Here is a 42,663-nt window from a genome sequence, read left to right as displayed (position 1 = left end):
ACGAGCTCGCTCGGCTGCGCCCAGCGCCCCAGCGCGCTCTTCCTGGCGTAGGCGTCGTACCAGGCGGGCTGGTCCTTGATCTGCTTGGTCAGCGGCGTCTCGACGACGCCCGGCGCGACGGCGTTGGCGCGCACGCCGTGGGGGCCCCACTCGGCGGCGGCGGCCCTGATCATCTGCAGAGTGCCGGCCTTCGTGGCGGCGTAGACGCCCTGACCAGGCTCGACGACCTGCGACCTGATGCTCGAGAAGAAGATCATGCTGCCCTTGCCCTGCTGGGCCATGCGCGCGCCGGCCTCGCGCAGGGCGAAGAAGCTGCCCCTGAGGTTGATGCCGACGACGCGGTCGAACTCCTCGGCGCTGACCTGGGCGAGCGGCTTGCGCACGTTGATCGACGGCGTGCAGACGAGCACGTCGAGGCGCTCCAGCGAGCCGATCAGCGCCCGCACGTCCGCCTCGCTCGAGATGTCGGCCCTCACGCCGCGGGCGCTGGCGCCGCGCTGCGCGGCCTCGGCCGCGGACGACTCGGCCGCCGCCTGGTCGAGGTCGGCGCAGGTGAGTGAGGCCCCGAAGTCGGCGAGCCCGTGGACCGTGGCCCTGCCGATGCCGGACCCGGCGCCGATGACGAGGGCGTGCTTGCCGGTGAGGTCGAAGAGGTCGCGGTAGTTCGTCGTCATGCTGGTCCTTCGCTCCCTGCCGTGATCGCGCGGAAGGCGTCGACGCGGTCCGCCACGACGCCCAAGCTCTCGCGCCAGAACCCTGGGTCCTCGATGTCGATGCCGAAGCCCCGCGCCAGGTCGCTGGCGGAGGCGATGCCGGTCGCGGACAGCAGCTCATCGTAACGCCGCCTGAACGCCTCGCCCTCGGCGCGGTAGCGGGCGTAGAGGCCGAGGGAGAACAGCCACCCGAACGTGTACGGGTAGTTGTAGAAGGAGCGCGCGCTCGAGTAGTAGTGCGGCTTGTGCGCCCACATCAGCGGGTGGCGCTCGCCCTCGGCCAGCGCGTCGCCGAAGACGCGCGCCTGGGCCCTCTCCATCGCGTCGCTCATCTCCTCCGGCGACAGCTCGCGCTCGCGGCGCCGCTCGAACACCTCGGCCTCGAAGAGGAACCGCGTGTGGATGTCGAGCAGGAGCTGCGTGGCGTGCTGCAGGTTCTGCTCCAGCACCGCCAGGCGCTCGGCCGCGCCCGCGGACTCCATGAGGCCGTCGAAGAGCAGCGTCTCGCAGAAGATGCTGGCCGTCTCGGCCAGCGTCATGGGCGTAGGCGACTGCAGGACCGTGCGGCCGAAGCGGAACTTGCAGTCGTTGTGGTAGGCGTGCCCGAGCTCGTGGGCCAGCGTGAAGACGTCGGAGAGGTTCCCGCCGAAGTTCAGCATCACGCGCGACTCGTGGCGCACCGGCACGCCAGAGCAGAACGCGCCGCTGCGCTTGCCGCGGCGCGGCGGCACGTCGACCCAGCCCGACTCGAACGCGCGTCGCGCGAAGGACGCCAGCTCGGCGGAGTAGCTCGCGAAGCGGTCGAGGACGAGGTCCTTGGCCTGCTCCCAGGTGAAGGCGGGGGACGCTGCCTGGGGCAGCGGCGCCAGCAGGTCGTACCAGGCGAGCCGCTCCTTGCCCAGGAGGCTGGCCTTCGCCCGCAGGTAGCCGCGGAGCGTCTCGAAGCGCTCCTCGCACGCCTCGTGCATCGCGCCCAGGCTCTCCCTCGTGATGCCGTGCTGGAAGAGGCTGTACTCGAGGGGCCCGCGCCAGCCGCGCTGCCTGGCGAGGGTCCCCACCTGGCCCTTGATGCCGTTCATGGCCGCGGCGAAGGCCAGCTGGTTGCGGCCGAGCAGCTCGAGCTCGGCGCGGTAGGCGCGCCGGCGCACGTCCTCGCGCGGGTGGGACTGCAGGTGGCGCAGCTCGGGCACGCCGTACTCGCGCTCCGGCGTCTCGCCCGCCACCTCCTCAGGCAGCACGGCGGCGCGCACCCGCTCGCGCGAGGTCAGGTCGTCGTAGAGCCGCGCCCACGCCGACCCGCCGCTGCCGTCGAGAGCCGCCGCCAGCGCCTCGGCCTCGTGGCCTAGCATGCGCTCGGCCTCCTGGCGGTAGCGTTCGAGGGGGTAGCGGTGCGCCGCCACGACCTCGAAGCGTGCGGCCGCGGCGTCGAGGTCGACGCCCTTCAGCCAGCCCTTGAAGCGCGCCCAGGCCGCGCCGGTGCGGGCCCCCAGCGCGCGCAGCGCCGAGAGCTCGGCCTGCGCCGCGTCGTCGTACGAGTCGGTCGACACGCGCAGCGACAGGTAGACGGCTAGCACGGCCTGGAGCTCGCTGAGGCGCATGACCAGTTCGAGGGCCCTGGCCAGGGTCTCCGCCTCGTCGGCCCGCGGACCCGCCGCGCCCGCCCGCCCGCCGTCGGGCGGGCCGGAGGTCCCGATGCCGTGCGCGTCGAGGTAGGCCTCGAGCTCGGCGAGCGCGTCCAGGAACGCGCTCTTGTCGGCCAGGTACTCGGGGCTGCCCAGGCCGGGGTAGATGGAGTCGAGCTGCCAGTGAGGCAGGGTGAGCGTGACCGCGTCGTCCACTGTGGGCGCCTTCCCCCGCTCGCGTAAGCGGAACGCGGGGATTGTAACCGCGGGCGGGTCGCGGTCTCAGCCCTCGTCGCCGTGACCCCCGGGCGGCTCCATGCCGGGCGGCGGCACCTCGGGGAGCAGGGGAGGCGGCGGCTCGAGCTCCGCCGGCCACTTGCCCCCTAGCCTCAGCCACGCCTCGACGATGTCCTCGCGCACCGGCGCGATGAACGTGACCGGCGCGTTGTCGCGCGGGTGCGGCAGCGTGAGGCTGCGCGCGTGCAGCGCCTGCCGGCCGATGAGGCCGCTGCGCCGGCCGTAGACCTCGTCGCCGAGGATCGGCGCGCCGAGGTGCCAGAGGTGCACGCGTATCTGGTGGGTCCGTCCGGTGTGCGGCTTGGCGCGCACGAGCGTGTGGCCGGGCGCCCGCGCCAGGGCCCAGAAGTGCGTGGAGGCGCTGCGTGGCGCCTCGCCGCCGACCGTCATGCGCTGGCGCTCGACGGGGTGACGGCCGATGGGCGCGTCGACGATCGCGCCGTCCTCGACGTCGCCGACGGCGATCGCCACGTACTCCTTCTCGGTGAAGCGGCGCTTGAACGAGTTCGCCAGGTGCCGGTGCGCCTCGTCGGTCTTGGCGACGACCATCACCCCTGACGTGTCCTTGTCGAGGCGGTGCACGATGCCGGGCCGGTACAGCACGTCGCCGGGGTCCTGGTAGCGCTCCTTCGAGAGGGGTATGCGCCCGAGGAGCGCGTTGACGACCGTCCCGCTCCGCACCGTCGCCGTGGGGTGGGCGACGATGCCGGGCGGCTTGTCGATCGCGGCGAGGTACTCGTCCTCGAACAGGATCGGTATGCCTAGGTCCTCCGGCTCGACGTCCATCGGCTCGGGCGGCGGCAGCAGGACGGAGACGACCTCGCTGCCGGTCAGCTTCGTCGCCGGCTTGCCCACGGGCCTGCCGTCGAGGGTGACGAAGCCCTCGCTGACCAGCTCCTTGGCGAAGGTCCGCGACACCGCGAGCGCCTGGGCGATGGCGACGTCCAGCCTCTCCCCGCTGGGCGCGTCGAAGGTCCTGACCTCCATGCCGGGAAGTCTAGCCCCGCCCCGTGAGCCGCTTCGGCAGGCGCGGCTATACTGCGCGCCTGATGCCAGCCGGCACGCCCCGCATCGCCCTCGACGCCATGGGCGGCGACCACATGCCCCAGGCGGCGCTGGAGGGCGCGTCGGCGGCCGCCGCCGAGGGCGTTAGCGTGGTGCTGGTCGGCGACGAGGCCGTGCTGAGGCCCGCGCTGGACGGGCTCGGGTCCGGGCTCGAGGTCGTGCACGCCCCCGACGCGATCTCGATGGACGACCACGCCGCCGACGTCCGCCGCCGGCGCGAGTCGAGCGTGATGGTGGCGATGCGCCTGGTGAAGGACGGCGCCGCCGACGCCGCGGTGTCGATGGGCCACTCGGGGGCGACGATGGCCGCGGCCCTGCTCGTGCTGGGGCGCCTGCCGGGCGTCGACCGCCCCGCGATCCTCGCGAACGTGCCCACGCGCGCCGGCTTCTCAGCCCTCCTCGACGTGGGCGCGAACGCCGACGCCAGGCCGCAGTACCTCCGGCAGTTCGCGGTCCTCGGCAGCGCCTTCGTCAGCAGCGTGTGGGGCGTGGCCGACCCCACCGTCGGCCTCGTGTCGATAGGCGAGGAGCCGCACAAGGGCAACGAGCTGACGCGCGCCGCGCACGAGCTGCTGGCCGCCACCCCCGGCATACGCTTCCACGGCAACGTCGAGGGACGCGACCTGCTGAGGGGCACCACCGACGTCTTCGTGACCGACGGCTTCACCGGCAACGTCATGCTCAAGCTCGCCGAGGGCGAGGCCCGCGAGCTGTTCGCCTGGGTGAGGGAGGCGTTGTCGAGCGGCCCGCTGGCGCGGCTCGGCGGGCTGCTGGCGCGGCGGGCCCTGCGCGGGGTCGCCAGGCGCCTGGACCCGTCAGAGTACGGCGCCCAGCCGCTGCTGGGCGTGGACGGCTACGCGTTCATCGGCCACGGCAGCTCGGACGCGAAGGCCGTGGCGAGCGCGCTGCGCACGGCCTCGCGCGCGGTCGCCTCCGGCGCGCTGGAGCGCACGAAGGAGGCGCTGGCCAGGCTCACGGCGCCGGAGGCGTCGCCGCCCGCACCCAGCCGATGACCGTCACGGGACCGGAGTCGGCGCCCACCAGGGAGGCCGGCGCGCCGCGGGGCAGCTCCAGCTCCGGCAGCGGCTCCGTGTAGGCCTGGAACGACCGGTCCGTGTCGCCGCCCGTCAGCAGGTCGAGGACCGTCAGTCGCCCCTCCCCGACGGCGTAGGCGAAGCGGGTGAGCGGGTCGATCGTCGCGGCCACGGACGGCCGGGTCGCCGTGTCCGGCTCGCCGTCCTCTGGGTCCTCGTGGAACGCCACGACCGCGCCCCCCAGCGCCAGCACCTCCGGGGCGGTGCCCGTGGGGTCGGCCGCCAGCGCGGCGGCGGTGTCGACGGTGTCGGTGCGCAGCGCGGGCCCGGGCTCCACGAGGTTCGTGGCCAGCAGGTCGCCCTGCGCCAGGGCGAGCAGCAGGTCGCCCGCGCCGGACGCGGCGGCGAGGTCGGTGGCCGGCTCGGGCAGGCTCACGCCCTCGAGGCGCCGCGCGGCGTCGTCGTCCGCTCCGCGCAGGGCGTAGACGTGCGTGCGCTCGATCGCCCCCACCAGGAAGTACACGACCTGGTCGGACGAGCGCTGGTCGAGGTACGGCGGCAGGGGCGCGAGGTCCTGGGTGCCGAGCAGCGAGCGCGGCTGGCCGAGGCCGGGCCTCAGCGGCACCAGCCACAGCTCCGGATGGTCGCCGCTCCCGCAGCGCGGCGGGTCGTCGAGGACCACGGCGAACGTGCCGTCCTCGTCCACCTGCAGCGCCGTCGGGCACGTCGCCGGGGAGGTGGGCGAGCGCCCGTCGAGCACGCCTGAGCCGCCGGGCTCCGTGAGCGTCACGCGCCGCGGCGCGTCCTCGGCGAACGCCGTCGGGTCGGTGGGGTCGACGTCGGCGACCTCGAAGCGCTGCAGGTAGGCGGTGACCGCCGGCGTCCCGCCGCTGTCGGCGACCGCGCGCGTCAGCACCCACGCGGCGGGCCGGTCGAGCCCGCGTTCCTCGAAGTCGAGCGCCACCGCCGGCGCGGGCAGGTCGCGGGCGCCGCCGGGCACGACGACCAGGCGCGGGTCGCCGGGCGGCGCCGTCTCGGTGACGTCCTCCACGAGCAGCAGCCGCGGCGCGCCGCCCGGCGCCGCGCCGACGACCAGCAGCGTCGTCGGCCGCGGCTCGCTCGTGCCGGTGCACGAGGCGAGCAGCAGCGCTGCGGCCAGCGCCGCCGCCAGCCGCCTCACGGCTCGCTCCCCGGCAGCAGGAGGCCGGTGCCGAACACCTGCTGCAGGCCCTGGTCGGCGCCGGGCGTCGTCAGCGTGATCGAGACCTGGCCGGTGGCGCTGTCCCAGGAGCCGTAGAGCGCCCAGCAGCACCTGTTCCACACGACCGTGAACTCCGGCTGGAGCGCGAAGGACCTGGAGGGGTCGTTGCCGGTGAGGTCCCAGACGTCGTCCACCACGACGCCGAGGTAGAGCTCGTCCAGGGGCCTCACGACCAGGGCGACGTCGGTGAGCGTGAGCTGCGCGCTCGTCACCTCCTGCGTGGACTGGCTGAAGGAGGCCGCGTAGCCGACGGTGCCCTGCAGCCCCACGCGCTCGTAGAGGTCGACGCCGAACTGGAGGTTCGCGCGCCTCAGGTAGGTCACGGGCTGGAGGGAGTCGCGCCAGGAGACCTCGGCGAAGCCGTCGACGCTGAGGCGCGCGGGGCCGATCACGCGCGAGTCGAGGAGGGCCCGCGCCGTCAGCGTCGAGCCCCTGTAGCCGCCCGCGCCGCCCTCGAGCGCGGGGTCGAAGCGCGTCGAGAACGCCGCCCGCCACGTGGGCGCGCCGGCGGTCGGGGCGTCCTCGACGGCGAACTCCAGGTCGCGGGAGTAAGGGTCGGGGGTCGGCAGGCCGACCGCGCCGGGCGGCAGCCACTCGAGCCCCCTGGCCTCGGCGGCCACGGCCCCGCGCCACTCGGCCCGCAGCCGGCTCTGCGCCACCCTTCCGGCGGGCAGGGAGAGGCGCTCGAGCGCGTAGAGGTTCACGGGCCCGACGCGGCCGGTGAGCTCGACGCCGAAAGCGCTCAACTCGCCGCGGTCCAGGTCTCGTGCGTAGTCGAGCGATAGTCCCGGCACGCCGTCATCCTGCCCCAGCGTGCCGATGGTGAGGCTGAGGCTGAGGTCGTCGAAGTGGTCGGGCGGCTCGCCCGGCTCCGGGGGCGGGGGCGCGTAGCGGTAGGCCGTCCTGACCTCGAGGTCGAAGGCGCCGGGCACGCCGGCCGTGAGCCTCACCGACGTCTCGGAGTCGTCGGTCGGCAGGCCGGTGATCCTGTCCTCGGTGACCTTCAGGTCCTCGACGTGGGAGACCTCGAGGCCGGCGCGGAACGTGCCGCGCGAGCGCAGGGCCAGGTCTAGGTCGATGACGCCGGGGTCGCCGTCCTGCAGGTCGTAGGCGTTGCGGGCCGTCAGGGTCACCCAGTCGACGTTCCCCAGCAGCGTCACCGTCGTCTCCAGCGGCGCCCAGCCCTCGGAGTCGGGGTTGCGGTCGTCGAGGAAGACGTAGCCGCCGCGCTGCTGGAAGCGCAGCCACGGGGCCGGGTCGAGGAGCAGGGCGGCCAGGAGGTCGGTGCGGGCGCGGTAGGCCAGGGTGTCGAAGCTGAACGGCGTCTCGCCCTCGGTGACGTCGCGGGTGAAGGTCAGCGACAACGAGCCGACGCCGCCGAACGACTGCTCGGCGGTCGCGCGCGTCAGCCAGTCCACCTGCCTCTCGCCGGTGCCGTAGTAGTAGCCGCTGAAGTCGGTGCGGGCGCTCAGGCTCGCGCCGCTCCACAGGTCGAGCGGGCCGAGCGACAGCGCGTGCGACTCGAGCGCCCTGCCGGTGCCGACCGTGGGCGTGAGCGCCGCCGAGCGGTTCGTGGGGTTGCTGCGGTCCTCGAACACGCCGAGGTCGAGGAGGAGGTCGTCGACGGTGAGCGCGCCGAGCTCGAGGGGCGCGACCTCGGGGCGCAGCTCGAGGCGCGCCGGCGTGAGCAGCGGCGTGCGCCCGCCGGCGTAGGAGGGCCTGTCGACCTCGTCGGCGGGCTCGAGGTCGACGAACACCTGGCTCGAGAAGAGGGCGTCGACGCCCGAGCCGACGCGCCGCGACCTGAGGGTCGCCTCCCAGAGGAACGGGCGCTCCTCGTCGTCGCGCTGCAGCAGCACCTCGTTCGTGGGCGGACCGAGCAGCGGGTCGTCGGCGTAGGAGAAGGTGACGGTCCAGCGCGGCGGGCGCCAGCCGTCCGGCTCGACGTAGCCGGGCGTGAGGTCGACGACGAGGTCGCCGGCGCCGCGCTCGGTGTAGAAGGCGTGGTCGAGCCTCACGCCGAAGTAGGAGCGCCGCACGGCGCCGCCGAGGAGCGCGTCGCCGAGGCGCGACGCGCCCGGCTCGACGTCGGCGTGGTAGCGCAGCGTCACGGATCCGCGCGCGTCGGGGCCGGCCACGTACGGCCAGGTGAGCTCGATGCGCGCCCGGGACGTCGCCGTGCCGGTCTCGTAGAGCAGGCGGGGACGCCGGTCCTCGGGGCCGAGGGGCAGCACCAGCAGCGGCACGGCGAACGCGGGGCGCTCCCTGATCAGCACGGTGACGCCGTGGGCCACGAGCCGGTCACCGGGGTAGAGCTCGATGCGCTCGGCCCTGAAGCCGTAGTCCTCGACCTCCTGCCCGCAGCGTCCGCACGGCGAGAACTCGCCCAGGGCGATGGCGATCATGCCGGGCACGCGGCTGGCGCTGTCGCCGCTCACGTCGATCTCTGGCGTGACGATGAGCACGTCGCTGCCCTCGAGGCTCTCGCGGCCGAGGTCTATGACGAGGTCGTCGCCCTCGATCGTCTCGGCGCCCCGCGTGAAGGAGCCGCGGCCGACGACGCGCACGATGCGCCGCGTCAGGTCGAACTCGACGTGGTCGGCGACGAGGACGTCGTCGTCGATGCGCACCGTCAGTCCGCGGCCCGTGAGGACGTAGACCTGCACCGCCTCGCCGCCCGGCAGCGTGACGGAGCGTATCTCGAGGCGGCTCTCCGGGTCGTGCGCGGCGTCGATGACGATGCGCGCGGCGCCGGCCCAGCCGGCGCACAGCGCCAGCAGGAGCAGCGCCAGGGCGCGCATCAGCGCCTCCTGGCGAGCGCGAGCAGCATCAGGCCGCCGCCGGCGTAGAGCGCGACGGGCGTCCAGGCCGCCAGCCACGGCGGGATCGTGCCCTGCGCCCCCAGCAGCTTCGTCACGCTCCAGGTCGCGTAGTAGACGAAGGTCAGGAGCATCGCCGCCACGAAGCCGATGTTCGCGCCGCTGCGGAACGTGTAGAGGCCGAGCGCGACGGCGAACAGCGCGAAGGCCGTGGCCGCCAGGGGCTCGGCGAACTTGCGCTGCAGGGCGGTGCGCTCCGCGGGCGCCTCGGCGTCACCGGCGGCGCGGATGCGCGCGACGAGCTCCCCCAGCGGCAGGTAGACGAGGTCGCTGACGGCGCTGCTGCGCGCCGTGAGGCCCCGCACCGGCAGCACGGCCTCGGCGGCGGCGATGTCGAGGGTGAGCTCCGAGTCCCGCAGCGCCTGGAACCTGATGCCCTCCAGCTCCCAGACGCCCTCGTCGGGGCGGGCCCGGCCCAGCTCGGCCCTGATCAGCTCGCGCGGGCCGCGGCTGGTGCCGGGGGTGATGACGGTGACGTCCTCGAACCGCCCGCCCGGCTCGATGGCGCCGATGAAGATGCTGCGGCCCAGCGCGTCGGTGAAGAACGCGCCCTCGACGAGGACCGTCTCGGGCGAGAGGAGCAGGATGTCGCGCTCGACCTCGCCCGCCAGGCGCTCGCTGCGGGGCACGACGAGCTCGTTGTTGAGGAAGGCGGCGGCGCTCACGACCAGGCCCAGCGCCAGGACGGGGAAGGCGAAGCGCTGCGGGCCGATGCCCAGCAGCAGGGCCGCCTTCACCTCGCCGTCCTGCCCGAGCCGCGTGAGGGCGACGAGGGCCGCGAAGAGCAGCGCCAGGGGCAGGCCGGGACCGACGGCGGCGGGCAGCTTGAGGAGCATGTAGCGCGCCACCAGCCCGGGCGGCACGCCGCGCGCCAGCGCGTCGGCGAGAACGCCGAGCAGGGCGGCCAGCATCAGGAGCAGGAGCAGCGCCACGAGGGCGGCGACGAAGAGCGGCATGACCTCGCGGAGCAGGTAGCGGGAGAAGCGGTTCATCCGGGCAGCGTCCTCGCCGCCACGAGCGCCGCGCCGGCGCCGGCCGCCGCGGGCGTCAGCCAGGCCGCCACGACGGGGCCCAGCGCCCCCGACGTGAAGAGGTCGCCGGAGAGTACCCACGTGGCCCAGAACAGGACCATGAGCACGATCGTCCAGGCGAAGCCGGCCTCGCGCCCGCGCACGCGCAGCGCGATCGCCGCGGCGAAGGCGGCGAAGATCGGCGCGCTGAGGGCGTCGGCCAGGCGACGGTGCAGGTCGTAGCGCAGCTCGCGCGTGTCGCCGCCGGCCGCGGCGACGGTGCGCATGCGCGCCACGAGCTGGTCGAGCGGCAGCTCCGCCGGCCTCGTGAGCGTCTGCGCCGGGGTCGCCTCCAGGGCGAAGGGCACCGTCACCGAGCCGGCGCCCTCCGGTCGTCCGCCCGGCGGCGTGCGCTCGGCGGCGAACAGCCGCCAGACGCGCTCGCGGGAGTCCCACTCGCCGTCGAGCGCCGTGAGGACGGTGCCGTCCGGCCGCACGACGAGGACGCCGGAGAGCCGGGCGACGCTCGGGTCCTCCGGCGTCGAGCGCATGCGCGACGCGTAGAAGACGCCGCCCTCGTAGGCGTAGGCGGCGTTCACCTGCAGCTCGGAGGGCGGCCTGACGTAGAGGTACTCGTCGACCTTCGCCTGGTAGGCGGCCTCGGCGCGGGCCTCGAGGAAGCCGTTGTTGACGAGGCTGACGGCGCCCACGGCGAGGCCGAACGCCGCCAGCGGCCAGAACAGCGTGCGGGGCGCGATGCCAGAGGAGTAGGCGGCCTTCAGCTCGGAGTCCTTCGCCATGCGCCCGCAGGCCAGCAGCACGGCGAAGACGACGGCCACGGGCAGGCCGAGGTGGAGGAACCAGGGCAGCTTGTAGAGGAGCAGGCGGCCGGTGTCGGCGAGCGTCGCCTGGTTCTGCACCAGGAAGCGCGCCAGCACGGAGAGCATGTCGACGCTCTGCAGCAGGCAGATCGCCGCGACGCCCAAGAGGTAGAGGCCCGCGGTCTCACGCAGCAGCGATCGGGCCAGGCGCTTGGGCACCGAGGCAGTATACCGGCGGCCTATCGCGCTCCCGACGCGGGGCGCGCCGCCGGGGGCGGGCGCCGCGATACGATTCGGGGCGTGACGGGGACCCTGGGCCTGTTCTCCCTCGTCGACCTGTTCCAGCTCCTCGCGTCGGCGCGTCGCTCTGGCCGGCTGACCATCGACCACCCGCGGGGGCGGGCGCGCGTCTACTTCGAGAAGGGCGCGGCGGTCCACGCCGACTTCGCCGGCCTGGTGGGAGAGGAGGCCGTCTACGCGCTCTTCGCCGACGAGCGGGGCACCTTCGAGTTCCGCATCGGCATGCCCGCGACCGAGCAGACGATCACGACGAGCACGGAGAACCTCGTGCTCGAGGCGATGCGCCGCCTCGACGAGGCCAGGCGCGGGACCTCGTCCGAGGAGCCGGGCGAGCCCCGCCTGAGCCGGGACGCCGTGCCCATGCGCGCGACGATGGCCGAGGAGATGCTGCGCACGGGCGGCGTCTCCCTGACCCCGGAGGAGCGGGCGCTGGTCGACAACGCCGACGGCACCCGCACCGTCACGCGCATCGCCGCGCAGGCCGGGCTCGACGAGCAGCGCGCGCTGGTCGTCATGCAGCGCCTGGTGAAGACCGGCGTGCTCAAGCTGCAGAGCAAGCGTCCGCGCACGGCGCGGCTCGTGGCGCGGCTGACCCAGCTGCCCATCGCTCCCGGCGCCGCGGGTGTGGACGTGAACATCGTCGCGGCGTGGGAGAGGGCCCTGGAGCGGCCGGTGCGGCAGGTCGCCTGCCGCCGCGAGGACGGCACGGTGCTCGTCTTCGACCTGCAGCTCCTCGAGGGCGCGGGGCCGTTCCTCGAGCTGTCGCGCGACGCCTTCCTCCGCGCCGACATCGTGGCGAACGAGGCCCTGCTGGTCAGGCCGTACGTGGCGGACGGATGATGGGGTCAGCCGCGGGGTCGGTGGCAGCGTGAGCGCGGGGACCGAGGCCCTGGGGCGCGAGCCGGGCGGGACCGCGGCGGCGGGCGCCCCCCGCGTCCTCCTGCCGTGGCGCTCCGGGCCGTTCCCCGTCGACTGGGACGCCGTCTTCGCGGAGGACGGGCCGCTGCACGTGGAGGTGGGCTTCGGCGACGGGCGCTTCACGGTCCGTCGGGCGCTGGCCGAGCCGGGCGCGCGCTTCGTGGGGCTCGAGGTCTCGAGCGGCAGCGTCCAGCGGGCGCTGCGCAACGTCGCGCGCCACGGCGTCGCGAACGTGAGGATCGCGAAGGTGGGCGCCGAGTTCGCGGTAAGGCACCTCTTCGACCGCGGCAGCATCGCGTCGATCGTCGTGAACTTCCCCGACCCGTGGCCGAAGGCCCGCCACGAGAAGAACCGCCTCATGAGGCCAGCGTTCCTCGAGCTGGCCGCCGACAGGCTGGAGGGGCGCGGCGAGGTGCGCCTGGCCACGGACCACGAGGGCTACCTGGAGTTCGCGCGCGAGAGCGCCGCGGCCACGGGCCTCTACGAGGAGCTGCGCCCGGAGCCGCCTCCCGCCGTGTTCGAGACGAAGTACGCGCTGAAGTGGCGCGCGCAGGGCAAGCCGCTCCACTACGTCGTGTTCAGGCGCAACGGCGCGCCCGCGCCCGCCTTCTCCCACCTCGAGAGGCCGAAGGACATGCCACATGCACTCCTCAAGGGGACGCTCCCGGCGTCCGCCGAGCTCAGCAAGACCGTCGCGCGGCACGGCGGCGGCCACGTGATCCTCCACGAGGCCGCGACCGTCATGCCGGGGGGCGAGGACCGGGGGCGTCGCTGGCTGGTGCGGGCCACGGTCGACGAGCCCGACATCAGGCAGCAGCTCCTCGTCCTCGTGCAGCAGCGCCGGGAGGACGAGGTGATCGTCAGGCTCGAGACGTTCGGGGACCCCGTGGTCACGCCCGCCGTGCGCGGCGCCGTCCACGAGGTCGCGGAGTGGCTGGCGCGCGCGGCCGGCCTTGAGGTCACGGAGCGCGACTACTGATGACCGCCGCGGTCCCCTACCTCACGCTGCCTGGCTTCACCGCCCCGCACGGCTTCACGACGCGTCAGGGCGGCGTGAGCGAGGGGCCGTACGCGTCGCTGAACCTCGGCCTCTCCTCGGGCGACGACCGCGCCAGGGTCGAGGCGAACCGCGACCTGCTGCTGGGCGCGCTGGGCGTGCGCCGCGAGCAGGTGTGCGGCTACCACCAGGTGCACGGCGCGCGCGTGATGGTGGCCATGCCCGGCTGGTTCGAGGAGCGGGCCGACGCCTCCGTGAGCGACGACCCCGACCACCTGCTGGTGGTCAGCGCCGCCGACTGCTACCCCGTGCTCCTCCACGACCCCGTCACCGGCGCGGCCGGCGCCGCCCACTGCGGCTGGCGCGGGGCGCTGCGGCGCCTGCCCGCCCTCGTCGTAGCGGCCATGGCGCGCGAGTACGGCAGCGACCCCGGCGACCTGCGCGTGGCCATCGGCCAGGGCGTGGGCGGGCGCTGCTACCAGGTCGAAAGGTCGGTGGGGGAGGAGTTCCTGGCGGCGGGGTTCCCGGCCGCGGTCGTCGCGGACGGGGAGCCGCCCGACGACCTGGCCGACCTCTCGCCGGGCGGCGACCGCGTGCTGCTCGACGTCCACGCCGCGGTCCTGCACGCGCTCGCCGAGGCCGGCGTGAGGCCGGAGCACGTGGGGTCGCTGGGGCGCTGCACGCACTGCGAGCCCGACGTCTTCTTCTCGCACCGACGCGACCGGGGCCAGACCGGGCGCATGTGGGGCTTCGTGAGGCCCACGGCCGGCGGGCGCTGAAGCGGCCGAGGCCAGCGCGCGGCGGGCAGCGTCCGGGAGAGAGGCGCCCGCGCGCGTTGGCTCGCGCGACCGCCGCGCGCGAACGAGCGGGCCGTCGCGGCGGCGCCGAGGTGCGTTCCTACGAGGAACGCCGCGGCTTGGGGCTAGCATGTGCGCCATGCCGCAGGTGACGCGCTCCGGCGTGACCCTGGAGGTCGTGAGCCGCGCCCTCGCCGCCGCCACGCCCAGGGCGCTGGACATCCCCGGGTTCCGCCGCGCGGCCGTGCTCTTGCCGCTCGTCGAGGCGTCCGGCGCCCTCAGCCTCCTGCTGACGGTGCGGGCCGCGACGCTGCGCAGCCACGCCGGCCAGGTGGCGCTGCCGGGCGGCCGCCTGGAGCCGGGCGAGGACAGCGTCGACGCCGCCCTGCGCGAGACGCGCGAGGAGGTGGGCCTGGAGGTGACCCGCGACGCCGTGCTCGGCGAGCTCTCGGACCACCCCTCGCCGGCCGGGTACGTGGCCAGGCCGGTGGTGGCCCGCGTGGCGTGGCCGCAGACGCTGCGCCCCGACCCGCGCGAGGTCGCCGAGGCGTTCCTCGTGCCGCTCGACGAGCTCCGCGCCGTCACGCCCCGCAGCGAGGTGCGCGAGCTCAGGCCAGAGACGAGGCGACGGATCTTCTTCTACCGCTGGCGGGACAGGGAGATCTGGGGCTTCACCGGCAACGTGATCAGGAACCTCTTCGACGTGATCGACGGTCGCCACGACGAGGACCCGTTCGCCGCCTGATGGCCGGGCTCACCGCACGCGACCTGAAGGTGGTGCGGGGCGCCGAGACCTACCCGTACTCCGGCGGCACGTGCATCGAGGCGCTGCAGAGCGCCGGCGTGCCCACCGACGACGCCGTGGCGATCGTGCAGGAGTTCGAGAAGGGCATCAGGGAGTCGCGGGTCAGGCGCATCGAGCTGACCGAGCTGCTCAGGCTCCTGGCCGACGCCGCCGGCGAGCGCGCCGGCCCGGGCGCCGCCGAGCGCCTGCTGCGCCAGACGCCCCCGTTCGTGCCGCTGCTCGTCACCACGGACGGCGACGAGCCGATGCGCTTCTCGCGGCGCACGCTCATGGCCTCGCTCGAGAAGCTCGGCCTGCCCTTCAAGGACGCCCACGCCGTCACGCGGCAGGTGGAGCAGGGCATCAGGACCGAGGGCATCGAGCGCCTCTCGCGCGTCGACCTCGCCAGGCGCGTCGCCTCGACCGTGGAGGCGCGTCACGGGCGCGCGGCTCGGCTGCGCTACGAGGCGCAGACGCACCGGCCGTTCGAGATCCGCGTCAAGGCCAAGGACGGCATCCAGTTCCCGTTCAGCCGCGGGATCCTGGCGCGCTCGCTGATGGGCATCGGCCTCGGGCCCGACTTCTCGCACAACCTCGCCAAGCGCGTCGAGCAGGAGCTCTACGCCCGCGGACACGACGTCGTGGGCACGGCGGAGGTGCTGGAGCAGGTGGCGCTGCTGCTGCGCCTGGAGGCGGGCGATGAGTACGCCAGGCGCTACCTGATCATGCGCCAGATGCACGAGCGCGAGCGGCCGGTGATGCTGCTCATCGGCGGCGCGCCGGGCGTGGGCAAGTCGGCGATCGCCGCCGAGGTCGCCTACCGCCTCGGCATACCGCGCGTGGTCTCCACCGACATCGTCAGGCAGGCGCTGCGCTCGCTGATCGGGCCGGAGCTCAGCCCCACGCTGCACGCCTCCAGCTTCACGGCCTGGCGCGCCGAGCTGCTGCCCGAGGAGCAGGCCAGCGCCGAGCCGGAGCGCAACGCGGTCCTGCGCGGGTTCCTCGCCCAGGTGCGCCAGCTCGACCCCGCGATCACCGCGATCGTCGAGCGCTCCGTGGCGGAGGACACCTCGCTGGTGATCGAGGGCGTGCACCTGGTGCCGGGCACCGTGGCGGAGAAGCGCGTGGTCGGCGCCACGATCCTGCGCGCGATGCTGTTCGTGGACGACGTCGACGACCACCGCAAGCACTTCGCGGTGCGCGAGGTGCGCACGGGCAGCAGGCTGGCGCGGCCGTACCTCGACCACTTCGACGAGATCAGGGTGCTGCACGACTACCTGCTGGAGCGCAGCGAGGCCGAGGGCGTGCTCGTCGTCGACGCCACCGACTTCGAGACCGCCGTGGAGCGGTGCGTGGACCACGTGCTCGACGCCCTGCTCGAGCTGCAGCGCCACGAGCTGGGCGCCGCCGAGGCCGTCGACTGAGGAGCCGGCGGGGGGCGGGCCGCGCACCCGCCGCCCGGCCCGCCGGGGCCGTCGACCGGGCCTCGCCGCGGCGGCGGGTGGAGAATGTTATCGCCCGCGCCGCCGCGGCGTCCGTAGACTGCCCGCAGGAGCTCCCCGTGTCAACGCCAGCGATCGAGTCGACGCACCTAACGAAGTCCTACGGCGGCAGGCCGGTGGTCAGGGACCTCAGCTTCCGGGTGAACCCGGGCGAGGTCTACGCGCTCGTCGGGCCCAACGGAGCCGGCAAGACGACGGTCATACGCCTCGTGTCCGGCCTGGCGTTCCCCACGTCGGGCGAGGTCCGCCTGCTGGGCCGGGACCCGCACCAGCACCCCGAGGTCCGCCGCTCGCTCGGCGCCGTCGTGGAGGCGCCCGCCGCGTTCTACCCGTTCCTGACGGGACGCGCGAACCTCAGGCTCCACGCCGAGCTCGCCGGCGGCGTCGAGCCCTCGCGCATCGACGAGGTGCTGGCCCTCATGGAGCTGACGCACGCCGCCGACAGGAAGGTCGGGGTCTACAGCCTCGGCATGCGGCAGCGCCTCGGCGTGGCGGCAGCCCTCCTGACCAGGCCTCAGGTGCTGATCCTCGACGAGCCCGCCAGCGGCATGGACCCGTTGTCGCTGCACCTGGTGCACTCGGTGCTGCAGCAGGCGGCGCAGGACGGCACGGCGGTGCTCCTCTCGACGCACCACCTCGACGAGGTCGTCGCCTACTGCACCCGCGTGGCGATCCTCGAGGAGGGCGCGCTGATAGACGAGGTGAACCTCTTCGACAGGCGCGAGCGCTACCGGGCCCGCGTGACGGAGCCGGCGCAGGCGAAGGCGCTGCTCGAGACGGCCCCCTTCGTCCGGCACGTGGCCGTGCGCGGCGACGAGGTCGTGTTCATCCCCACCTCGCCGGACGCCATCGGCCGCGTCTCCGTGGCGCTGGCCGGGGCCGACATCGGGGTCCTCGAGATGAGCCGCGACATCTTCGACCTGCGCGCCTACTACCGCGACCGCGTCTCGGGCGAGCGGGCGCGGCGCACGGGCACGTTCCACGCCGCCCGGCCAGACGGCACCCTGCCGGGCACCAGGCGGCCGACGAAGGGCGGGGGCGAGCTGTGAGCACCCTGCTGCGCATGGAGCTCGCCAAGCTGTTCCGGCTCGCCAGCGTCAGGTTCGGCCTGGCCCTGCTCGTCGTCTTCCCGCTGCTGTGGGCCTACGCTCCCGGCATCTTCGAGGTCTACGGCTTCTTCCTGGTCTCTGGCTACCAGGTGCCGGCGCTGTCGCTGCTCTCGAGCATGCAGTTCCTGCTGCCGCTGCTCGTGGCCATCACGGCCGCCGAGCTGCTCGGCGTCGAGCTGGCGCACGGCACCCTGCCCACGGTCCTGCTCAGGCCCGTGACCCGCCCGCAGTGGCTGGCCGCGAAGCTGGTCGTCGTGGCCGTCTACCCGTTCGTGGTCATGGCGGTGTTCCTCGCGGCCTCGCTGCTGTTCGGGATCCCCTACGGCTTCGGCAGCTTCGTGGGGGGCACCGGCCTCGGGCCCGCCGGCCTCGCCGGCACCGGCACGATGACGGCCGGGGCCGCCCTGGCCGAGCTCGTGAGGGGCTACGCCGTGGCCGGGCTGGCGCTGGTGCCTATCGGCATGCTGGCCGTGCTGTTCACGGTGCTGTTCATGAACGCGGCGGGAGGTGCCCTGGCGACGCTCTCCACGCTCATCTTCATGCAACTCTTGGTCGTGTTCCCGCGCGTGGAGCCGTACCTGCTCACCACACAGCTCAACGCCTACGCCTCCCCGCTCGCCGACGTCACCTGGGTCGTCGCGCTCATACTGGTCTACGCCGCGCTGTTCGCGGCGGTGGCGGTAGTGCTGTTCGAGCGCAAGGACTTCTAGGTGGGCCCGCGGGCCCGCAGGCTCGCGATCACGCTGCTCGCGGCCGCCACGGTCGGGGGCTCGCCGTGGGCGTTCGCCCAGAGCATCGCCTACACCGTGCAGGTCGTCGCCCTCTCCGACCGCGAGGCGGCCCTGTCGGTGCAGACGGACCTCCTGAGGCAGGGCTACCCGGCCTACGTCGTGCGCTCGACGAGCGCCCAGGGCGACGTCTTCAGGGTCAGGGTCGGCGCCTTCGCGAACCGCGCGGCCGCGCTGCTCTACGCCGAGGCGATGCCGGCCGTGGCGGGCGGCCAGCCCGTGCCCGCGCTGGCCGAGGGCATACCGCCCGGCATCACGCCGCTGGCGCCCTCGCTGCTCCTCGAGGTCGCCGCCCCCGACGACGCCGTCGTCTACCCCTGGGAGGACGGCCTGGCGCTGCGCCTGCCGGACGAGGAGGGCCCGGCGGAGTACGTCCTGGTGAGCGGCGCCGCCGTCGAGCGCTTCGACGCCTACCTGCTGGGCGAGCGCGAGGGCGCGCGCCTGTGGGTGCGCGAGACCCTGCTGTTCCCCCCGACGTGGCGGGAGGAGCCGGAGGCGGTGAACGAGGGCTTCCGCGCCTCGCTGCTAAGGCTGCTGGCCGAGCGCCTGGGCGTGGACGTGACGGCCGTGGAGGCTGCAGAGTACCGTCCGTCGCCCGAGGCCGCGCCCCGGCTCATCGTCGTCGAGCAGGAGGCGCCGCAGGAGCCGGACGGCGTCAGGCTGCTCGGCTTGGGCCTCCCCGCCGCCGGCATGGGGGAGTTCGGCCCGCTCGAGTACCTGGGCACCGCGCCGGAGGACCTGCCGGCGCCGCCCGAGGGTGCCGTGCGCGTCGGCGACCTGCGCGCCGCGCCGCCCGCCTCGGTCGAGGGCGAGGGCTTCGTGGCCGTCGCCGACGAGGCGTTCAGCCTGCTCGAGGCCTCCGGCTCGCGCTGGCGGGCCGTGCTGGGCACGCCGCTGTGGACCGACGGCGAGCACCTCGTCGCGTCGGCGGGGGACACGGTCCTCGTCTACGGCTTCGTGCCGCGGTGAGCGTCCGGTCGGCAACGCGCGTCCCCCGGCTGCGACCTGGCCGGCGCCACGGACCGGTCGGAGGCGACGCGGCCGTCCCCGTCCGGGGCTCGGGTCAGCGCTTCAGAGGTAGAGGGGCGCCGTCGGCGCCTCGTCCGCCTTGGCCTCGCCCTCGGCGGGGCGCGACGGCCCCAGCGCCTGCCAGCCGGTCTCGGCGAGGTAGCGCTCGGCGGCCATGGCGGCGCGTGTGCCGGCGCCGACGGAGGTGCCGAGCTGGCGGTAGACCTCGTCGGCCACGTCGCCGGCGGCGAACAGACCCGGCACGTCGGTGAAGACCTCGTCGCGCACGTCCACGTAGCCGCTCTCGCGCAGCTTGACGGTGCCGCGCAGGTAGTCGGTGTTCGGCTCGTGGCCGATGTAGACGAACAGGCCGTCGGCGGGGATCACGCCCTCCTCGCCGGTCTCGACGTGCCTGGTCCGCACGCCCGTCACGACGCCGTCCTCCCCGAGGACCTCGGTGACGACGGTGTTCCACACGAACCGCACCTTCGGGTTGGCGAAGGCCCGCTCCTGGGCGTGCTTGTTGGCCCTGAGCTCGTCGCGTCGGTGGACGATCGTCACGGTGTCGGCGAAGCGCGTGAGGAACAGGCCCTCCTCGACGGCGGCGTCGCCGCCGCCCACGACCACGACGTTCTTGCCCCGGTAGAAGAAGCCGTCGCAGGTGGCGCAGGTCGACACCCCGCGGCCGTAGTACTCGCTCTCGCCCGGGACGCCCAGCAGGCGCGGGTTCGCCCCGGCCGCCACGATCACGGCGCCGGCGTGGTAGTCGGCCGCTCGGCCGCGCACCCAGAAGCCGCCGCCCGCCACCGGCTCGACGGCCGTGACCTCGTCGGCTATCAGCTCGGCGCCGAAGCGCTGGGCCTGCTGCAGGAAGCGCTGGGAGAGCTCCGGTCCGGTGATGCCTTCGGGGAAGCCCGGGTAGTTCTCGACCTCCTCGGTCTGTGCGATCTGCCCGCCGGGGACGGCGCGCTCGACGATCGCCGTGGCCAGCTGGGCGCGCCCGGAGTAGATGCCGGCCGTCAGGCCGGCCGGGCCGCCGCCCACGATCACGACGTCGTAGCGCTTCTCGGGTCTGCGGGTGCGGTCGCTCATGACGCGACCATGATACCGCCGGTCCGCCCGCCGCCCGGGTCGGCCCGGCCACTCGCGCTTGCCCGCACCCCGCGGCGGCGCTATCGTTTTAGGCATGGCTAACAAGGGCGCGGACCAGGCCGCCGCCCACGCCGACGCCGCCGAGCACGGCCTGTCGAGCGCCGTCGGCGACTACCTCAAGGCGATCTGGCAGCTCGCCGGCGACGGCGCCGCCGCCACGGGCGACATCGCCAGAGCGCTGGGCGTCACGGCGCCCTCGGTCACGGGCATGCTGGCCCGCCTCAGGTCGCAGGGACTGGTGCTCTACCGGCCCTACAAGGGCGCCGAGCTGACGGAGCACGGCCGGCGCGAGGCGATGCGACTGCTGCGCCGCCACCGCCTGCTCGAGACGTTCATGATCGGCGAACTGGGCTTCGGCTGGGACGAGGTGCACGAGGAGGCCGAGCGGCTCGAGCACGTGGTGTCCGACGAGTTCACCGAGCGCCTGGCCCAGCACATCGGCGACCCGGCGTTCGACCCGCACGGCGACCCGATCCCGCGCCGCGACGGCAGCCTGCCCGAGGGGCCAGACACCCCGCTCTCGGAGGCGCGGGAGGGCGAGAGGTTCGTCGCCCACCGCGTGCTGACCCAGGACGGCGACGTGCTGGCCTACCTGTTCGGGCTCGGCATCGAGCCGGGGCGGCGCCTCACGGTCGTCGGGCGCGAGCCGGGCGGCCGCCTCGTCAAGGTGCGCGTCGAGCGGCGCGGCGGCGACTCCGAGGTGGGCCTGTCCAGCGGCCTGGCCGCCCTCGTGCTCGGCGTCGTCACGCCGGCGTGAGGTCCCTCCGGCCGGCGCCGTAGCGCCCCGGCCCGCGTCGGCGTCGCGTGCCGAGGTCGTCGCGCCCGCGGACCGCGTCGGCGTCGCTTGCCAAGGTCGTCACACGCCGAGCCCCCCTACCTCCGGCCCACCGGCTCCCTACTCACGTTTAGGCGGGGCGAACTCATGAGCCGCATCGCCGCCGGCCGCAGCGCGGCCGGCGGCGCACCACGGCCTTCGCGGGTACCGCACGAACGCCGTCGCCTGGCGCGCTCTCGCCGCGGCCGGCATGGCGTGGCGTCCGGGACGCGCCGGAAAGTGGCCGGGATTGGCATTTGTCATATGAGACTCGTGAGCGCCGTGTTAGCTTCCGTCCTCAGGAAGAGGACGGAGGGACGAGATGCACCCCGTGGGGGACGACCGCAGCGAGCACGCCGCCCTGGAGGGCATGGCGGTGGTGGGAGACGACCTGCAGGCGGCGGCCAGGAGGCTCTTCGACGGCGAGAGCTTCGTCGTCTCCGACGTACGGCAGGTGGGCAACCCGATTGTCCACGCGAGCCCCGAGTTCGAGGCGCTCACGCGCTACGCCGCACCCGACCTGCTGGGCAGGGACGTCGGCTTCCTGATGCGCGACGACACCGACCAGCCCGCCGCCGCCGCGGCGAGGGCCGCCGCGCTCGGGGGCAGGGCGTCCTCGGCCGTCGTGCGCGCCTACCGCGCCGACGGCGGCCTGTTCTACGCCGAGCAGCGCCTCTACCCGATCAAGGACGCCGCCGGAGCCGTGGCCTTCGTCGTCACGCTCGTCAGCGACGTCACCGACAGGGTCCACGCCGCCGCCGCGCAGGAGGTGGCGCGCGAGCTGAACGCCACGCTCGAGGGCGACGGGCGCTTCTTCCACTACGCGCTGCTGGTGCGCGACGACGGCACGGTCGAGGTCCCGTGGGCGTCTGACAGCTTCGGCATCGTCACCGGCTACGAGGTCGGCGACCTCGTCGCCTCCGGCTTCGCGCGCTTCGTCCACGAGGAGGACAGGGCCCGCTTCGCCGAGCGCCTCGCGGCGTTGAGGCGGCAGGAGCGGCGCATCGACCAGTACCGCCTGGTCACGAGCGGCGGCGCCGTCGTGTGGGTCGAGGACTTCGCCGTGAGGCGGTGGCGCAGCGAGGAGGCGGGCATCACCGCCGTCTACGGCGTGGCCCAGGACGTCACGCGGGCCAAGCGGGGCGCGTCGGAGATGTGGCGCCTGGCCCACGTCGACCCGCTGACCGGCCTGCCGAACCACTACCTCCTCGAGGACAGGGTCCAGCAGGGGCAGCTACAGGCGCGGCGCAACGAACAGTACCTGGCGCTGGCGATCCTCGACCTCGACCACTTCCGCTTCATCAACCAGACGTTCAGCCGGCGCCGCGGCGACCGCCTGCTGCTCGAGCTGTCGCGCCGGCTCAAGCGCACCCTGCGCCGGACCGACACCCTGGCGCGCTGGGGCGGCGACAGCTTCGCGCTGCTCCTCTCCGACCTGCCGCACCCCTTCGCCGTGCTGCCGGCGCTGCGGAAGGCCTTGGCGGCGGTAGAGGAGCCCTTCCTCGACGGCTCGCTGAGCCTGCGCCTGGCCGCCAGCATGGGCGTCGACGTCTACCCCGACCCCGGCGTCCCGCACGCGGCCGAGGGCCGTGCCCGCTCGGCGTCGGCGATGATCGAGAGGGCGACGGAGGCCCTGCGGCGGGCCAAGGAGACGCGGCGCGGCTCGTACCGGTTCGCGGGCGACGAGGTCGACCTGCTCATGTCCGACAGGGTGCGGACCGAGGCCGAGCTGAGGGAGGCTCTGGCCGCCGACCAGCTCGTCCTGCACTACCAGCCGCGCATCGACCTCGCGACGGGCTCCATCGACAGCGTCGAGGCGCTGGTGCGCTGGCTCCACCCCGAGCGCGGGCTCGTCAAGCCGGCCGACTTCCTGCCGCTCGTCGAGGAGGTCCAGCTCGGCCAGGCGCTCTTCGAGTGGGTGCTCGAGCGCGCCTGCCGCCAGGCCAAGCGCTGGCAGGACGAGCGCGTGCCGCGCCGCGTGGCCGTGAACATCAGCCCGCAGGCGCTGGAGCGGCACGACCTGGCCGCCACCGTCAAGGCGGCGCTGCAGAGGCACGACCTGCACCCGGCGCTGCTCGAGATCGAGGTCAGCGAGAGGACGGCGCTGGCGACGCTCGAGGCGAACGTCGAGCGCCTCGGCGGGTTGCGGGAGATGGGCGTGCGCGTGGCACTCGACGACTTCGGGGTGGCCCAGGCGTCGCTGCAGCACCTCCGTGAGCTGCCCCTCGACGGCCTGAAGATCGACCGTAGCTTCGTCGCCAAGCTCGGCGACCAGGCGCCGGGCGAGGACGTCGACCTGCTCCGCGCGATCATCGGCATCGGCAAGAGCCTGAGGCTGCGCGTCACGGCCGAGGGCGTGGAGACGCGCGCGCAGAACGCCCTGCTGCGCAGCCTGCGCTGCGACGAGGGCCAGGGCTACCTGTTCAGCCAGCCCGTCCCGGCCGAGTACGTGCCCGTCGTCGCCTGAGGGGCCTCGGCCGGCACCGCCGCGCGTCGCGCTGCAGGCGACGGCCGGTCGGCCGGCTATGATCGGCCCGTTGCCGCGCCGCAGGCGGCGCGCCTAGGAGAGCCATGACAGTACGACGCCAAGCGGAGGCGGACGCCTCCTCGAACCCGCTGCTGAGCCGCGGACACCGCGTGCCCTTCGACCGCATCGAGGTCGCGCACTACGCGCCCGCGGTCCGCTCCGCCCTCGCCTGGGCCGCCGCGGAGCTCGAGGACCTCAAGCGCGGGCCCACGGAACCGACCTACGACGCCGTGATCGGACGCCTCTCGCGCCTCGTCGAGTGGCCGGTCCGCGTCTTCGGGCTCGTCAGGCACCTCAACGACACGATGAACTCGCCCGCGTCGCGCGCGGCCTTCAACGAGGTCCTGCCCGAGTACACGGCGTTCGTGGAGGGGCTGACGACGGACCTCGAGCTGTGGGGCGTGGTCGAGCGCTACGCGTCCTCGGACGACGCCGCGCGCCTCGACCCGCTGCGCGCGCGCGACCTGCGCAAGACCGTCGAGGAGTTCAGGCGCGCCGGCGCCGACCTGCCCGACGAGAAGCGCAGGCGCGCCGAGGCCGTGAAGGTCGAGCTGGCGCAGCTCAGCACGCGCTTCGCCGAGAACGTCCTCGACGCCACGAACGCCTACGAGCTGGTCGTGCGCGACGAGTCGCGGCTGGCCGGGCTGCCCGAGGGCGTGAAGCGCCGCGCCGCCGCCGACGCTCGGGCCCACGGCCACGCCGAGGGCGCCTACCGCTTCTGCCTGCAGGCGCCCTCCTACGTGCCCTTCATGAAGCACGCCGCGGACCGCGAGCTGCGGCGCGAGCTCTTCGGGGCCTACTACTCGATCGCGTCCGGCGGCGAGCACGACAACAGGCCGCTGCTGAGGGAGATCCTCGCCCTGCGCCGCGAGCTGGCGAACCTCCTCGGCTACGCCGACTACGCCGACCTGGTGCTCGAGGACCGCATGGTCAGGACCGGCGCCAGGGCCTACGCCTTCGAGGAGGAGCTGGCGGCGCGCACGCGGCCCTACTTCGAGGTCGAGCGGCGGGAGCTCGAGCGCTTCGCACGCGAGGAGCTCGGCCTGCCCGAGCTGCGTCCGTGGGACCTCAGCTACGTCGCCGAGCGCATGCGGGCGGCCAGGTTCGATTTCGACGACGAGGCGCTCAGGCCCTACTTCCCCTTGAGCGCCGTGCTGGACGGGCTGTTCCGGCTGGTGGAACGCCTCTTCGGCGTCGGGGTGGAGGAGGCCGGGGACGCCCCCACCTGGCACCCGGACGTGCGCGCCTACGACCTGCACCACGAGGACGGCACCTACCTCGGGTCCCTCTACGCCGACTTCTTCCCCCGCGCCTCGAAGCGCGCCGGCGCCTGGATGAACCCGCTGATCACCGGCGGGCCCTCGGACGGGGGCGGGTTCGAGCCCCACGTCGGCGTGATCGGCGCGAACTTCACGCCGCCCGACGGGACGGGCGAGCCGCTCCTCACCCACGACGAGGTCACGACCGTCTTCCACGAGTTCGGCCACCTGCTGCACCACGTCATGTCGCGCGTGCCCCTCAGGTCGCGCAGCGGCATGGCCGTGGCCTGGGACTTCATCGAGCTGCCGAGCCAGATCATGGAGAACTGGTGCTGGGAGAAGGAGGCGCTAGACCTCTTCGCACGGCACCACCAGACCGGCGAGCCGATCCCGGACGAGCTGTTCGCGCGGCTCAAGGCCAGCCGCACGTTCCTCGAGGCAACGGCGCAGATGCGCCAGCTCTCGTTCGGCACCGCCGACCTGGCCCTGCACGTCAGGTACGACCCCGCCTCGGACGAGGACCCCGTGGCCGTGGCGCAGCGCGTGATGGAGCCCCTCGCCATCGGTCCCGACTTCACGCAGGCCCGTCGCATGCCGGCGTTCACGCACGTGTTCGCGGGCGGCTACGCGGCCGGCTACTACTCCTACAAGTGGGCCGAGGTCCTCGACGCCGACGCCTTCAGCCGCTTCCAGGCCGAGGGGATCTTCAACCCCGACACCGGCCGCGACTTCGCCCGCGCCGTCCTCGAGGCGGGGGACAGCGAGGACGCCGAGGTGCTGTTCAGGCGCTTCATGGGGCGCGACCCCGACCTCTCCGCCCTGATCAGGCGCAACCTCGGGCCGGAGCCGACGGGGGTGTCAGCGCCGGGCGACGCCGTCACCGGCTGAGGACGCCGGGCCGCGCGAGCCGAGGAGCCTGACTAGCGCGTCGATCGACCTGTCGTAGTCGTCGATGCCGCCCGCGGTGCCCTGGCCGACGAGGTAGGCGTCGTAGGCGCGCGCCGCCGCGTCGGCCAGCGCGGCCCTGCGGTAGCGCGACGCGGCCGCCGCGGCGGCCTCCAGGTCGTCAGCCGCTCCGGCCGGCCACGAGGCCACGTAGGCCGCGCGCTCGGGAGCGGGCAGGCGCGACGCCAGGCGGGCGGCAGCGCGCAGGGCGGCCGCGTAGGCGGCGGCCGGGTCGTCGCAGCCGAGTCCCGCCAGCAGCGCCACGGCCTCGGCCTCGGCCTCGCGGGCGAAGCCGGCCGTGTGGGCCAGCTCGTGGAGGGCGACCGCCGTGGCGGCGGCAGGGGGGGAGCCGGCGTCGGCGTGGGGCTCGAGCAGCCACGGCGACACGACCCCCGAGAAGCCGAGGGCCAGCAGGGAGCCGGCCGGCAGCCGCTTCACCGCGTCGGGCACGGCCGGCGCCGGACGTTCGCGCAGCTCCGCGGCCGTGGACGACACGCAGGCGGCGAGGGCCGACGCGTCCGGCGCGCCGGCGGCCAGCGCGGCTCGTCCCGGACCCGCCGACGCCGCCAGCCGGTCGAGGACCGCCTCGCGGGCGGCGGCGTAGGCCTCCGGGGGCGCCGCCTCGCCCACGGGAGCGATCGGCGTCGTGCGGTAGCCGAGGCCGAACGCGAACGGGAACGTCAGCAGCAGGACGGCGACGCACCAGCCGAGCGCGCGCCCGGCCCTCCGGGCGCCGCCGGGCCAGGCCAGCAGCGCGAGCAGCGCGGCCGCGCCGAAGAGGACCAAGCCCGCCGTCACCGACAGCGGCACCGCGCCCACGACCCGCGACGTCACGCGCGACCACGCCGGCAGGGTGACGCCGAGGTAGACGGCGTCCGCCACCGGCGCCGGCCAGGGGAAGAGCTGCAGGGCCGCTCCCACGAGGGCCCAGGTCCACCAGCGCGAGAACGGTCTCATGTCCCCGACCTCCTCCGCGGTCGCCGGCGCTTCCGCCCGGCGCCGCCGGGCGACAGCCGCGGTCCGGCGTCGACCGCCCGCTCGGGTCTCCCGCGCGCGCCGCGCGGTCGCGACGAGCGGCCGCGCCCCCGCGTCCAGCCCTCGGCCGCGAGGTAGCCGCCCAGGTCGAGGAACCGCCAGCCGCCGTCGCCGCGCGCCAGCAGGGTGTCGGGGACGCGCTCCTCGACCCAGGCCTGCGCCCGCGCCGCGCCCGCGACCGTGAACGCCAGGCGCGTGCCGGCGTCGAGCAGCGCGGCGGCGACGTGCGGCAGCGCGCACGCCCCGTCGGGAGCGACGAGCGCGAGGTGCGCGACGTCGCCGAGTAGCCTGACCTCGAGGCGCGGGCGGGGAGGCGTCGGACCCTCGGTACGGGGCGGCTCGTCGCCGGACGCGGCACAGGGCTCGTCACCCGAGGCGGGGTCCGGCGCGGGCGCCGCGCCCGACGCGATGCGCGCCGTGGGCCCGCCCTCCGCCGGCGCCACCACCCACAGCGGCTCGTCGGCCTCGGGGACGGCGTCGGCGACCAGGGCCATCCCCCGCTCCCTGAAGGCGTAGCGCGGCGCCGGGGGCGGCAGTCGCGCGTCGAGGAGGCGCATGACCTCGCCCTCGACCTCGAGGAGGCGAGCGCGGGCGCGGGCGAGGTCGCGCTCCGAGAGGCCCACGGGGTCGGACAGCCTGTCGAGCAGCTCCGCGCGCTCCGACTCCAGCTCGGCGAGCGGGTCGGGCGGCGCCTCTGGTTCCCCTGGCTCGCCAGCGGCAGAAGCGGCTTCCGTGGCCTCGCCGCCCGCCGAGGCGAAGAACGTCTCGGGCGGCACCGGCGCCTCGCCGCGCAGGTAGGCCCTGACGCTCGCGTAGGCGGCGAGCCTGCCGCCCCCAACGGACCAGGCGCGGCGGCACGTGGAGGCCGCCAGCCGCCTGTCGTGCGTGGCCAGCACGAGGGCGCAGCCCGCGGCGACGAGCTCTCGCAGCGCCTCCTCCAGCGCCTCGATCGCGTGCAGGTCGAGGTCGTTGTCCGGCTCGTCGAGGAGCAGCACGTCGGGCGACAGCGCCAGCGCCAGCGCGAGGCCGGCGCGGGCCCTCTCGCCGCCCGAGAGGCGCTCCGGCGGCAGGGACCAGGCCGCGTGGGGCAGGCCGGCGGCGGCGAGCCGCGAGCGCGCCGCGTCCGCGCCCAGCACGCGGGCCAGCTGGTCGAGCACGGGCTCGCGCGCCGCCAGCCCCCCGTCCTCCTGACCGACGCGGACGAGCCGCAGGGCCGGCGCGTACTCGACGCGTGCCGCGGGGTCGGCCGACCTGGCCTCGCCGGCCAGGAGGCGGAGGAGCGTGCTCTTGCCGCTGCCGTTCGGGCCCATCAGGGCGACGCTGTCGCCCGCCGCCAGCCGCACCCTGCCGCCCTCGAGCAGGCCCGGCACCGTCAGCCGCGCGGCGTCGAGCAGCGTCCCGCGGGGCCGTCTCCTCGCCTCGGCGCCCGGGAGGCGCGGGCCGTCGACGCGAACCCGAGCGACGGCGGCCGCGTCGGCGGAGCGCGCCAGCTCGTCGGCCCGACGCTCCCGGGCGCGCGAGCGCCGCCCGTGGCGCGCGAGCTCGGCGGCGACCCGCTCGAGGCGACGCGCCTCCCGACGCAGCTCGCGCGCCCTGCGTTCCGACGACGCGTCGTCGGCGGCGGCGCGGCGCGCGGCCCTGTCGTACCCGTCGGGGTACGAACGCAGGCGTCCGCCGGCGAGGAACGCCGTGCGGTTCGTGGCCGCCGTCAGCAGGTCCCTGTCGTGGCTCACGAGCACCAGGGCGCCGCCGCGGCCGGCGAGGTGCCGCTCGAGCCAGGCGCGCGCCGGCAGGTCGAGGTGGTTCGTCGGCTCGTCGAGGAGCAGGACGTCGCAGGGGGCGGCCAGCGCGGCCGCCAGCGCCAGCCGCCGGCGCTCGCCCGCCGACAGGTCGGCAGCGGCCTCGCCGTGTCTCGCCGCGGGGAAGCCCAGCGCGTGGAGCACCTCGCGCAGGCGCGCCGCGGCGGCGTAGCCCCCGAGGCGCTCGTGCTCGGAGGCGAGCGCCGCCAGGCGGTCCTCCGCCCCCGGCACGCCGGCGGCCACGTCGCGCTCGGCGGCGCGCATGGCCCGCTCGAGCGACCTGAGCTCGTCGAGCCCCGCCGCGGCGACCTCCCAGACCGTGCCGGCCTCCGACCGCGGCGGCGCCTGCGCGAGGAGGGCGACGCGCACCCCCGGCGCCTTCACCACGCGGCCGGACGCGGGCGGCAGCCTGCCCGACAGCAGGGCGAGGAGCGAGCTCTTGCCCGCGCCGCTGCGCCCCACCAGGCCGACGCGCGCGCCCTCCGCCAGGTCCAGGTCGACCCCGGCCAGCAGCGGCGGCGCGTCCGGCGCCCCGGGCCGGGCCAGCGTCACGCCGCGCAGCGCGATCAGCTCCACGCCGCCTCCGCTGGTAGGACGGGGTCGTTCGCCACCACTCCCACCACCGTATGCTGCCGGGGAGTGAAGCGCTTCGTCGGCCAGGGCGCGAACCGGCCCTTCACCTGCGCCGAGTGCGGCGCGGACGTCCTGCCCCTCGTCTCCGGCGGCTACCGCAACCACTGCCCCTACTGCCTCTGCTCGCTGCACGTCGACGTGAACCCCGGCGACCGCGCGAACGACTGCGGCGGCGTGATGGAGCCCGTGGGCGCCGAGCTGACCGGCAAGAAGGGCTGGGTGGTCGTGCACCGCTGCCGCCGCTGCGGCGAGGTGAGGCGCAACAAGGCCGCGCTCGAGGACCCGCGCCAACCGGACGACGTCGCCGCCCTCGCCAGGGTGGCCGCCGGAGCCGTCCCGCACCGGATGTAGACTCGCGGCATGGCCTACGAGGACCTGCGCCTGGAGCGCGAGGGGCCCGCGCTCCGCATCGTCATCGACCGCCCCGAGGTGCTCAACGCCCTCACGCCCCGCACGCTGGAGGAGCTCTCCGCCGCGCTCACCGGCGAGGCGGCGGACCCCGCGGTGCGCGCGGTCCTCCTCACCGGCGAGGGCCGCGGGTTCTGCGCCGGCGCCGACCTCGCCGCGACCCCCGTCGACGAGGACATCGGCGCGCTCCTCGAGCTCGCATACCACCCGGTCGTGCGCGCGATCGTCGACCTCGACAAGCCCGTCGTGGCGGGCGTGAACGGCGTGGCCGCGGGGGCGGGGCTCAGCCTCGCCGCCGCCTGCGACCTGCGCGTGGCCTCCAGCGCGGCGCTCTTCGCCCTCGGCTTCACGGCGATCGGGCTGGTCATGGACGCCGGCTGCAGCTACCACCTCCCGCGGCTGATCGGCGTGGGGCGGACGATGGACCTGGCGCTCGGCAACGCCCGCCTGGGCGCCGAGGAGGCCAAGGCGATCGGCCTCGTCGAGCGGGTCCTGCCGGCGGAGGGCTTCGCCGAGGCCGTCTGGGAGCTGGTGAAGGGCCTCGCCGCCGGCCCGACGCTGAGCTACGCGCTGGTGAAGCGGCAGCTCCGCGCCACGCTGGCCAACGACCTCGAGGAGCAGCTGGCCCTCGAGGCCGCCGCGCAGGCGCGCGCCGCCTCCAGCCGCGACGCCCGGGAGGGCGTGGCGGCGTTCCGCGCCAAGCGCGCGCCGTCGTTCACGGGGGCGTGAGCGTGACGGCCCACGCCGACGCGATCTTCCTCGGCTCGGTGCTGACGATGGACCCCTCTCGCCCGCGCGAGGGGGGCGTGGCCGTGCGCGGCGGACGCGTCCTCGCGCTCGGCTCGCCGAGCGAGCTGCACGAGCTGGCCGGGCCGGAGACGGAGGTCTTCGAGCTGGGCGGAGCCTGCCTCATGCCCGGTTTCCACGACTCCCACGTCCACCTCACCCAGCACGGCCTCGAGCTCTCGCGCCTCGACCTCGCCCCCGCGCGCACGTTCGACGACGCCCTCGACCTGCTGAGGCGCCACGCGGCGGACCTCGGCGCGGGTGAGCTGCTGCGCGCGACCGGCATGGCGCTGAACACCTGGGGCCTGCGCACGATCGGCAGGGGCGAGGCCGACGCGCTCGAGGAGGCGGTGGGCGGCCGGCCGGCCCTCGTGGCGAGCCAGGACCACCACTCGGCCTGGGCCAGCGCCGCCCTGCTGGCGCGCGCCGGCGTGGGGGAGGGCACGCCGGACCCGGCCGACGGCGTGGTCGTGAGGGACGAGGGGGGCCGGCCGACGGGCCTGCTCCTCGAGGCCGCCAGGCGCCTCGTGGCCGACGCGGTCCCGGCGCCGGGACGCGACGAGCTGCGGCGGGCGCTGGCCGCCGCGGGCGAGTCGCTGGCCGCGCGCGGCGTCACGACCGTGCACCACATGGCCGCCGAGCCCGCCGGGTACTTCCGGGAGCTGGCGCTCGCCGCCAGCGACGACGCCTACCCGCTCAGGGTGTGGGCCTGCGTGCCGCAGGAGCAGCTCGAGGCCGCGGCCGAGGTCGGCCTCGCCACGGGCCAGGGTGGGCGCAACTTCCAGGTGGGCGGCGCGAAGTTCTTCGCCGACGGCGCCCTCGGGAGCAAGACCGCGTGGATGCTCGAGCCCTACGCCGGCACCGCCGACGTGGGCATGGCCGTCGACGGGCCCGAGGTCCTCGCCGAGAGGGTGCCGCTGGCGGTTCGCGCCGGGCTCGCGCCCGTCGTGCACGCGATCGGCGACGCCGCCGTGCGCGCGGTACTCGACGCCTTCGAGGCGTCCGCCGCGGAGCTGGAGGCGGCGGGCCTGCGCCCGCGCCTCGAGCACGCCCAGCACGTCCACCCGAGCGACCTGCCGCGCTTCCGGCGCCTCGGCGTGGTCGCCTCGGTGCAGCCGATCCACCTGACCTTCGACGCCGGGGCCATCGGGACGCTGCTGGCGGACCGCGTCGAGCGCGCCTACCCGCTGCGCTCCCTGGCGAGGTCCGGAGCGAGGCTGGCGTTCGGCTCGGACACCCCCGTGGCCTCGCCCGACGTGCCCACCGGCCTGCGCGCCGCCTGCCGCCGCCTCGGCCTGGGCGGCGAGAGGCTGAACCCGGCCGAGGCCGTCTCGCCCGACGAGGCGCTGCTGGCGTACACGGCCGGCGCCGCCTACGCGATCGGCTGGGAGAGCCGGTCGGGACGCCTCGCCGTGGGCTACGACGCCGACATGGTCGTGCTGTCGCACGACCCGCTCGTCAGCCTCGACGGCCTCGCTGTGGTCGCGACGGTCAAGGGCGGCGTGTTCACGTACGGCGAGCTGTAGTCAGCGTGGCGCGGTCCCGCGCGCGTCCGCGGGACCGCCCTACCGTCGCCGAGCGGAGGCCGGCCGCCTCAGCCCCCGCGGCGCCAGGCGGTGACGCCGCCGATCACGACCTCGTGCACGAGAGGCTCGCCCCAGCCGTAGAGGGGCAGCAGCGCCTCCGGTCCGTCGGCCACGACGAAGTCGGCGTGCGCGCCGGGCCGGATGCGCCCCACGTCGGGCAGGCGCAGCGCGTCGGCGGCGTGCGCGGTCGCGCCCACCAGCGTCTCGTCGACGGTGAAGCCGTAGACGGCCACGGCGAGCTGCAGGGCCGGCAGCAGGCCGAAGAGCGGGCTCGAGCCGGGGTTGTGGTCGCTGGCGACGGCGACCTTCACGCCGGCGGCGCGGAAGCGCTCCGGCGCCGGCAGGCCGGCGCCCAGCACGGCGGCCGCGCCCGGCAGCACCGTGGCCACCACGCCCGCCGCCGCCAGCGCCGCGAAGTCCTCGTCGGTGGCGCGCTCCAGGTGGTCGGCCGAGACGCCGCCCAGCTCGGCGACGAGCCGGGCCGCGCCCGTGCGCGTGAGCTGCTCGGCGTGCGCCTTGACCTGGAGGCCCGCCGCGAGGCCGGCCTCCAGCACCCTGCGCGCCTCGTCGAGCGTGAAGGCGCCCCTGTCGACGAAGACGTCGACGGCGTCGGCGAGGCCGCGCGCGGCGGCCTCCGGCACCGTCTCGGCCACGAGCCTGTCGACGTGGTAGGCGCGGTCGACCTCGGGGTCGGGCACGTGCGCCAGCAGCGTGGTCGTCAAGCGCTGTGGCCCCTCGTCGCCGAGCCGCCGCGCGACGGCGAGCTGTCGCAGCTCCTCCTCCGTGGTCAGCCCGTAGCCCGACTTGACCTCGAGGGTCGTGACGCCGCCGCGGAGGAACGCCGCCGCGCGCCGCCGCGCCAGCCCGTGGAGCCGCTCGTCGCCGGCGGACCTGGTGGCCCTGACGGTCGCGTGGATGCCGCCGCCGGAAGCGAGCAGCGCCTCGTACGAGGCGCCCTGCGACCGCAGCGCGTACTCGGCGACGCGGCTGCCGTCCCACACGAGGTGCGTGTGGCTGTCGACGAGGCCGGGCAGCACGCCGCGCCCGCCCAGGTCGACCCGCGGCAGCGCGTGCGCCTCGGGCGGCGCCTCGGCGGACCGGCCCACCCAGCCGAAGCGCCCGCCGTCGACGACGAACGCCGCGTCCTCTACGCGCTCGTGAGGCGTGTAGAGCTCCGCGATGCCGGTGACGAGGCAGGGGCCCTTGCTAGCGTCCACGACTTGGGCGAGGATACCCCGGGCCCGCCCGCGCCCTTACCCGGCGCGTCCCCGGCCCGCACCCCGACGAGGCCGTGACGCCACGGCCTCGCCGTCACCCTCGGAGGTCCGCTTGAGAAGCGCTCACGCCGCGCTCCCCCTCGCGATCGCGCTGCTCGGCCTCGCCGCGGCCCAGTCCCTCCGCGTCGACGGGTCGTCGACCGTCTACCCGATCTCGCTGGCGATGGCCGAGGAGTTCTCGATCGAGAACCCGGACGTCGGCATCGCGGTGGCGTTCTCCGGCACCGGCGGCGGTCTCTCCAAGCTCTGCGCCGGCGAGATCGACGTCGCCGACGCCTCGCGCGCGGTGAAGGAGGAGGAGCTCGAGGCCTGCGCGGCGCACGGCATCGCGGTCATCGAGCTGCCCGTCGCCGCCGACGCGATCACGGTCGTCGTCAACGCGGCCAACGACTTCGCCAGGTGCCTCACCGTCGCGGAGCTGCGGGCGATCTGGGAGCCGGGCTCGCGGGTGCGTCTGTGGAGCGACGTGCGGCCCGGGTGGCCCGACGAGGAGATCGTCCTCTACGGCCCCGGCACGGACTCCGGGACCTTCGACTACTTCACCGAGGCCGTGAACGGCGAGGCCGGCGCCGTGCGCACCGACTTCTTCCCCAGCGAGGACGACAACGTGCTGGTCACCGGCGTCGAGGGGGACCGCTACGCGCTCGGCTACCTCGGCTTCGCCTACTACGTCGAGAACGCCTCGCGCGTGAGGGCGCTCGAGGTCGACGGCGGCGACGGCTGCGTGGCGCCGAGCGCCGAGAGCATAGAGGCGAACACCTACACGCCGCTGTCCCGGCCGCTGTTCGTCTACGTCAGCGCCAGGTCGGCCGAGAGACCAGAGGTGCAGGCCTTCGTGCGGTTCTACCTGGACGAGCGCAACCGCGAGCTCATCGCCGACTCCGGTTACGCTACCTACGGCGATGACGTCTACGCCGCCACCCTGCAGCGCTTCGAGGACCGCGTCACCGGCTCGGCGTTCGCCGACTTCGAGCCCGGCGACTCCGTGCTCGAGGCCGTGCGGGGCGACTGACCGCGGCGTGGGCTCCCCGCGCGGCGGGCGGGCCGGGAGGGGCGAGGCGTGACGAGGACGGGCGCGGCCCCGCTGCGGCTCGGTCGGCGGGCGAGGGCGCGCGAGCGGCTGGTGCGCGGCCTGCTGCTGCTCTGCGCCGGCGTGTCGGTGCTGACGACCTTCGGCGTCGTCGCCGTGCTGCTGGGCGAGACCACCGCGTTCTTCGCCGACCCGGCCGTCACGCTCCGCGAGTTCTTCACCTCCACGCGCTGGACGCCCCTCTTCGCCGACCGCAGCTTCGGCATCCTCCCCCTGCTGACCGGCACGTTCCTCGTCACGGCCATCGCGCTCGCGGTGGGCGTGCCCCTGGGCCTGGCGAGCGCCGTCTACCTCTCCGAGTTCGCGCCGCCCGGCCGGCGGCGGCGCGTGACGGCGCTGCTCGAGCTCCTCGCCGGCGTGCCCACGGTCGTGTTCGGCTACTTCGCGCTGCTCTACGTCACGCCGCTGCTGCAGCGCGTGGTGCCCGGACTGAACCTGTTCAACCCGCTCTCCGCGGGCCTCGTCATGGGCTTCATGGTCCTCCCCACGGTGTCGAGCATCTCCACCGACGCGATGCAGGCGGTGCCGTCGTCGCTGCGCCAGGCCGCCTACGGGCTGGGGGCGACGAAGGTGCAGCTGATATCCCGCGTCGTGCTGCCCGCGGCCCTCTCCGGGATCGTCGCCTCGGTGGTCCTGGCGATGGCGCGGGCGGTGGGGGAGACGATGATCGTCACGCTGGCGGCCGGCCAGCGGCCGCTGTTCACGCTCGACCCGCGCGAGACGATCGCGACGATGACCGCGTTCATCGTCCAGGCGGCCACCGGTGACCAGCCCGCCGGGTCGTTGGCGTCGCGCTCCCTCTACGCGGTGGCCGCCACGCTGTTCGTGATCACGCTGCTCCTCAACCTCGCCTCGCAGCTCGTGGTGGGCCGCTACCGGGAGCGCTACGAGTGAGGGGCGACGGCGGGCGGGAGCCCCGGCGCCCGGCGCCGGACGAGGCGTCCTCGGCCGAGCGGGCGGACCTCGCGGGGCGCCCCGAGGGGCCCGTACGTCCGCGGCGCAGGGGACGGCGGGCGGGGCCGCAGCCGTCGGACCGCCCCGAGCGCCCCGACATGCTCGACCTGGGGGGCGTGCAGGCGCGCCGCCGGCGCGCCGGCGCGCGCGCCTTCGGCACGGCCGTCGCGGTGCCCGTGCTGCTCGCGCTGGCGCTGCTCGCGACGCTGCTGTTCGACGTGGTGACGGACAGCTTCTCGTGGCAGGTGATCGAGCCGCGGAACTCTGGTCAGAGCTTCTCCTTCCTCGAGGGCTTCGCGTTCTTCCGCACCTGGGACAACGTCGTGCGGCTCGAGCTGCGCGCCCAGGGCCTGACGGAGGACGAGGTCGCGGCGCTCCTGAGCGACCGCGAGGCGCGACGCGTCTTCGGCGCGCGCAACCGCGTCGAACTGATGCCGTGGGTCGACGGCAGGCCGCTGAGGTGGATCGTGACCTCGAGCCGCGACGAGCGCGTCGCCGACCTGCCGCTGTTCGAGGGCCTGCGGCGGCGACGCGAGCTGCTGGAGCGGGCCGAGCCGGGGCAGGTCGTCGTGCTCAACGCCTGGCTCGACGCGTCGTTCCTCGCGAGGAACGCCTCGCGCTCGCCGTCGGTGGCGGGCCTGCTGCCCGCCCTCGCCGGGAGCCTGCTGCTCGTCGCCCTCGTCATCGTCATGTCGGTGCCGCTCGGCGTGGGCACGGCCGTCTACCTCGAGGAGTACGCGCCGCACACCCGCTTCGCCCGCCTCGTCGAGCTGAACCTCGCGAACCTGGCCGGCGTGCCCAGCGTCGTCTACGGCATCCTCGGGCTGAGCGTGTTCGTCAGGCTGCTCCGCCTCGGCCCCGTCGTGCTGGCCGGCGCGCTCACGCTGACCCTGCTGGTCGTGCCGGTCGTCGTGGTGGCGGCGCGCGAGGCGATCCGCGCCGTGCCCGACAGCCTGCGCCAGGCCGCCTACGGCCTGGGGGCCACGCGCTCGCAGGTCGTCGCCCGCGTCGTCCTGCCCAACGCCGTGGGCGGCATCGTGACGGGCGTGATACTGGCCGTCGCCAGGGCGATCGGCGAGACGGCGCCGCTGATCGTGATCGGCGCGGCGGCGTTCGTGCCGCGTCCGCCCGACGGACCACTCGCGCTCTTCACCGCGATCCCCATCCAGGTCTACACCTGGGTCTCCGAGAACGACGCCGAGTTCCTCCACGTCGCCTCGGCGGCCATCGTGGTGCTGCTCCTCGTCCTCGTCGTGCTCTACTCGCTGGCGTCGTACCTCAGACGCCGGTTCGAGAGCCGCTGGTGAGGGGCGAGAGGTGAGAGGTTGACCGAGACCGCCAGCATCCCCGCCGAGACCGTCCGCAGCGCGCCGGTACCGCCCGAGGAGTCGGCGCTCGTCATCACCGACCTCAGCCTATGGTACGGCGCCTTCCAGGCCATCCACCACGTCTCCCTCACGGTCCCGCGCCACCAGGTCACGGCCCTCATAGGGGCGTCGGGCAGCGGCAAGAGCACGCTGCTGAGGTCGATCAACCGCATGAACGACCTCGTCGAGGGGGTCAGGGTCGAGGGCAGCGTCAGGTACGACGGCGTCGAGCTCTACGGGCCGGACGTCGACCCCGTCGAGGTCCGCCGGCGCATCGGCATGGTGTTCCAGAAGCCGAACCCGTTCCCGAAGTCGATCTACGAGAACGTCGCGTTCGGTCCGCGGCTCATGGGGTTCCGCGGCGACATGGACGCCCTCGTCGAGCGCGCGCTGCGGAGCGCGGCGCTGTGGGACGAGGTCGCCGACAAGCTCAGGCAGTCCGGCCTGGGGCTCTCCGGGGGGCAGCAGCAGCGCTTGTGCATCGCCAGGGCCCTCGCCTCCGACCCGAGCGTGATCCTCATGGACGAGCCGACGAGCGCCCTCGACCCCATCGCGACAGACAAGATCGAGCGCCTGATCCACGACCTCAAGCGCGACTACACGGTGCTGATCGTCACGCACAACATGCAGCAGGCGGGCCGCGTCAGCGACCGCACCGCCTTCATGCACCTCGGCAGGCTCGTGGAGGAGGGCCCCACCGACCTGATCTTCACGAACCCCAAGCACGAGCTGACCGAGCGCTACGTCTCCGGCCGCTTCGGGTAGGGCCCGGCGGCCCGAGGGCGCCCCGGCTCGCCGGTGACCGTCGGCCTGGCGAGCCGCGCGGCTCGCGGTCGTCGCGGTGCGGGTCCCGCCGGAGGCCCTCGGGCGCCCCATAAGGGGTGACCCCGCGTGGGAGGCGCGGGGTCTTCTCGGAAGAGGATGGGAAGAGGTAATGGGAGGGTTACCTCGGTCCTCGACGACCAGGCTACCGGCGGAGCCTTACAGGATTCTTACTCGGCGCGTGTATCACGCCACGCAGCGGCCGCGGCAGGCCCCGGCCCGTCGCCGCGCGAGCCGGCGCAGCGCCCCTCGCTTGACCCCCGTGCCGCCAGCGACCGGCTCGCGCGCCCTGCCCGACCCTCGCGGACCCACCCGCCACGTACACCTACTCGTGCCGCTCCCGCCGCCGTGTCCCGCCTCGGGGCTACGCCGGCCCGCGCTCGCCGCGCGGCGACGGGCCGCCTTGGGCTCCTGCCCAGCTCGTCACGGCGCCTCGCCGGGGAGGCGCTATGCTTGCCCCCTCAACGCATTCGGGCGTAGGGGGCGAGCGTGGGCGGAGCTGTGCGTGCGACTGGGCACGGCCGCCGGAGGGACGAGGTACCTCCGGCGGCGCTCGACGCGCCCGCCACGGCCCTCGAGGAGGCCAGGGAGCGCGTCGGCGGCTGCCTGAGGAGCGGTCGCTGGCGGGAGGCCCTCGCCGCGTGCCTCGAGACCGACGTCGGGCTCGTCCCCGAGGTCGTCGACCAGGTAGGCAACCGCGCCTTCGACGCCGGCGAGTTCGAGGCGCTGTGGCAGGCACTCTCCGGCCTGCCGAGCGCCGTCCAGTCCCACCCCAACGTCGCCTACTGGCTGTTCGTCACCGCCACGGCCGTGAACCGCCAGGCCGAGGTCATGCCGCTGGTCTCCGCCGTGCTCCGGGAGTCGGCGGCGCCGGAGCTGCGGGCGGCCGTCGCCGTCACGCAGCCGGGGGCGGAGATGGCCGCCGAGACCCAGCGCGCGCTCGAGGCGCACGAGTCCGCGACGACCATCAGGGCGCGGGCGTTCGCGCTGGCGCTGGAGGGCGACAGGCGCTCGCCGATCCTGCTGTTCAGGCGCGCGCTGGCGCTGGCCGAGAACGCCGACGCCGGCCACCTCGTCGTGGCGTGCGCCGTCGACGTCGCCAACCACGAGCTCGGGCTGGGGCGGTACCGCAGCGGCCGCGACTGGGCGCGTTGGGCGCTCGACGAGTACGCGCGGCGCGGCGTCAGGGAGGAGCACAGGCGCGAGCTGGCCGCCGCCGCGCTGGCGTTCGGGCAGATCCTCCTCGGCGAGCTCGACGCCGCGCGGGAGGTGCTCAGGACCGTGCCCGTCGACCCGGCGAAGGTCGGCATGCCCACCTACGAGGCCGTCGTCTCCACGGTCGCCGACATGCACGTCCTCGACGGGCGCCTCGACGAGGCCCTGGCGCTCCTCACGACGCTCAAGCGCCGCTCGCCCCTGACCCAGGTGGCCTCGGCCTCCCTCGACGTCACCAAGGCCCACATCGCCAGGGGCGACCTCCTGGCCGCCCGCGAGTCGGCCGAGTACGCCTACTCGCTCTCCCGCGGCGCCTCGCGGGCGCAGTCCGCGATCGGCGCGCTGGGCATGGGCATGGCGCTGGCCTACTTCGACGCCGAGCGCGCCTGCGAGCTGTTGGAGACGGCCGCGCGGCAGCTCGAGCAGACGAACCTCCAGCTCCTCGAGACGCAGGCCCTGCTGTGGCTGGCGCGCTGCCGCCTGCGGGACGGCAGGCTGGACGAGGCGTCGCGGGCGCTCGCCGAGGCCGCCGAGGGCACGCGCGAGCTGGCCGAGCCCGGCTGGCGGCTCCTCATGGCCTGCGACCCCGTCTACGCCGACCTCCACGCCATGGCCCACGGCGGCGGCCAGGCGCTGAAGGTGAGGCTCCTCGGCGCGCCGCGGCTCGAGTACCGGGCGCGGGAGCTCGACCTCACGCTGCGCCAGTGCGAGGTCATGGCCGTGCTGTGCGAGCGCGAGGAGGGCGTGACGACCGGGGAGCTGAGGCGCCTGGTGTTCGGCGACGAGGTGGGGGAGGGCACCGTGAAGTCGACGGTGTCGCGCCTGCGGCAGCTCGTGCCCATCTCGCCGTCCCCTTACCGCATCACCGTGCCGTGCGAGTGCGACTTCAGGCTCGTGCTCGGCCTGCTCGCCGGCGGCAAGGTGCACCAGGCCGTGCAGCACTACGCCGGGCCGCTGCTGCCGGGGTCGGAGGCGCCGGCGGTCGTGGAGCTGAGGCTCCACATCGAGGAGTGCCTGCGGCGCGCCGTCATGCGCTCCGGCGACCCCGACCTGCTGATCCAGCTCGCGACCGCCGTGGGCGACGACCTCGAGCTGTGGGAGTCGGCGCGCGCCAGCCTGACGAGCGGCGACTACCGCCTGCCGCTGGTGGTGGCCCGCATCAGGCGCGTGCGGGAGGCGTGGAGGTGAGGGCTGCCGGCGGACGCGCCGGGAGGCGCGCACCCGGACGGGCCAAGGACGCCCCGCTCAGGTCGTGAACAGCGAGCTCACCGACGCGTGCTGGTGGACGTTGCGTATCGCCTTCGCCAGCAGCGGGGCGACGGAGAGGACCGTCGTGTTGGGCACCGGCTGCCTCAGCGGCACGGTGTCGGTGACGTAGATGCCCGTGACGGCGGGGTGCGAGAGGCGCTCCGCGGCCGGCGGCGTGAACACCGGGTGCGTGGCGGCGACCCTGATGTCGGGCTGCGCGCCCAGCCGCAGCAGCGCCTCGATGCCCTGGCGCATGGTGCCGGCGGTGCTGATCATGTCGTCGATGATGATGGGCCGCTTCCCCTCGACGTCGCCGATCACGTGGATGACCTCGGTGTCGGTGGGGCTGGTGCGGCGCTTGTAGAGCATCGCCAGGGGCAGGTTGAGGTAGTTGGCGAGCCGCCGCGCCTCGGTCGCCCGACCGATGTCGGGCGACACGACGATCGAGTCGCCGAGGTCGGTCTTCTTGAGGTGGTCGCCGAGGATCGGCAGCGCCGTGAGGTGGTCGAGCGGCACGTCGAAGAAGCCCTGGATCTGGCCGGCGTGCAGGTCGATCGCGATCACGCGGTCGGCGCCGGCCTTCTCGAGCAGGTTCGCCACCAGCTTCGCGGTGATGGGCTCGCGCGCCTGGACCTTCTTGTCCTGGCGGGCGTAGCCGAAGTAGGGCACCACGGCGTTGATCCGCCAGGCCGACGCGCGCCTGAGCGCGTCGATCAGCACCAGCAGCTCCATGAGGTTGTGGTTGACCGGCGCGCACGTCGACTGGACGATGTAGCAGTCGGCCCCGCGCACCGACTCCTCGATCATGATCCTGGTCTCGCCGTCGGGGAACTGCGAGACGGTGCCGTTCGCGAGCGGCACGCCGAGGTGCCGCGCCACGCTCGAGGCCAGCTCCGGTGTCGAGGTGCCGCGGAAGAGCTTGAGGTCGTCCCCTATCCTCACCGGGCGTACTCTACCGCCCGCGACTCGCGCACCACGGTCACCTGGACCTGGCCGGGGTACTCCATGTCCTGCTCGATGCGGTTGGCGATGTCGCGCGCCAGCAGCACGGCCGAGGCGTCGTCGACCTTGTCGGGCTGCACGATGATGCGGATCTCGCGTCCCGCCTGTATGGCGAAGGCGTTCTCGACGCCGGGGAAGCTCGTGGCGATGTTCTCGAGCCCCTCGAGGCGCTTGATGTAGCTCTCGAGAGACTCGCGCCGCGCGCCCGGCCTGGCGGCCGAGATCGCGTCGGCGGCGTTCACGATCACCGGGTAGAGGGTCTCGGCGCGGTCGAGGTCGTGGTGGTTGAGGATCGCGTCGATGACCTCGGGGGGCTCGCCGAAGCGGCGGCCGAGGTTCGCGCCGATCTCGGTGTGCGTGCCCTCGATCTCCCTGTCGATCGACTTGCCGATGTCGTGCAGCAGGCCGGCGCGGCGCGCCATGGCCTCGTCGAGGCCGAGCTCGGCCGCGATGATGCCGGAGAGGTGCGCTACCTGCACCGAGTGCTTGAGGATGTTCTGCCCGTAGCTGGTGCGGAACTGCATGCGGCCGAGGAGCTGCACGAGGCCGGCCTTGAGGCCGACGACGTTCGCCTCGAGCGCGGCCTCGTCGCCGCGCTCCCTGATGTAGTTCTGCATGTCCTGCTGGGCCTTCTGCACGACCTCCTCGATGCGCGCCGGGTGGATGCGCCCGTCGGTGACGAGCTCTGAGAGCGCCATCTTGGCGACCTCGCGCCTGATGGGGTTGAAGCTCGAGAGCAGGACAGCCTCCGGCGTGTCGTCGATGATGAGGTCGACGCCCGTGAGCGCCTCGAAGGCCCTGATGTTGCGTCCCTCGCGGCCGATGATGCGGCCCTTCATGGCGTCGTTGGGGATGGGCACGACGGAGACGCTGATCGCCGCCGAGACCTCGGAGGCGCTGCGCTGGATCGCCTGGGCCAGGATGTCGGTGGCGCGGCGCTTCGCCTCGGCGTCGGCCTTGTCGAGCGCCGCCCTGACCCGCACGGCCTTCTCGCGCTCCAGCTCGCGCTCGACGCGCTCGAGCACCAACGCCGACGCCTGCTCGCGCGTGAGCTGGGCTATCTCGTGGAGCTGGGCCGTGAGCTGCGCCTCCCTGGCCTCGAGCTCCTCCTCGCGCGACTGCAGCTCGGCGGAGCGCTGGTTCAGCCGCTCCTCGACCTCGTCGAGCCTGAGGGCGCGGGCGTCCTGCTGCTCGCCGCGGCGGTTGAGGCGGTCCTCCTGCTGGTCGAGCTTCTCGCGCTCGCGCCTGAGCTCCTCGCGCATGTCGCGGAGCTGGGCCCGCTCGCGCTCGCCCTCCTGGCGGACGCGCTGCAGCTCGGCCCTCACGCTCTCGCGCTCGCGCTCGAGGTCCTCGGCCAGCCGCTGGCGCTGGCGCTGCTCGTCCTCCTGCCAGCGCCTGCGGGCCTGCTCCAGCTCGGCCTGGGCGGCGCCCTTCGCCTGCTCGACCGTGCGCTTGGCCTCGCGCTCCGCCTCGGCGACGCGCTCGCGGTAGAGGCGCTCGGCCTCGGCCCTGGCGTCGACCTCCTGGCGGCGGCGCAGCGTCCAGGCGACGCCGGCCCCGACGACGAGCCCCGCGATCAGGAGCAGTACGCCGACGAGGGCGCTCACGACGGCTCTCCCGCGAAGGCGTCGTCGTCGGAGGCGGTCGACCAGGCCGGCTTCGCGCCCGGCTTGCCCGACGAGATCGCGTCCATCACCGCCCGCCTTATCTCTTCGACGAGGTCGGGTCTGGTGGTGAGCAGCTCCACGGCCTTCTCCTTGCCCTGGCCCAGGCGCAGCTCGCCGTAGGAGAACCAGCTGCCTGACTTCTGCACCACCTCCAGGTCGCTGGCCACCTGCA

34 protein-coding genes are annotated in these 42,663 nt (G+C 74.7%); 20 read left to right on the top strand and 14 right to left on the bottom strand.

Going from position 1 to position 42,663, the window contains the following annotated elements:
- The 3 genes from VF202_00920 to VF202_00910 all read right to left on the bottom strand — a co-directional run.
- Positions 1 to 674: SDR family oxidoreductase (locus tag VF202_00920; GenBank protein HEX7038655.1), on the bottom strand; the 674-nt coding region annotated here is incomplete at its 3' end.
- Positions 671 to 2,551, bottom strand: coding sequence for a M3 family oligoendopeptidase (locus tag VF202_00915; protein HEX7038654.1), 1,881 nt, complete (start codon positions 2,549 to 2,551; stop codon positions 671 to 673). The genes VF202_00915 and VF202_00920, both read right to left, overlap by 4 nt.
- A gap of 66 nt (positions 2,552 to 2,617) precedes the next feature.
- Positions 2,618 to 3,619 carry an RluA family pseudouridine synthase gene (locus VF202_00910; protein ID HEX7038653.1) on the bottom strand — a complete coding sequence of 334 codons (1,002 nt, stop codon included), beginning with the start codon at positions 3,617 to 3,619 and terminating at the stop codon, positions 2,618 to 2,620.
- Between the two features lie 62 nt (positions 3,620 to 3,681).
- Between VF202_00910 and plsX the strand changes: the two genes are divergently transcribed.
- Positions 3,682 to 4,710: a phosphate acyltransferase PlsX gene (gene plsX / locus VF202_00905; GenBank protein ID HEX7038652.1), complete on the top strand. Its 1,029-nt coding sequence runs from the start codon at positions 3,682 to 3,684 to the stop codon at positions 4,708 to 4,710.
- Here the strand turns inward: plsX and VF202_00900 are convergent.
- From VF202_00900 to VF202_00885, 4 genes are read right to left on the bottom strand one after another with little or no spacing between them, the layout of a single operon-like run.
- Positions 4,670 to 5,911: a hypothetical protein gene (locus VF202_00900; GenBank protein ID HEX7038651.1), complete on the bottom strand. Its 1,242-nt coding sequence runs from the start codon at positions 5,909 to 5,911 to the stop codon at positions 4,670 to 4,672. The two genes, plsX and VF202_00900, sit on opposite strands and share 41 nt — an antisense overlap.
- Positions 5,908 to 8,793 carry a hypothetical protein gene (locus VF202_00895; protein ID HEX7038650.1) on the bottom strand — a complete coding sequence of 962 codons (2,886 nt, stop codon included), beginning with the start codon at positions 8,791 to 8,793 and terminating at the stop codon, positions 5,908 to 5,910. Before VF202_00895 ends, VF202_00900 begins: the two co-directional genes overlap by 4 nt.
- Entirely contained in the window at positions 8,793 to 9,863 is a 1,071-nt protein-coding gene (locus VF202_00890) for an LptF/LptG family permease (GenBank protein HEX7038649.1), read from the bottom strand. Before VF202_00890 ends, VF202_00895 begins: the two co-directional genes overlap by 1 nt.
- Positions 9,860 to 10,921, bottom strand: a complete 1,062-nt coding sequence (locus VF202_00885; protein HEX7038648.1) for an LptF/LptG family permease — start codon at positions 10,919 to 10,921, stop codon at positions 9,860 to 9,862. The genes VF202_00890 and VF202_00885 overlap by 4 nt, the downstream gene beginning before the upstream one ends.
- An 81-nt stretch (positions 10,922 to 11,002) precedes the next feature.
- On the opposite strand from VF202_00885, the gene VF202_00880 reads away from it, so the two are divergent.
- The 8 genes from VF202_00880 to VF202_00845 all read left to right on the top strand — a co-directional run bounded on the left by VF202_00880 (position 11,003) and on the right by VF202_00845 (position 18,866).
- On the top strand, positions 11,003 to 11,842 hold the full coding sequence (locus tag VF202_00880; protein ID HEX7038647.1) for a DUF4388 domain-containing protein: 840 nt from the start codon (positions 11,003 to 11,005) through the stop codon (positions 11,840 to 11,842).
- Positions 11,843 to 11,870: 28 nt separating this feature from the next.
- Positions 11,871 to 12,899 (top strand): tRNA (guanosine(46)-N7)-methyltransferase TrmB, encoded by a 1,029-nt coding sequence (trmB, locus tag VF202_00875; GenBank protein HEX7038646.1) that lies wholly within the window; start codon positions 11,871 to 11,873, stop codon positions 12,897 to 12,899.
- Positions 12,899 to 13,696: a peptidoglycan editing factor PgeF gene (gene pgeF, locus VF202_00870; protein HEX7038645.1), complete on the top strand. Its 798-nt coding sequence runs from the start codon at positions 12,899 to 12,901 to the stop codon at positions 13,694 to 13,696. The genes trmB and pgeF overlap by 1 nt, the downstream gene beginning before the upstream one ends.
- Before the next feature lie 157 nt (positions 13,697 to 13,853).
- Positions 13,854 to 14,459, top strand: a complete 606-nt coding sequence (locus tag VF202_00865) for a CoA pyrophosphatase (GenBank protein HEX7038644.1) — start codon at positions 13,854 to 13,856, stop codon at positions 14,457 to 14,459.
- Positions 14,459 to 15,922: an ATP cone domain-containing protein gene (locus VF202_00860; GenBank protein ID HEX7038643.1), complete on the top strand. Its 1,464-nt coding sequence runs from the start codon at positions 14,459 to 14,461 to the stop codon at positions 15,920 to 15,922. The genes VF202_00865 and VF202_00860 overlap by 1 nt, the downstream gene beginning before the upstream one ends.
- Before the next feature lie 137 nt (positions 15,923 to 16,059).
- Positions 16,060 to 17,049 (top strand): ABC transporter ATP-binding protein, encoded by a 990-nt coding sequence (locus VF202_00855; GenBank protein HEX7038642.1) that lies wholly within the window; start codon positions 16,060 to 16,062, stop codon positions 17,047 to 17,049.
- On the top strand, positions 17,046 to 17,819 hold the full coding sequence (locus VF202_00850) for an ABC transporter permease (protein ID HEX7038641.1): 774 nt from the start codon (positions 17,046 to 17,048) through the stop codon (positions 17,817 to 17,819). The genes VF202_00855 and VF202_00850 overlap by 4 nt, the downstream gene beginning before the upstream one ends.
- Positions 17,820 to 18,866: an SPOR domain-containing protein gene (locus tag VF202_00845; GenBank protein ID HEX7038640.1), complete on the top strand. Its 1,047-nt coding sequence runs from the start codon at positions 17,820 to 17,822 to the stop codon at positions 18,864 to 18,866.
- A gap of 102 nt (positions 18,867 to 18,968) precedes the next feature.
- Here the strand turns inward: VF202_00845 and trxB are convergent, their stop codons facing one another.
- On the bottom strand, positions 18,969 to 19,997 hold the full coding sequence (gene trxB / locus VF202_00840) for a thioredoxin-disulfide reductase (protein HEX7038639.1): 1,029 nt from the start codon (positions 19,995 to 19,997) through the stop codon (positions 18,969 to 18,971).
- 94 nt (positions 19,998 to 20,091) lie between these two features.
- On the opposite strand from trxB, the gene VF202_00835 reads away from it, so the two are divergent.
- The 3 genes from VF202_00835 to VF202_00825 all read left to right on the top strand — a co-directional run bounded on the left by VF202_00835 (position 20,092) and on the right by VF202_00825 (position 25,545).
- Positions 20,092 to 20,814: a metal-dependent transcriptional regulator gene (locus tag VF202_00835; GenBank protein ID HEX7038638.1), complete on the top strand. Its 723-nt coding sequence runs from the start codon at positions 20,092 to 20,094 to the stop codon at positions 20,812 to 20,814.
- A 379-nt stretch (positions 20,815 to 21,193) separates the two neighbouring features.
- Positions 21,194 to 23,338 carry an EAL domain-containing protein gene (locus VF202_00830; GenBank protein HEX7038637.1) on the top strand — a complete coding sequence of 715 codons (2,145 nt, stop codon included), beginning with the start codon at positions 21,194 to 21,196 and terminating at the stop codon, positions 23,336 to 23,338.
- A gap of 104 nt (positions 23,339 to 23,442) precedes the next feature.
- Positions 23,443 to 25,545, top strand: a complete 2,103-nt coding sequence (locus VF202_00825) for a M3 family metallopeptidase (protein HEX7038636.1) — start codon at positions 23,443 to 23,445, stop codon at positions 25,543 to 25,545.
- Here the strand turns inward: VF202_00825 and VF202_00820 are convergent.
- Positions 25,516 to 26,559, bottom strand: a complete 1,044-nt coding sequence (locus VF202_00820) for a DUF3810 family protein (protein HEX7038635.1) — start codon at positions 26,557 to 26,559, stop codon at positions 25,516 to 25,518. The genes VF202_00825 and VF202_00820 overlap by 30 nt on opposite strands.
- On the bottom strand, positions 26,556 to 29,012 hold the full coding sequence (locus VF202_00815; GenBank protein ID HEX7038634.1) for an ATP-binding cassette domain-containing protein: 2,457 nt from the start codon (positions 29,010 to 29,012) through the stop codon (positions 26,556 to 26,558). Before VF202_00815 ends, VF202_00820 begins: the two co-directional genes overlap by 4 nt.
- A gap of 63 nt (positions 29,013 to 29,075) precedes the next feature.
- Here VF202_00815 and VF202_00810 point away from each other — a divergent pair, with 63 nt between their 5' ends.
- The 3 genes from VF202_00810 to VF202_00800 are packed head-to-tail and all read left to right on the top strand — an operon-like array spanning position 29,076 to position 31,789.
- The gene (locus VF202_00810) at positions 29,076 to 29,420 is read left to right on the top strand and encodes an RNHCP domain-containing protein (protein HEX7038633.1); all 345 of its coding nucleotides are present in this window, start codon (positions 29,076 to 29,078) and stop codon (positions 29,418 to 29,420) included.
- 9 nt (positions 29,421 to 29,429) lie between these two features.
- Positions 29,430 to 30,206: an enoyl-CoA hydratase-related protein gene (locus VF202_00805; GenBank protein HEX7038632.1), complete on the top strand. Its 777-nt coding sequence runs from the start codon at positions 29,430 to 29,432 to the stop codon at positions 30,204 to 30,206.
- Positions 30,203 to 31,789, top strand: a complete 1,587-nt coding sequence (locus VF202_00800) for an amidohydrolase (protein HEX7038631.1) — start codon at positions 30,203 to 30,205, stop codon at positions 31,787 to 31,789. The genes VF202_00805 and VF202_00800 overlap by 4 nt, the downstream gene beginning before the upstream one ends.
- 68 nt (positions 31,790 to 31,857) lie before the next feature.
- Here VF202_00800 and hutI read toward each other — a convergent pair whose 3' ends face one another.
- Entirely contained in the window at positions 31,858 to 33,066 is a 1,209-nt protein-coding gene (gene hutI / locus VF202_00795) for an imidazolonepropionase (GenBank protein ID HEX7038630.1), read from the bottom strand.
- 112 nt (positions 33,067 to 33,178) lie between these two features.
- Here hutI and VF202_00790 point away from each other — a divergent pair, with 112 nt between their 5' ends.
- From VF202_00790 to VF202_00770, 5 genes are all read left to right on the top strand, one after another.
- A complete protein-coding gene (locus tag VF202_00790) occupies positions 33,179 to 34,138 on the top strand; it encodes a PstS family phosphate ABC transporter substrate-binding protein (GenBank protein HEX7038629.1) in 960 nt (319 codons plus the stop codon).
- Between the two features lie 48 nt (positions 34,139 to 34,186).
- Entirely contained in the window at positions 34,187 to 35,110 is a 924-nt protein-coding gene (gene pstC, locus VF202_00785; protein ID HEX7038628.1) for a phosphate ABC transporter permease subunit PstC, read from the top strand.
- Positions 35,111 to 35,268: 158 nt separating this feature from the next.
- The gene (pstA, locus tag VF202_00780) at positions 35,269 to 36,477 is read left to right on the top strand and encodes a phosphate ABC transporter permease PstA (GenBank protein HEX7038627.1); all 1,209 of its coding nucleotides are present in this window, start codon (positions 35,269 to 35,271) and stop codon (positions 36,475 to 36,477) included.
- Positions 36,478 to 36,495: 18 nt separating this feature from the next.
- Positions 36,496 to 37,302, top strand: a complete 807-nt coding sequence (gene pstB / locus VF202_00775) for a phosphate ABC transporter ATP-binding protein PstB (GenBank protein HEX7038626.1) — start codon at positions 36,496 to 36,498, stop codon at positions 37,300 to 37,302.
- 558 nt (positions 37,303 to 37,860) lie between these two features.
- Positions 37,861 to 39,762, top strand: a complete 1,902-nt coding sequence (locus VF202_00770) for a helix-turn-helix domain-containing protein (protein HEX7038625.1) — start codon at positions 37,861 to 37,863, stop codon at positions 39,760 to 39,762.
- A 57-nt stretch (positions 39,763 to 39,819) separates the two neighbouring features.
- Here the strand turns inward: VF202_00770 and VF202_00765 are convergent, their stop codons facing one another.
- From VF202_00765 to VF202_00755, 3 genes are all read right to left on the bottom strand, one after another.
- On the bottom strand, positions 39,820 to 40,764 hold the full coding sequence (locus tag VF202_00765) for a ribose-phosphate pyrophosphokinase (protein HEX7038624.1): 945 nt from the start codon (positions 40,762 to 40,764) through the stop codon (positions 39,820 to 39,822).
- On the bottom strand, positions 40,761 to 42,431 hold the full coding sequence (gene rny, locus VF202_00760; GenBank protein ID HEX7038623.1) for a ribonuclease Y: 1,671 nt from the start codon (positions 42,429 to 42,431) through the stop codon (positions 40,761 to 40,763). The genes VF202_00765 and rny overlap by 4 nt, the downstream gene beginning before the upstream one ends.
- A partial coding sequence (locus tag VF202_00755; protein ID HEX7038622.1) for a hypothetical protein occupies positions 42,428 to 42,663 on the bottom strand: 236 nt, incomplete at its 5' end. The genes rny and VF202_00755, both read right to left, overlap by 4 nt.

The sequence above is a fragment of the Trueperaceae bacterium genome, assembly GCA_036381035.1.
Taxonomy (GTDB): Bacteria; Deinococcota; Deinococci; order Deinococcales; family Trueperaceae; genus DASRWD01.
This window is presented reverse-complemented; position numbering and strand designations above follow the sequence as displayed.

Bases quoted from the DNA above. Each gene is read 5' to 3' on its own strand.
- VF202_00895 (HEX7038650.1), bottom strand. From the start codon at position 8,793: ATGCGCGCCCTGGCGCTGCTCCTGCTGGCGCTGTGCGCCGGCTGGGCC.
- VF202_00830 (HEX7038637.1), top strand. From the start codon at position 21,194: ATGCACCCCGTGGGGGACGACCGCAGCGAGCACGCCGCCCTGGAGGGC.
- VF202_00820 (HEX7038635.1), bottom strand. From the start codon at position 26,559: ATGAGACCGTTCTCGCGCTGGTGGACCTGGGCCCTCGTGGGAGCGGCC.
- pstA (HEX7038627.1), top strand. From the start codon at position 35,269: ATGCTCGACCTGGGGGGCGTGCAGGCGCGCCGCCGGCGCGCCGGCGCG.
- VF202_00910 (HEX7038653.1), bottom strand. From the start codon at position 3,619: ATGGAGGTCAGGACCTTCGACGCGCCCAGCGGGGAGAGGCTGGACGTC.
- plsX (HEX7038652.1), top strand. From the start codon at position 3,682: ATGCCAGCCGGCACGCCCCGCATCGCCCTCGACGCCATGGGCGGCGAC.
- VF202_00805 (HEX7038632.1), top strand. From the start codon at position 29,430: ATGGCCTACGAGGACCTGCGCCTGGAGCGCGAGGGGCCCGCGCTCCGC.
- VF202_00890 (HEX7038649.1), bottom strand. From the start codon at position 9,863: ATGAACCGCTTCTCCCGCTACCTGCTCCGCGAGGTCATGCCGCTCTTC.
- VF202_00860 (HEX7038643.1), top strand. From the start codon at position 14,459: ATGGCCGGGCTCACCGCACGCGACCTGAAGGTGGTGCGGGGCGCCGAG.
- pgeF (HEX7038645.1), top strand. From the start codon at position 12,899: ATGACCGCCGCGGTCCCCTACCTCACGCTGCCTGGCTTCACCGCCCCG.
- VF202_00825 (HEX7038636.1), top strand. From the start codon at position 23,443: ATGACAGTACGACGCCAAGCGGAGGCGGACGCCTCCTCGAACCCGCTG.
- VF202_00865 (HEX7038644.1), top strand. From the start codon at position 13,854: ATGCCGCAGGTGACGCGCTCCGGCGTGACCCTGGAGGTCGTGAGCCGC.
- trxB (HEX7038639.1), bottom strand. From the start codon at position 19,997: ATGAGCGACCGCACCCGCAGACCCGAGAAGCGCTACGACGTCGTGATC.
- VF202_00835 (HEX7038638.1), top strand. From the start codon at position 20,092: ATGGCTAACAAGGGCGCGGACCAGGCCGCCGCCCACGCCGACGCCGCC.